Below are 57,671 nucleotides of genomic sequence, written 5' to 3'. Positions count from 1 at the left end.
CGATTCATTATGATAGTTACAGTTGGACATTCCCAGAAATCAAGTATAAAATGTCTGATATAAATGCCGTGGGTCCTATTACGTTTGAATATAAAGCTGGTAGCGAAAGTGGTAAATCCACAGGTATAATGCTTAATGAAGATGGACATGCTGATTTGGGAAGTGGAGGCGGTACTGGCCCAATACCAAGGGAAAATGAAGAAGTAAGTTTCACTATTAAATGGGAAGATAAAGAAGAGCATATTGTATTAAAGCCTCAATAATAAATGACAAAAATATTACAAAAGAATGTTTAAAGAAGAATATTACTGAGGCTGAAATTTAGAGTACCCAATTATGATACTAAGGAAAAAATAAGTGGAGTTTTTACAAAAATGGACTGCTAATATTGCAGTCCATTTTTTGCATATATTCTTTTAATAATGTGCTATTTTCTGAAATAAAAAAGCTCTTATTGTAAATGTCTACTCCATGGCAATATTCTGAATTAGTTCAAAATGCGTAGGCTGCCATCCAAGTCTTTCTTGAGTTAAAGCGTTGGATGCAGGAATATCTGCAGCAATAAGCTGACCTAGAGGTCCTCCCAAATGATTAACTGATTCCTCTGAGGAGATAGATTTAACTGGCAGGTTAAGGCGACGGCCGATAGCTTCCGCGATTTCTTTAAAAGGTATTCCCTCATTTGCTACTGCATGAAATATTGACCCAGCTGGTGCTTGTTCTAGTGCTAGTCTGTAAAGCTTAGCAGCATCAAGTCTGTGAACAGCTGGCCAGCGATTTGAACCATCGCCTACATAAGCTGAAAAGCCTTTGTTGCGAGCTATTTCAATAAGCATAGTAACTAAGCCATATCGTTCACCATCACCATATACTATCGGAGCAGGACGAACTACTGAAGCACGTACACCTTTAGATGCCAGTGAAAGTGTCAATGTTTCTGAAGCAGTTCGAGGACCTGCAGTTAAGCTTGAACTAGCCTTATCATCTTCTGTTAGTAAGAAGCCAGGCTTGATGCCGGCAGTTCCAAATGTCACCACTAATGGTTTATTGGATCCTGCAAGTGCACTGCCGAGTGCATCTATAGCGCGGCGATCAGTTTCACAGCAAGCAGCAAAATTTGTAATAAAATTGTCATGATCAAAAGCTGCATGAATTACGCCGTCTGCTGAAGACGCTCCACTGCGAAGGCTTTCTAGATCATCCAAAGATCCACGATGAGCTGTAGCTCCAGCAGCAGTAAGCGACGCAGCTGATGAATCTGACCTAGCAAGACCTATTACCTCATGTCCTGCACCAAGTAGTTCTTCAACGATTTTAGAGCCTATAAATCCTGTAGCGCCTGTAACAAAAATACGCATATTAAATTCCACCTTTCAAGTTAATTATATTTATAATATTATAAGTTACAGATTATACAATACGTAACTTATAATGTGATTATATCATTATATATTTTAAGTTACAAGTTATTTTGTATGTAACTTGTGATAAAATGAATTTTCATTTAAGAGGAATTAGAGATTCAAAGTTATACTAAACACTGTCACAAGTATATATAATAAACATGCTGACTTAAATAGAGCTATTAAAACCAATGAAGTATCAATAGACCTTGAATTAAAAATCAGTTACATTCAATGTAATTTGAAACATAAAGTTAAAAATGATATAATTAAAAATAAAATAAGAAAGCGGTGATAAATTTGGATAAGATCTCCTTAGATAAAGAAATAATTCTTGATGCAACAGAAGAAGTCATTCGCCGTTTCGGACCAGATAAAGCGAATATCACTGATGTAGCAAAATCATTGAAAGTAAGCCACGCTGCTATTTATAGATATTATAATGGAAAAACAGCCCTATGGAATGCTGTTACTGAGCGTTGGCTTACGCATTTGCATGCTCCGTCAAATGACATATTAAAAGAAGATAGTCCTGCAGATGTTAAACTTAGTAATTTACTAGAAAGCTTTGTTGAGGCTAAACATCACAGTTCTATCAATGATCCGGAAATGTTTGCAAATTACATAAAATTAGCACAAAGCTCAATGGAAGTGATAGAGAAGAGCAAAGAAGAGGGAATTAACTGTATTGAAAAGATTATAGTACAAGGAATTACAGAAGGCATATTTTTTACAGAATCCCCTTGTCAAGAGGCAAGAGCAGTATATCTTGCAACAAGTGTTTTTATATATCCAAGCTCATTTGAAGATCCAGATCGAAAACAAAACATACAATCTGTTGTAAAGCTTCTAATAAGAGGACTTAAAAATCCTAATATATGAATAATTTATGTATAGGAAGCGGCCGACAATAACTCAGTCATTTCTTATGTAATTTACAAAAGACAGTTTTAAGTTATATATGAGATGGGTATTCTATAAAATTGAAGCCATAGAGAAAAGCAAATCTCTAATGGCTTTAATTTATATCTTAGAATATTTCTCTGAAGGAGTATTGCGTACCAAATTTTTTATCTATAAGCTTTAAAGAATGAGCGAATTTCTTCAGCGAGAGGTTCAGGATCTTCCATAGCAGTAAAATGTCCACCCCTAGGCATTGTAGTCCATCGAGTGACATTTAAATGATTCATAGCCCATTTTTTGGGTGGCAGCAATACATCAGCTGGGAAAAGGGCTATACCTGTTGGTACATCTATGTGTCCCATTGGTGGTAATGAATGTACATTTTCATAATATGCATTTGCTGATGAGCGTATAGTATTTGTGATCCAGTAGATCATTATATTAGTGAGAAGTTCATCTTTACTAAAGCTTTTATTTAAATCACCATTACAATCACTCCAGCCACGGAATTTTTCTATAATCCATGCAGCCAAACCTACAGGTGAGTCAGAAAGTCCGTAGGCGATGGTTTGAGGTTTTGTAGATTGAATAGACATATAACCTCCCTCATTTGAAACCCATTCAGAGGCATTTTTCTCATATTGTAATTCCTCCTCTGAAAGTTCTGACTCATTCTGAGAAGCCGTAAGATTTCTAATAATACCGATATCTGTTAGATGGATTCCTATTAGAAGTTCTGGATGGTTTAGTGCCAAGTATCTTGTAACCCCTGAACCCATATCTCCTCCTGCAGCAGCGAATTTACTATAGCCAAGCTTTTCTGTCATTAGTTTAACCCAAAGCTCAGAAACACTATAATTGTTCATGCCACTATGTTTTGAAGCACTAGAAAAACCAAAGCCAGGTAGTGAAGGGACGATTACATCAAAAGAGTCTTTAGGATCACCTCCATAACTTGCAGGATCAGTAAGAAGGGGGATAATCTTTTGATAACGAATGAAACTATCAGGCCATCCATGAGTAAGTATAATTGGTGTTGGATTAGGTCCTTTACCTTTTTCGTGTATGAAGTGAATATCTATCCCATCCACATTACAGCGAAAATTAGAAAAACGATTTAATTCTTTTTCTTGTGCACGCCAGTCAAATTCATCCTTCCAATATGAAACAAGTGATTTTAAATAATTTATGTCAGTACCTCGCTCCCAATCTGAGCCTTCTATTTGATCAGGCCAGCGTACATGCGAGAGCCTGTATTTTAAATCATTAAGTACCTCATCAGATACTTGGATATTGAATTTTTCAATAGACATAATAATTCTCCTTTCATTAAGCTATGGTGAAATTAGTTAATCATAGCTTTTCTTCAGTGATTAATAATACGTATTATTTAGAAAATGTTATTTAGTTCTTTAATAATAGTTTATCATTTAGAAAATATGATACAATGTGATAAATGAAGCTTCTAACTATACTATTTGTAAAAGTATAGTTAGAAAGATAATAAAACTATTTGCCCTTAATTAATGAAAAATATCAATGGCAGTTTGAATTAATTATTTATTTTAATGTGCCCAATGGAGGAATGTTTATGCCACAGGTGGATCGTCACAAGAATAGAACTGTATATATTGAATTTATTGCAAATGAAAATTTTATAAATCTTCCTTATAGGGATCGTTTAACTATAACTTTTATTACGAGTGGAAGTATGCATTTACAATTGAATGATAGTTCTATAAAAATTGCAGCTCCAAGTATCCTTTGTTTATCGATGGAGGATAAAATACAAGTTCTTGAAAAGTGTAATGTAGCTTCTCAATCATTTTGTTTTCATCCTGAATTTTTTAATACAGCTCATTTTTCAGAAACTAATGGCTATCTGTCAACTAATCTAAAGATAAAAAGAGGTCTTTCACTTTTTAAAAAGGATAATATTAATACTGGGGTATATACTGCAATTGAGAAAGCCTATCCAAAATTATATGAGTGGTTTTTTATTATGGGAACTGAAGTATATGCACAGAGTGATTCTCTTTGGGTGTGCAGAATAAAAAAGTATTTAATACAAATCCTTGGTTTACTTGAGGAGTTTAACCACCATAGCGAAAAATTGCCTGTTAACTTAGCCTTAGAATATATATACATAAACTATTCTGATAAAATAACTTTAGAAGATTTAACAAGATATGCTCATTTGAATCGAGTGTCATTAAATAGAATGTTTCAAGATTTATATGGATGTACAGCAATAGGATACTTGATTTCATATCGCTTAAAAGTAGCTGAAGATCTTTTGACTCATACAGATATGAGTTTAAATGAAATTGCAAATGCTACTGGATTTGAGTATGATACATATTTTATAAAACAATTTACTGCTAAGAAAGACATAACACCAACAGAATTTAGGAAGGCTTCGCGGGAGTTTTCAAAACAGCAATAATAAATTTTAAGATTATAAAAGGATCAAGAAAATAAATTTGTATTAAATAAAGATAATATTTACGCGCAGAATAAAATTACTGCGTGTTTTTTTGTATATTAGTTTTACTTTATTTACATTATTGGATCAGAGAAGGTCTGAATTTAGGGCTTTTACAATATTTAAAAGAATAATTTTATAATTTTAGGGAAATATTATGAAATTATTTTTAAATAAATCATTGAAGTATTCGTTTTCATGTGGTAAAATTGATTTATAAATTGGTATGACCAATTTGCAATGCTTTGTGTAGGATGTAAATAGAAAAATAGTTATGAAATGATGTTTCTAACTATTCAAACACACAATGCTTTTATAAAAAAACACTTTAACAAATATAAAGGGATAAAGGAGAGGGAAAGTATGAATATTCTGTTATGTGTGAAGCAGGTTCCGGATGATTCCATTGAAATTCATTTGGATAATGAGAAGAAAAAACCTAATCTAAATGGAGTAAGTTTGGTAGCAAATGCATTTGATACGTATGCATTAGAGCTAGCAGTTCGTTTTGTTGAGGCTAATGGTGGAATGGTTAGTGTATTAACTGTTGGAGCTGATGATTCTTTAAACACATTAAAAAATTGTCTTGCTGTAGGAGCTAAAGAAGCATTCTTTGTAAAAGATGATTTATATGCAGATTTAGATGCTATGGGAACAGCTGAAGTCTTGGCAGATGCTATTCATAAAATTGAAAAGGACAAGGGTGAAAAATTTGATTTAATTCTTTGTGGAAAGGAATCTACAGATGAAATTACTGGTCAAGTAGGAGCTATGCTTGCTGAAAAATTAAAAACAGGTTTTATTAGCAGCGCAATTGAAATAGCTTTGAAAGATAATGGAATGGAAGTTCATCAAGAAACTGAAGAAGGATATAATTTAGTTTCTTTAGAATCTCCAGCTGTAATCACAGTAAGTAAACCAGATTATGATCCACGTTATCCTACTATTAAAACTAAGATGGCAAGCCGTAAGGCGGTAATTCCAACTTATTCAGCAGCAGAAATTGGAGAGGTAAAACAAGCAAAAGTACATTGCATTCAATATGTTGCACCTCCTAAGAAAGAGGCTGGTATCAAAATTCAAGAGAAAGATGCTGCAATTTCAGTAAGTGCTGTTATAGAGCAAATGAAAAAAGATAAAGCAATCTAATTAAGGAGGAAAAGAAAGTATGAAAGCATTATTGTTTATTGAAACAGATGGAGAAAAAGTACTAGGTGGAAGTCTCGAACTTATTAGCGCAGTAAAGGCATTAGATGCGGAAGCAGCAGCTCTTATAGTAGGCAGCAGGGCAGCTTCAGAAACAGTGGCAGATTTGGGGATTCCAGTTATTTTTATAGATGCTGCTACAGATTGTGATACATTAACAGAAGTATTATCAGAAACTGTTAAAGAACAAAACCCAGATATTATTTTATTAGCAAACACAACAGCAGCTAAAGACATTGCACCACGTATTGCGGGACGTATGAGTTTAGGATGCGTAAGTGATGTAATAGGAATGAATAAAACTGACGACAAAGTTATATATACTAGACCAGCTTATGGTGGAACAATTTTAGAACATATTGAAGTAGATGGTACAGCTGTAGTTACAGTTAGAAATGGAAGTTTTCCAAAACCAGAAGCTGCTTCAAATGCAGGAGTTACAGAAAAGAAGATAGAAATTTCAGCTGATGCCATTAAGGCAAAAATTATTGATACAGTAAAAGAAATTTCTGAATCAGTTAATTTAGAAGAGGCTGAGGTTATTGTTTCTGGTGGACGTGGAATGGGAAATGCAGAAAATTTCAAACTTGTTGAAGAATTAGCTAGTGTGCTTGGTGGTGTAGTTGGTGCAACAAGACCAGCTATTGAGGATGGATGGATTTCTCGTGCACATCAAGTTGGACAATCAGGAAAGATTGTAGCACCAAAACTTTATATTGCATGTGGTATTTCTGGAGCAACACAACATACATCTGGAATGACAGGTTCTGGTTATATTGTGGCAATTAATAAAGATGAGGAAGCTCCAATTTTTGAAATTGCTAATGTAAGTATTGTTGGAAATGTAACAGAGATTCTTCCAGTTATGATTGAAGAAATGAAAAAAGTAAAAGCAGAGTAAAGTTTTTTTCCAGATAAGAAAAGAGTTACCGTACTAAAAAATTATTGCGATAACTTAGAAATAAATCTCAATTCACAAGAAAATGAAATTATATATAAAATTTCACACTTGTATACTTAGAGAATTATTGAAAAAACATAAATGAATAAGAAACGCAGTATATAAAAAATAATTAAATCCGAATATATGTAAAAGCAGTATTAAACAGCAAGTGGGAAAATAAATAATCACGATGTAGTGGTCGTACCAATTGTAAAAAGGTTATACCATTTGAAAAATGTATAAGGAGGATAAAAAAATGCTGTTTTTTAAATTTTTAATGGCCATATTACCAATCCTTTGGCTCATAATTGCACTTAGCGGATTAAAGATGCCAGGTTATAAAGCCTGCTCTATTGCACTTGTTCTTACAATGTTTTTAGCTATTTTTTTCTGGAAATTAAATGTGGTTTATGCTGCGACAGGGGTATTAGAAGGAATACTTAACGCATTGTGGCCGATCTGTCTAGTTATTATTGCAGCTTTGTTTACGTATAATTTAATTTTACGTACAGGTGCGATGGATTTCATAAAAGAAATGTTAGCTGGAGTTTCTGTGGATAAAAGGGTTTTAACATTAATTATTGGATGGGGATTTGGGAATTTTATGGAAGGTATGGCTGGCTTCGGCACAGCGGTTGCTATTCCAGCGTCTATGCTTGCTGGTCTTGGATTAAATCCATTTTCAGCAGTTCTAGCTTGTTTGGTTGCTAACACTACTCCAACTGCGTTTGGATCAGTAGGAATACCTCTAGTAACAGTTTCTGCAGTAACAGGGGTTGGAGCTGGCGCAATAGCCGCAAGTACGGCAATAATCGAATCGCTTCTTATCTTTATCAGTCCATTTATTATGGTTTGCATTGTAGGTGGTGGAATAAAGGCATTAAAAGGCATATTTGCTATTACATTAGTTGCTGCATTATCATTTACAATACCTGCTTATATTACAGCAACTTTACTTGGACCAGAATTACCGGATATAGTAGGATCTATTTGCTGTATGGTGTGTACAAGTGTTGCAGCAAAAGTATTTAATAAAAAACCTCAAGATGAATATTGCATTAAAGTTAATAATGCAAAAGAAGCAATAACTTTATCATTTGGTAAAGCAATAAAAGCATGGTGTCCATTTATTTTGATATTCATAATGTTAATGGCTACATCAACATTAGTTCCACTACTTCATAATGCTATTGCAGTATTTAAGACTAGTGCAGTTGTATATGCTGGAAAAGGTGGAAGCACGTTAACTTTTAGTTGGATTAATACACCAGGTATTATTATCTTTATTGCTGCAATTATTGGCGGTCTTGTTCAAGGAGCAAAAGTATCACTGATGTTTGAGGTATTACTTAATACATTAAAAGCAAACTGGAAAACAATTGTTACAATTTGTGCGGTTATGTCAACAGCAAAGGTAATGGGTTATAGTGGAATGATTTCAGATATTGCAAGTCTTTTAGTTGTAGTTACAGGAGGAGCATATCCGTTAATTTCCCCATTAATTGGTGCCATTGGAGGGTTTGTCACAGGTTCGGGCACATCAACCAGTGTTTTATTTGGAGGATTACAAGTACAAACAGCACAAAATCTTGGACTTTCTGGAGCATGGATGGCGGCAGCAAATACTCTTGGAGCTGGTATCGGAAAGATGATTTGCCCTCAAAGCATTGCAATTGGCGCAAGTGCAATTGATAAGTCAGGTTCGGAAAGTAAAATTTTAAGAAGTGCATTTAAGTATTTTGTATGTTACGTAGTTATTGCTGGAATAATATGTTTTATAGGCACACTTTAAAATAATTTACAGTTGGCAGTGCACAGTTTACAGATGAGGGAAGAAAAGCTTACAGCTTTCCGAAAAAATAAATAATTTTAAAAACTCCATTGTAAATTTTATACGGAATTGTAAATTGTAAACTGAATAAGTATATTAGAAGGGAAATGATTGTTATGGCTGAGTATAATAAATTAACAGAAGAATTAATCTCAAAATTACAGGAGGCAGCTCCAGGGCATATTTTAACAGGTGCTGATATAAATGACGACTATAGTCACGATGAAATGCCTATCTACGGAAAAGTAGCTCCACAAGTTGTGTTTATGGCGCATTCTACAGAAGAAGTTGCTGCAGTAGTAAAAATATGTAATGAAAATAAAATACCAGTAACTCCAAGAGGAGCAGGCACAGGACTTACAGGTGGAGCAGTTCCACTACTTGGAGGAGTTTTGATTGATATTACAAAAATGAACAAAATAATTTCTTATGATTTAGAAAATTTTGTTGTTCATGTAGAAGCTGGAGTTCTATTAAATGACCTTGCAGAGGATTGTTTAAAACAAGGATTATTATATGCTCCAGACCCAGGTGAAAAATTTGCTTGTTTAGGTGGAAATGTTGCAACAAATGCTGGTGGAATGAGAGCCGTTAAATACGGTGCAACACGTGATTATGTACGTGCGATGACAGTTGTTCTTCCAACAGGAGAAATCACTAAATTTGGTGCTACAGTATCAAAAACAAGCTCAGGTTATAGCCTTTTAAATCTAATGATTGGTTCAGAAGGTACACTTGGAATTATTACAGAACTTACATTGAAAGTAATGCCAGCGCCAAAGGTAGTAGCAAGTTTAATTATTCCTTTTGAAAATTTAGATGATTGTATTTCTACTGTTCCAAAATTTAGAATGGAACACATGAATCCACAAGCGATAGAATTCATGGAAAGAGAAATTGTTTTATCTAGTGAAAGATATATTGGAAAGAGCGTATTCCCACAAGTAATTGATGGAGTTACCGCAAATGCTTATTTACTTGTTACTATAGATGCAGGTAATGAAGATGAATTAAATAATCTTATTGAGCAAGCAAGTGAAATAGTATTAGAAGCTGGAGCAATTGATGTTCTTGTAGCTGATACACCTGCAAAAATAAAAGATGCATGGGCTGCACGTTCAAGTTTCTTAGAAGCTATTATGGCAGAAACAAAATTGTTAGATGAATGTGATGTTGTAGTTCCAGTAAATAAAATCGCTCCGTATCTTGCTTTTGTAAATAAAACTGGTGAAGAGTGTGGATTAACTATTAAGAGTTTTGGACATGCAGGAGATGGAAATCTTCACATATACCAATGTAGTAACGATTTAGAAGAAGAAGAATTCAAAACAAGAGTTGATAAATTCTTCAAGATCATTTACGAAGAAGCAATCAAATGCGGTGGACTTGTTTCAGGAGAACATGGAATTGGAAGTGGAAAGATGAGCTACTTAGCTGATAGTGTTGGAGAAGTAAATATGGAATTAATGAAAGGCATTAAAAAAGTGTTTGATCCAAATTCTATCATGAATCCAGGTAAGGTATGCCATACTATCCAATAGATGAGTTAGGACAATTAAGAAAAATAAAGTATAAGCGATATCCCACATTAAATGAAATTTGATTTAGGAGGAGTGTAACTTCTTTCTGAATCTTAGAAGTCTATGATCTTGCTGCTGTTACCCTAAGATATGAAAAAGATTGAGAGTTTCAGTAGCGAGATATCAGATAAAATTAAAAAGGAAATATATAAAAGAGAAAGATAAATAAGGAAGGTAGGAGATTAAAATGGATTTTAAACAAGATGAAAATCATGAGCAATTAGTAGAAATGTATAGAGAATTTGCGGAAAATGAGGTAAAAACAATCGCGAAGGAAATTGATGAAAATATGCGTTTCCCAGAAGAAAATATACCTAAAATGGCTGAAATGGGTCTACTTGGAATTCCATTCCCTGAAGAGTATGGCGGAGCTGGAATGGATACTTTAAGTTATATTCAATGTGTAGAAGAATTATCTAAATGCTGCGCAACAACAGGAGTTATAGTTTCAGCTCATACAAGTCTTTGCGCAACACCAATATACACATATGGTACAGATGCGCAAAAAGAAAAATATTTAAAACCACTTGCTTCAGGTGAAAAATTAGGTGCCTTTGGGTTAACAGAACCCTCTGCTGGAACTGATGCTTCTATGCAAAAGTCAACAGCAGTATTAGAAGGTGACCATTATGTATTAAATGGTAGTAAGATCTTCATTACTAATGCAGGATATGCAGATATATACATTGTTTTTGCAATGACAGATAAGACTAAAGGAACAAAAGGTATTTCAGCATTTATTGTTGAAAAAGATTTCCCTGGTTTTTCTGTTGGAGGTCATGAATTAAAGATGGGAATCCGTGCATCTTCTACTTGTGAGTTATTCTTTGATAACTGTATAGTTCCAAAGGAAAATCTTTTGGGAGAAGAAGGCAGAGGATTTAACATTGCAATGGCTACTCTTGATGGAGGCCGTATCGGTGTTGCAGCACAGGCTCTTGGTATTGCAGAAGGTGCAATAGAGGAAACTGTAAAATATGTTAAGGAACGTATTCAATTTGGAAAACCTATTGGAAAATTCCAAAACACTCAATTTGAACTTGCACAAATGCGTGCAAGTACAGAAGCTGCAAAACTTTTAGTATATCAGGCTGCATGCGCAAAGGATGATCATGTGAACTTTACACAGTTAGCTGCTATGGCAAAATTGGTTTCTGCTAGAAATGCAACTGATGTAACAAGCCGATGCTTACAATTATTTGGCGGCTATGGATATACAAGCGATTATCCAATTGAAAGAATGATGCGTGATGCCAAAATAACAGAAATCTATGAAGGAACATCAGAAGTACAAATGATGGTAATTTCAGGATGGATGTTAAGATAATAAACAATTAATTAATATGCCCTCTAGTTAAACCTATTATATAAATTAAGAAAATAGCAAGTTCAACTATAAATATAGAGAACTTGCTATTTTTTATGTTTATAGATATACAATTGAAGACTTAGACTTATGTGATAATTAAATGTATTAATTAATATTGCATCATTGTATTTTTATGAGGAGTATTTAATAGATTGTAGCAAATTAATGTTGACTTTCCCCTGAGGGGAGGATTTAAAATAATTTTGTGAGGAGGGAGAATTTTGAAAATTAGTGAATTTGCTAAAAGATCAGGGGTAACGGTGAAAACATTGCGTTATTATGATAAGATTGGGCTGTTACAGCCGTCTGCAAAAACAGATGTAGGCTATAGAATTTATTGTGATGAAGATTTTATTAAATTACAACAAATTACTACACTGAAATTTATTGGGTTGTCACTTGAAGAAATAGATCAGCTAATAAATGAAAAAAATGAAAGCATAGAAAGTATAATAGATATTCAAACAAGGGCTTTAGAGGAAAATAAAAAACATATTGAGGTAGTTCTTATGGCTTTGAATAAAGCTAAAAAACAAATGCAAAATAATGGTTTTTTGAAAATTCAGCAACTTATTGATATTACCAAAATAACAAATATGGAGACAAGAGCAAAGCAGAGGTTTAATAATGCAAGTAAACAATATGTTACTGATAGTTATTACTGGAGGTCTAAAACTGCAGAAATAATAAATGAATTGGTTAAGCCTAATATGGATGATGTGATACTTGATTTAGGGTGTGGTACTGGAAAACAAATTGTTGAACTATCACAAAAAATAAAATTAGCAATCGGTATAGACATTAGTGAGGGAATGATTAGTCAAGCTAAGGAAAATATAAAAAATAAAAATATACAAAATATTAAACTTTATATAGGAACATTTGAAGAACCAAACTTAAATGTAGATTTACATAAAAAAAATATTACAAAAATTATTTCTAACTATGCTTTACATCACTTAACTACAATATATAAACAAAAAGCAATAGAAAAAATGATTGCCATGGGAGGTAAAAGCTTGCAAAGCATTATTATTGGGGATTTAATGTTTTTTGAAAATCCAGACAACTATAGAAAAGAATTTTCTATAGTAGGATATGGTCCAGAAGTAGATTTACCATCAAGTGTTGAAGAACTAGTGAATTGCTTTTCAAATTCTGGTTTCACAATTGAAGTGCACAAGTTACATCCACTTGTAGGGGTTATTGTAGCAAATAGAAATAAAATTTATAATTAATTAAGATAAAATATCGCATATTCAAAATGAATTTGTGATATTTTTTTATTACACAATAATTTATATATTTTGTAGTAAATAATGCGCTATTTGAAAACTGAGTAGTGTGATATTAACAAAATATGCTATAATTTACAGGAAGATAAATAGCAATTTGAATTACTAATATTAATTAAAGGAGAATATATAGAAATGAAAAAATCATTTGTACCAGATGAATTTGCTGTTCCAATTATATATAAAACAGGAGATTTTACCATAAGAAAACTTACTGTTTTAGATTTGCATAAGGACTATGAGGCTGTTATGGAAGCCAAAGATCATATTCATGAGATTTATTCGAAAGAATACACAAATGGATGGCCAGAAGATACTTTGACGCTTGAGGAAGATGAGAAGGATTTAAAGCGGCATGAGAAAGAGTTTAATGAAAGAGCTGCATTTGCTTATACTGTATTTGATTTTGAAGATCAAAACTGTTTAGGATGTATTTATATTGATCCATCAGATTCTCATGATGCTGAAATTACTATGTGGACAAGAGAAGCGGTTACAGACGAGCTATTATATAGAACAGTTACAAAGTGGATAGAAAATGATTGGCCATTTGAGAATACATCTTATCCAGTTTTTGAAGAACTATATTGCTAATAGCATTTGTATAATTTTAAATGAATATTATAGGCACAATAGGGTATTAACAAGTTTTAACTTAAAATTAAGTGTTATGAATAATAATTTATTGAGGGGTGATATTTTTTTGAATAGTAATATTATATTTAGGAATATTGAAAAATCAGATACAGAATCATTATGGAATATGATGAACCAATTAGATTATGAAACAAAGTTTATGCTGTATGAACCAGGTGAAAGAACTAAAAACCTATCTAGACTTCAAGGAAATGTGGACAGCGCTGTTGATGGAAATAATCTATTCTTTATAGCAGCAGACGGAAATGAAATTATAGGATATATTGCAGCTCAGATAGGCAATGTAAAAAGAGAACAACATAGTGCATATATAGTAGTTGGTATAAGAGAGAAATATCGCAATCAGGGAATTGGCACAAAATTTTTTAATAGTCTAGATGAATGGGCAGTGGAAAATAGAATTGTAAGGCTTGAACTAACTGTTCTTTGTACCAATAAAATAGCTTTAAATTTATATAAGAAAAATGGTTTTGAAATAGAAGGTACAAAAAGAAAATCTATGTATATAGATGGAGAATATGTAGATGAATATTATATGTCTAAAATAATTAGATGATTAGGTGATATAAATGGATAGTGAAAATATTCCAGTATGGGAATTACTTCAAAAGCAAATGATATGGAAACAGCTAAGTTTTATATATAATAAAAAGGTATTAGATTTTGGAAGTGGAAAAGGAATTACGGCTTCATATTTTGCTAATGATAATGAAGTTATTGCAATAGAGCCAGATGATGAAATGCTCTTAAAAAGAATCACTGAAAATAATTATACTCAAATGCATGGAGATATTCGAATTTTAGAAGAATTTGAAGACGAATATTTTGATGTTATATTATGTCACAATGTCTTTGAATATGCTTTAGAGAGAGAAGAGATTACTAAGAAATTCGCAAGAATTCTAAAAAAAGATGGAGTATTATCTTTAGTGAAACATAATCGAGCAGGAAGAATCATGCAGATGGTTGTTTTATTAAATAATTTTGAGCATGCAAAAGAATTGATAGAGGGAAAGAATGGGAAGGCAGAAAAATTTGGAGATATTCATTATTATGATGATATGGATATTTTAAAGTGGTCAAGTGATTTTAAAATAGAAAAAATATTAGGGATTAGAACTTTTTGGGATTTACAACAAAATCAAGAGATACAAAAAGATGAAGAATGGCAAAAGCAAATGCTTGCTATGGAGCAGAGAGTTTGTGACAAAGAAGAATTTAAAGCAGTTGCCTCTTTTCACCATTTGATACTTCGAAAGAAATAATAGAGTAATCAAAATAACTAAAATATGAGAAATAACTTTTAAAAGTATAATTAATTTATGTTTTATAAATAGCAATTTTAAAGAAAGTGACATAGATGAGAATGGAAACTTGTAGAATAATTCTTCGCAGTTTTGAAAAGAAAGACTTAAAGGACTTAAATGAGTATTGTAGTCAAGATGGAGTTGGAGAGATGGCTGGATGGAAACACCATTGCAGCCTTTTAACTTCAAAAGAAGTGCTTCATAGAAATGTTAAAAATGAAAACATTTTTGCAATAGAAAATAAAGAAAACGGAAAAGTGATTGGTCATATAGCAGTAAATAGTGATTCTGAGAATGGAAGAGAAGATACAAAAGAATTAGGATTTGCATTGAATCGTAACTACCAGAATCAAGGAATTATGACAGAAGTAATTTATCAGATTCTAGATTATCTATTTTCTGGTGATATAAAATACGTATATGCTTGTTGTTTTCAAAATAATAAACCATCTAAACGGTTGATTGAAAAATGTGGTTTTACTTTTGAACAGGAAGGTTCATTTTATTCAAAATCTCTTAATAGAACTTTTAAATCATTCGAGTATGTTTATAGTAAAAATGATTGGCAGCTACAGAAGAGCCATTAATAAATTGCAATTTAAGATTTGGTGATATGAATTTTATTGATAATATAATATTTATGCTGATGAAAAACATCCTGGGCATATTTGTATTTTGTAATAATATTTTAAGAAAAAATTAAAAGATTTGTCAAACAACTATTAAAAATTAATGGTAATATTGGTTATGGTAGAAAAATATATTTCTACTAAGTTATATATAAGCCTAAAAAGGAACTAAATAAAATAAATATTAGCTAAAGAAAAGATATTATCAAGAAAGATAATTTAGAAGGGACGATTTAATGGAAATCTTAAAAACACTACTATTACAACCAATAATAGAAACAATTTATTTAACTGGAATGATTATTTTAATAGGTTTTATACTTGGAATATTAAGGAATGGTTCTCTGAGAAATTTTCAAAGAAGTTTTGGACCTAATGCAGTAATGGTTACGGGCTTTATTGGGGTTCCAGTACATGAACTCAGCCACGCTATACTTGCATTAATTTTTAGACATTCTATAAAAGAGATGAAGTTACTTCAAAGGCCAGATGAAAGTGGGACTTTAGGATATGTTAGACATTCATATAATCAAAATAGTATTTATCAACAAATAGGAAATTTCTTTATAGGGATAGCGCCAATTTTTGGAGGACTAATATGTATAATATTATTAATGAAGTTTTTACTGCCTGCTTCTTACAGTGAATTTATAAAAATATGTACTAATAATCTTAATATTAGTAACTTAAACATAAAGATCATAGAAAGAATATTAAATTCATATTATGGACTTATAAAAACTATATTTACATATTCAAACTTGAAAGATCCTATGTTTTATATATTCTTGTTTTTATCTATATGTATATCTTCACATATATCCTTAAGTAAAGCAGATATAAATGGGGCATCAAAAGGTCTATTTATTATGTTTGCATTGATAATTCTATTAAATATGGTTGGACTTACAAAGTATATATCAATGGCTGATATCATTAGATATAATGTAATGTTAACTGGTTTTCTTTTAGTTGCACTAATATTTTCTTTAATTACATATGTCATAAGTGAGATATTTGCATCATTAATACGATAGATAATTTTACGCTTAAAAAAGCATCTAACCACTACAACTTTTTGTAGTGGTTAGAAATATTAAAGGTTTATTCTATAAAGGTAGCTTCTAATGGATTTCTATCAACTAATCTCTTGTAACTATACTTAGGATAACCAACCATAACTGCGCCTACGACCTTTTTATCTTCAGGAATATTGAATAATTTAAGTAGTGGTGAGTTTTCAATAGCTATGCAATACTCAAAAATTCCTGCCCAGCATGATCCAAGTCCTAAGGAAGGGACGTATAATTCAAGATAAGTCAGGCATGAAACAGCATTATCACGTCCATTTGGAAAATTTTTATCCGATGTTGCAATTATTAAATTTGGAGCACCGCGGAAAACTGAATCATACCCATCCTCTCTATAACTTTGGACAGCATCTTCAACTAAATGTCTTAAAGGGGAGCTTTCTATCATTTGAATAGTAATTTCTAAAGCTTGTTCAAGTAATTGTCTATTTTGAACTACAATAAAAGATATACCTTGACTGTTGGTTGCAGTAGGAGCTAATCTTGCAACATCAATCAATTTTGTTAATTTTTCTTTTGATACAGGTTCAGTTTTATAATTTCTGATAGAACGGCGTGATCTTAAAAAATATTCCGCTTGAGTCTCACTTAATTTAGGAAAATCTTTTAATTCAATTTGATCTTTTAAAGGTGACTTTTTATTGTCTATTGCAGCATTAGGACATATAGCTGTACAATGTCCACAAGCAATACAATTCGCATTAGCCTTTTCTGTTTCTTCTGGCCCATGTGTACCCATCTTTAGTAACTTATCAGGACAATCTTTAACACATAGTCCACAGTTTATACATTTTTCTTCATTTACAGTAATAAGATTCATTTTAATCAAATCCTTTCAAAATTATTTATTGTTTGATGTATGTATGCACATTTATGCATATTTATATTAAAAGAGAAAGGCATTGTTGCCTTTTTCTAAGATATCTTATTTTTGTATAAGTTCTCTCAAATTATTTGTAGTTGCCTCAAATTTTTCGAGAATGTATTCATTATTGAGTTCATAAAAAGTACTTCTGTTTTGTTTTTCCTTGTTTAAGATTCCATATCGATTCATTAATTCCAAATGTCTTGAAATAACAGATCTATCTTGAGTAAAGTTTTCTGCAATTTCTGTGATATTTTTCTTCCCATGTATTGCGAGAAACTTTAAGATTTCACTTCTCACAGGATCAAAAAGAGCTTTATAAAATTCAAAATCGATACTTTGCTCGATGTTTCTGCCACATTCTAATAAATTATTTTGATTTTCCATTTGCATCACCAATTAAATTATATATGCACATATATGCACATGTCAATAGTTTTATTTAACTCGGGTAGTAGATACCCATCTGGGCTAAGTGAAAATATAAAATGTAAGCTATACATTTTTACTTATTTTTTAATTTCAACTCTTTTTCAAATTCAAGTTTATTATGTTGAATAAAAGCAAGTTGCTTGTCAAGCTCCTCTTTTTTTCTAAAAGTAATTGTTCTTGATCTAAAAGCATTAAATAACGTTCTTTAAGTTCAACTGAATCCTGGTCAAAATAATGACGAATCAGTTTAATTCCAAATCCATTACCTATCATACATTGGATTGTTTTTAATCTACTTATATTATTATCAGAAAACAAACGGATATTATTTTTATCTCGAAATACATTTGGAAGCAATTCAATATCTTCATAATACCTGATAGAAGGAAATCAGGATATAAATAAAATTAAACCTATTTCATTTGCAGGCAGTGAATTTAGCTATTATGGAATAGGAGATAAAGTAGGAAGCGCATTTTCTATAGGAAAAGAAGTTAAGTAAAGGTTGAAATAATTGGATTTTTAAGTAATTAAGTCATTATCTAAAACAATTACATAAGAACTTTTACTTGTAGAGACATCTTGAATTTCATAAATCTTATCTTTTAAAACAGATTCGAAGTCAGATAAATTATAAACTCCTTCCTTAAATACATTTGATGTGATGGAAGCAAAAAGAAATCAACATGCAAAGTTACTGTAACAAAATAGATAATCTTATAGAGTGATGTAGAATTATAAATACCAGCAAATTATTTGCTGGTATTTACTCTTAATAGGAAAGATTATATATTAGATAGTTTAAGTTGTTATACAAAAATACAGTCAGTAATTTTGAATGTATTTTTTGAAACGTGAATAATTTAAATCTCAATCAAAGAAAATAACTATAAAAATGAATATGTCTTGGAGGAAATTTTTATTAATGAAAAGAATATTTGCTTTAATCGTTATTATAAGTTTTATTGGAATGATAATTGAATACGGTTCAGGTATTAATGATAGTATCACAGCAAATAATTCAATTGAACAAGATAGGTTACAAACAATTCAAAAGAAAGGAATACTAACTGTTGCATCAGCAAATGAAATTCCATTTTTTCATGAAAATTCTCAAGCAGATAGTTTTGTTGGAATTGATGCTGATATTATAACAGAAATTGCAAGGAGGCTTGGAATCAATAAAATTGAGATGAAAGAGGTATCATTTGCAAATTTATTCAGTGAACTAAATACTGACAGTAGCGTAGACATGGCAGCCAATGGGATATATATAACTCCTGAACGAGAAAAAATTGTAGCTTTTACTGAGCCATTATATAAGGAATCAGAAGTTGTTATTGTTCCAAAAGCCTCAAAAATTAATTTTAAAGATGATTTAAAAAATGCTATGGTAGGAGTGGAAAGAGGTACGGCTTTTGAGAATTTGGCACAAAATTGGAAGAAGAGTAATTTAGTGAAAGATGTAGTAACGTTTGGAAATATACCTGATTTATTGGCTGCTATAAATAGTGGAAAAGTTGATGCAGGAGTAGCGGATTCTGTTGTTATAAATTATTTTTTGAAAAAAGAAACAAATCTTTTTTTAAGAACATTCAAAGATTATACTCCTGAATTGCAAGGGATTATAGGAATAGCAGTTAGAAAAAATGATATAGCATTATTAAACGCATTAAACGAAAAAATTACGGATATGAAAACAGATGGTACGCTGTATTCTATTCTTGTAGGAAATGGTTTAGATGGAAATAATGTGGTTAATATTAAATAAAAGTAGGTTATGTATAGTCTACCTTTATTTTTTTTGCTTAATTTTAATCACAATAATTTAAATGCAGCATATATATGGTAGGTATAAGTGTAAAAGGGGTGAGGAAATTGGGTAATATAATGAAAATTAATATGTATGTAAAAATGAAAAAAGGAGAAAATACTAAGTTAAGCTTGAAAACAATAGAAGAAATTATATCTAGATATAAGAGCTGGTTAAAGAAAACAAATAGAGAAGATCGAATAGAAAACTACAAAAAATTTATACAGACTCAATAATTATTTCTAGAGAGCAATAGATATATTGTTCAAAATTATTACTTTCTAGGATCAAATTTATATGTATAAAAAAATACATATACAAAAATAAAAAATAGCTTATTGAGGTATAATAAGCCATGATGATGTAATTATAAAAAAATCTGAAAATTAATTTAAATGACATATTTCTGTCACAGTTATAGGTTATAATATAAGGCATTAGTTGAATATAAAAAAATTTAACTTTAACATAATATAATGCTAAGGCGGTGAGTTTGTGAATAAAACGACTAGTGGGAAGAAGTTCATGGAAATTATAAAAGGCCTTCCAGAGGAGCAGCAAGAGGTTATATTATATTTGTCAGAAATATTTGAAGGGGAAGAAGAAGCGGTTTTAGAGTATTGTAGAAAAGAGTTTGTTGATTAATAATACAGTCATTAATTTGACTGTATTTTTTTATAGATAATATCGAACTAATTAAAAAAAGGATAACTTGTATAAATGATAACAAGTTATCCTGAGTTCTGAGTTATGTATATTTATAAAATAGGGGGAATTAGAATAAGTTTTAAATAACTTATGATATTATTATAAACAATAATTGTCTTAGTATTGTGTCAAAATGATTAAGTTAATATAAATATTATATTAAAATAAAATTAAGTTTACATCTGCAGGTCTATATTAAACAGATGGATGTTTATATTTATAAGCTTCGTCTCCCCATTTACCAAGATACTGTAAAACACCTATGAGTTTTTGACTAAGTTCTGATAATTCATATTCTACTCTTGGTGGAATTTCATTATATTGACGACGAATAATAAGACGGTCTTCTTCGAGTTCTTTTAAGTTTTTTGATAACATAAGACTAGATATACCAGTAACTTTTCTCTGTAGTTCATTAAATCTAATAACTCCATTTTGTGACATGGTCCAAATGATTAACAGTTTCCATTTGCCGCCTATAATTTTTAAAGCATATCCTATGTAAGGGTTTTTCATAAAGCAACCTCCATTACTTATATAAATATTAGTGACTAAACATTTTTTGCGTACTTGTTGATTTATATGTTACTTAATATAATGAAGTTAGTCAATAGATAAGTGAATTGACTGAATAAAGTTTTATATTAAAAGGAGAGAGATGAAATGTCAAAAGTAGTTATTTTTAACGGAAGTCCAAGAAAAAATGGATATACTGGAAAATTATTAGAACAAGTGGCAAAGGGAGCAAAATCTAAAGGTGCTGAAGTTATAGAATTTGATTTAAATGATCCTGGAATACGTGGATGTCAAGGATGTATGTATTGCCGTACCCATGACGGATGTGCTGTTAAGGATTATTTACAACCAATGTATGAAGCTATTAAGGAAGCAGATGCTATTGTGTTTGGTTCTCCAATCTATTATTATAAAATTACAGGGCAAGCAAAGGTTTGGTTTGATCGTACATTCCCAATGCTTGGAAATGATTATAAGCCAAAATATCCAGGCAAAAAATTAATAACAATATTTGCCCAAGGAAACCCAGATCCTAAAATAGGTGCAGAGGGTGTTAAATATGCTAATAATATGTTAGAAGAATTAGGCTGGAAATTAGAAGATAGTATTCAGTACTGTGGAACTAGTCATAATCCTGATCTAGCAGTGTTTGATGAGTTATCTTTAAGAGCATTTAAAGATGGAGAAAATTTAGTAGACTAAATTCTTATAAATTAGTCTATTGATTGTCAATAAATCTGATGTAAATAATTAATAGAATGGAATGAATTTGATTTTGCAGGGAAATATAATAAAATGGTAATACGTTAATTACATTTTATTTTTCAATAGAGGCAGATTAGGTAGAAATACTTAGTGTGCCTTTATTTTTTATTCTCTAGAAATAATAATAAACAGTTGGAAAACTACAATGTCGTTTTAATATTTATTAAATTAAAATTTTTAAAACTTATAACAAATTAAGTTGATTAACATAGTATATAAGTAGAGAATACTGATTTAGAGATTAATAGCAGGAGGAAATAAAAATGAGTAACTATTATGAATATGAAGATAAATATGATAAACATGAAAAATATGAAAAATATGATAAATGCGATAAGCATGAAAAATATGATAAATGTGAAGAATATGATAAACACGATAGATGTGAGGAAAAGGAAGAGAAAAAAGAAAAGTGCTTTGAAAAAATAGAATGTCCAACTGCCGAAGCATTAGAAGAAGCTTATAAGGCAGCTATTAAAAAAGGATATTATAAAGGTATTGAAGTAGGAGAAAAAAATGGATTCCATAAAGGCTATGAAGAGGGCAAAGAAGAGGGCTTCAGCGAAGGATGTAGAAAAGGTGAGCAAAAGGGATTATATGAGGGATATGCAAAAGGCAAAAACGAGGGACTTCATGAAGGATATGAAAAAGGATTAAAAGACGGATGTAAGAGAGTAAAAGAAAAAGCTTTAAATTGTATAGATAAAATTGAATGCTGCTAATAAGCAACTTTATGCTTAAACTAGTAGAAGAATTTATTTCATATAGATAAATCTTTGATTAATAATTTAATGCCATATATAGCTTAATTATAAGTTATTTATTTTTTGAGCAGTAGTTAGGATTAGTCCATCTACTGCTTCATTGTTAACTAAATAATTTCTACTCTAGATTCTAATATAGTAATTTAAAGAAATGAAAGCTTCGAAATAAAAGAGTAGGTGGAAATTTTTAAAGCTACAGGTTGGTTATAAAATTTATTTGATTTTGTCTGAATTTGTTCATGTAAACGATATTGAGATCGTAATTTTGACAATTTGTTTCATTATCTAACTTTTAGTAATTTGACTACTATTTTTCACAAATGATATTATAATATTTAGTGTTAAAACAAGATATACTATATTTATAATTATATTTCTTGAAAAGGAAGGTTTATATGAAATCAACTAATAAACATAATAATGTTACTAAATTAAGTTTAGGGGGAGTATTAGTAGCACTAGGTGTAGTGTATGGAGATATTGGAACATCACCACTTTATGTAATGAAATCAATTATTCAAGGCAATGGTGGGTTAGAACATATATCCGAAGAATTTATTATTGGAGCTTTGTCTCTAATTTTTTGGACAATAACAATTTTGACAACAATAAAATATGTTTTTATAACATTAAAGGCAGATAATAAAGGTGAAGGAGGAATTTTTTCTCTTTTTACATTAGTACGTAATCGTGCAAAATGGCTTATTATTCCAGCTATGATTGGTGGAGCAGCATTACTTGCTGACGGAATGTTAACACCTGCTGTAACTGTAACGTCAGCAATTGAAGGTTTAAAGCTGATTCCAAGTTTTAATGCCCTTTTTGGCAGAGATCAAGATATAATTATTACAATTGTAATAACAATACTATGTCTACTATTTTTTATTCAACATTTTGGTACTGATTTAATAGGAAAAATGTTTGGGCCAATAATGTTGATTTGGTTTTCAATGCTCGGCGTTTTAGGGATTATAGGGCTATCTAATGATTGGACTCTATTACGTGCATTGTCTCCATACTATGCAATAAAAATTCTTTTTAGCAGCGATAATAAATTGGGATTTTTTATTCTTGGAAGCGTATTTTTAGCAACAACTGGTGCAGAAGCTCTTTATTCGGATCTTGGACATGTTGGGAGAAAGAATATTTATGGTTCTTGGCCTTTTGTTAAAATAACTTTATTATTAAATTACTTTGGGCAAGGAGCTTGGGTACTGGCTGCCAAGAAAAATTCCATGCATATAAATGCAGAAGACTTAAATCCATTTTTTCAAATGGTTCCTCATAGTTTTTTAATTTTTAGTATAGTAATTTCAACTTTTGCTGCGATTATTGCTTCTCAAGCATTAATTTCAGGGTCTTTTACTCTTGTTTCTGAAGCTATTAAATTAAATTTATTCCCTAAATTACATATTATGTATCCATCAAGATCTAAAGGACAGCTTTACATGCCTTCTATTAACAAACTTTTATGGATTGTTTGTGTTGGACTTGTATTGTATTTTAGAGATTCTGAGCATATGGAAGCAGCTTATGGATTATCAATTACAGTTACTATGTTAATGACAAGTATTTTATTATTCAATTATTTATTAAAACAAAAGATTTCACCAGTTATTGCTACAAGTATACTTGTTTTCTTTGGTATATTTGAATTTTCCTTCTTTATTGCAAATGTTGTTAAGTTTATGCATGGAGGATATGTAGCAGTTTTAATTGCATTAGTAATTTTATCTCTTATGTACATATGGATTCAAGGTCATTATACTAAGATACGTTTATTAAAATACGTTAAGATCGAAGATTATAAAGAACAGCTAAATCTTTTACGTCAAGATACTGATAGGCCTAAATATGCAACAAACCTTGTATATTTAACTAATTCAGAATATGCTGAGAAAATTGAGAGAAATATAATGTACTCTATTTTGGATAGAAGGCCAAAGAAAGCCGATGTATACTGGTTTGTCAATGTTGTTGTTACTGATAATCCTTACGATGCAGAATATGAAGTAGAGACTTTTGGAACATCATATATTGTAAAAGTCCAAATAAAACTTGGCTTTAGGTTAGAACAAAAATTAAATGTTTATTTACGTCAGATTTCAACTGATTTAGTTAAAAGTGGAGAAATAGATATTCAATGTAGAAACTATACTATTATTCCTGAACGAAAAGTTGGAGATTTCCGCTTTACTTTAATTGTAGAGCAGCTTTCTTATGAAGCAGATTTGAGTTTCTGGGAAGCACTTATATATAGAACTAAGTTATTTATAAAAAAATATACTGTAACACCGGCAAAGTGGTTTGGACTTGAAACTAGCGATGTTGATGTTGAAAATGTTCCATTATTTTTAAGTAGCTGCAAGCAAGACTTCTTAAAAAGAGTTTCAAAATAGTTTTAACTTAAAAGTTATTTTATTCTGCTGCCAAATTTTTCTCGCATGCGCTTAAAAAGGCAGATGCGTAAAAAAATTACGGCTCAACAGTAGCTTTTGATTTTGTTCTAAACATGGATAATAAATTAAATATTAGAACATGAAAAATAATCCTGAAGAGATACTCTTCAGGATTATTTTTTTATATTTAGAGTACTACTTCCACTAGTGTCACTGATTTGAAATAAGAAATCTTTATACAATCTTTATACCAATGCCAATACTTTAATCCAATCTTTATACCGTAAGTAGTATTATTCAATATAGAAAATAAATATCGGAGGGGGAGGAACAATGTTAGATGTTGTATTTTTTGCATTATTGATTTTAGGCTTTGGTTCAGTAATCTTCTTTGCTAAATGGTGTGAAAAGCAAGTGAATAAATAATTAGATTATACTAGGGGGAATATGTATGTGGATATTAATTGGAATTATAGTTTTGCTATTTGGATATTTGAGTTATGCATTATTTAATCCAGAAAAATTTTAGATAGTTGTAGCAAATTAGGAGGAATAGATTATGGAATGGTTACAAATAATAATAACTTTACTACTTTTCATGCTAATTGTAGTGCCACTAGGAAAGTATTTATACTATGTTAGCACTGGTGAAAAGACAGTTGTAGACAAGGTATTTAATCCAATAGATAACTTCATTTATAAAATATGTGGAATAAATAAAGAAGAAAAAATGAATTGGAAAGAATATGTGTTCTCAATTATAGCAGTAAATGCGGTTATGGTATTTATAGGATATATAATTTTAAGAGCTCAGGGACTTTTATTTCTAAATCCAAATAAAATAGATGGAATGGAGCAGAGCTTATCCTTTAATACAATTATAAGTTTTATGACAAATACAAATCTCCAAGATTATAGTGGAGAGTCTGGACTTTCTAATTTAAGCCAGATGATAGTTATTATATTTATGATGTTTACGTCAGCAGCAACAGGTTTTGCAGCAGCTCTTGCTTTTATGAGAGGAATAATTGGAAAGAAATCAACGGGAAACTTCTTTGTTGATATAACAAGAATTACAACAAGAGTTTTACTACCATTTTCAATAGTAATAGGAATTCTTCTAGTATCTCAAGGAGTGCCACAAACTTTATCAGGAACTAAAACAGTTACAACAATAGAAGGGAAAATGCAGGACATAGCGATGGGACCTGTAGCGGCTCTTGAAGCAATAAAGCATGTAGGTACAAACGGGGGTGGTTTCTTCGGCGCAAATTCAGCACATCCTTTTGAAAATCCTACGCCTTTAACAAATTTAATAGAGTTATTATCTATGATGATGCTTCCGGGAGCGCTAGTTTATACCTTTGGTTTAATGCTAAAAAATAAAAAACAAGGCTGGGCAATCTTTGGTGCAATGGCAGGATTATTTATTGTAGCACTACCAATATGTTACTTTGCAGAAAAGGCAGGAAATCCAGCTTTAGCACATATCGGATTGAGCCAGGCTATGGGTAATATGGAAGGTAAAGAAGTTAGATTTGGAATAGGACAGTCTTCCTTATTTACTACGGTAACCACAGCTTTTACAACGGGAACAGTAAACAATATGCATGATTCATTAACACCTCTAGGAGGAGCAGTTGCTCTTATGAATATGATGCTTAATGTTATATTTGGCGGAAAAGGTGTAGGCTTTATGAACATGATAATGTATGCAATTCTTACAGTCTTTTTATGTGGACTTATGGTAGGAAGAACACCGGAATTTTTATCAAAGAAGCTTGAAGGTAGGGAAATCAAACTTATAGCCTTAGCTATAATAATTCATCCATTTTTAATATTGATGTTTTCAGCACTGGCTTTAGTTATGCCTGAGGGGCTTGCAGGGATATCAAATCCTGGCTTCCATGGTTTGTCTCAAATAGTTTATCAATTTGCCTCATCTGCAGCTAATAATGGTTCTGGTTTTGAAGGTCTAGGAGATAATACTATGTTTTGGAATACCACAGCAGGAATAGTTATGTTTTATGGAAGATACTTATCCATCATAATTCTTCTTTCAGTAGCGGGATCTTTAGCAGCAAAAAGAAGTATACCGGCGACAGCAGGAACTTTTAGGACTGATAATACAATGTTTGCAGTAACTTTAATGGCTATTGTTTTAATAATTGGAGCTTTAACCTTTTTACCAGCTATAGCTCTTGGACCAGTAGCAGAACACTTAACTTTGTGGCATTGATTATTATGAAATTAGAAGGCAGGGAGAAAATAATATGAGTGATAATAAAAAAGAATCTAAATTTATTACAAAAGATATATTAAATGAAGCAATAATAGAATCTTTTAAGAAATTAAATCCAAAATATATGATAAAAAATCCTGTTATGTTTGTGGTTGAAGTAGGTTTTGTTATAACTCTATTACTTACCTTTGTACCAAGCTTATTTGGGGATGAGGGTAATAATTTGAGGGCTTACAATTTAATTGTAGCAGTAATACTTTTTATAACAGTACTATTTGCAAATTTTGCTGAAGCAGTTGCAGAAGGACGTGGAAAAGCCCAGGCTGAAAATTTAAAGAAGATGAAAAAAGATACTGTAGCTAAACTTTTAAATTCTGATGGAACTACTAAAATAATAAATGCCAATGAATTAAAAAGAGGCGATATAGTTTTAGTTGAAAATGGAGATATAATTCCAAATGACGGTGAAGTTATAGATGGTATAGCTTCTGTAGATGAATCAGCTATAACAGGTGAATCAGCACCTGTTATGAAGGAGAGAGGAGGAGATTTTGCATCAGTTACAGGTGGAACAAAGGTTGTAAGTGACTGGCTAAAAATTGAGATAACAGCAACTCCTGGTGAATCCTTTTTAGATAAAATGATTTCTCTTGTTGAAGGAGCCTCAAGGCAGAAAACTCCAAATGAAATTGCTCTTAACACCATACTTGTAAGTTTAACAATTATATTTCTTATAGTAATAGTTGCACTTTATCCAATGGCTCATTATTCTGGAGTTGCCATTTATATTTCAACTTTAATTGCACTTCTTGTATGCTTAATACCAACAACAATTGGTGGTCTTCTATCAGCCATAGGTATTGCAGGTATGGATAGAGTTACAAAATTTAATGTTATTGCAATGTCAGGAAAAGCAGTAGAGGCTTGTGGTGATGTTGATACAATGCTTCTTGATAAGACTGGAACTATAACCTTTGGTAACAGACTTGCGGCTGAATTTATTCCAGTTGGAAATGCGGATAAAAGTGAGCTTATAAATTATTCAGTAATATGCTCTTTAAAAGATGATACTCCAGAAGGAAAATCAATAGTTGAACTTGGAAGAAAATTAGGTTCAAATGCCAAGGAAGAAGAATATAAAAATTTAGAATTTATTGAATTTACAGCTCAAACAAGAATGAGTGGAATAGATTTACCAAATGGTTTGAAGGTAAGAAAAGGAGCTTCTGATTCTATAAAGAACCGAATAAAAGAACTTGGCGGAAATATTCCAGAGGATTTAGATGATGCAGTAAATAGCGTTTCAAAATTAGGAGGAACACCTCTTGTAGTCTGTGTTAATGAAAAAGCATATGGGGTGATTTACCTTAAAGATACTGTTAAACCAGGACTTATAGAAAGATTTGAAAGACTTAGAGAAATTGGAATTAAAACAGTTATGTGTACTGGAGATAATCCTTTAACTGCCGCAACTATTGCTAAAGAAGCTGGTGTAGATGAATTTATTGCTGAATGTAAACCAGAAGATAAAATTGCTGCAATTAAAAAGGAACAGGATCAAGGTAAACTTGTAGCAATGACAGGGGATGGGACTAATGATGCACCAGCTCTTGCGCAGGCAGATGTAGGCCTTGCAATGAATAGCGGTACTACAGCAGCTAAAGAAGCAGCTAATATGGTTGATTTAGATTCAGATCCAACAAAGATTCTTGAAGTTGTTGAGATAGGAAAGCAGCTTCTAATAACAAGAGGAGCTTTAACAACTTTTAGTATAGCTAATGATGTAGCTAAATATTTTGCTATAATTCCTGCTATTTTCACTGTTGCGATACCTGAAATGCAGGTTATGAATGTGATGGGACTTTCAACTCCATATAGTGCTATACTTTCAGCATTAATATTTAATGCAATAATAATACCATTACTTATACCAATAGCAATGAAGGGGGTAAAGTATAAACCAATGAAGGCAGAGACTATGCTTCTTAGAAATATGCTTATTTTCGGAGGTGGAGGAGTACTTGTTCCGTTTATAGGGATTAAAGTAATTGATGTTATTATTACTCCATTAGTTAGGATTCTTAATATTGGATAATTTATTCAGTTAACAATAAATAACAGTATGCATTTCAAGAAAAAAGGAGATTTTTATATGAAGATAATTAAAAAATCTATTGGTATAAGTATTATGTTTATGGTACTTTGCGGGCTTATATATCCTCTTTTTATGACAGGAATAAGCCAGCTCATATTTAATAATAAAGCTAATGGCAGCATTATAAGCCTAGATGGTAAGGAAGTTGGCTCTGGGCTTATAGGACAAAATTTTACAGATCCAAGATTCTTTAAAGGAAGAGTTTCAGCTGTAAATTATAACACTTATACAGAAGCAGATACTGTGCCAGATGAAAGCGGAAAAGCAGCCTATAGTGGAGTAGCATCAGGCTCTCAAAATTTAGCTCCATCGGATGATGCACTTAAAGAAAGAGTTCAAAAAGATATAGATGATTTTTTAGCAGCTAATCCTGGAGTTAAAAAAGAAGATATTCCTACAGATTTGCTTACAAGTTCAGGTTCAGGATTAGACCCTGATATAAGTCCAGAGTCAGCAAAAATTCAAATATCGGCAGTTTCAAAGGCATCAGGAATAAGTGAAGCAGATCTTCAAAAAATAGTTGACAAATATACTGAAGGCAGAGCACTTGGAATATTTGGTGAACCAAGAGTAAATGTTCTAAAAGTCAATATGGAGATAGCTTCACTTTTAAATACAAAGTAATTTGGGATTTGAGTTCATTTTACTTTTATATTGAGCACATGAAAATAAATAAGGAGCCCAAAGTAGCCTTGCAAGGGGACTTGTTATTTATTTGATAGTGCCTTATTATTAGAGAATATATAATTTCATTAGGCAGAAGGCGCAATCAAAGAAATAATAAAACAGTATGCAGGGCTATTAGTTTCTTTCATGTGCCTAAGATAAAATTAAAGAAATGTTAGGAGTGATTTAAATAGATATAAATGAAAGGCCAGATCCACAGTATCTTTTAAATCAAATAAGAAAAGAAGAAAATGAGTCTTCAAGAGGAAAATTAAAAATATTTTTTGGCTATGCAGCAGGTGTTGGAAAAAGTTATGCTATGCTAGTGGAAGCTCATGATGTGAAAAGGCTTGGCAAGGATGTAGTAATTGGTTATATAGAACCACATGCAAGAGCAGAAACTATGGCTTTAGTAAATGGAATTGAGAATATAGGTGTTAAAGTTATTAATTATAGAGGGATAACTTTAAAAGAATTTGATTTAGATAAAGCATTAGTTAGAAAACCTGAGATAATACTAGTAGATGAACTTGCCCACACTAATGCTGCTACTGAAAGGCATAGAAAAAGATGGCAGGATATAGAGGAACTTTTAGAGGCAGGAATAGATGTTTATACGACTTTAAATGTTCAGCACATAGAAAGTTTAAATGATATAGTTGAAAGTATAACTCATATTGCTGTAAGAGAAACAATTCCAGATAAGGTATTTGATGATGCTGATAAGGTTGAGTTAATAGATATTGAACCAGATGAGCTTTTAAATAGATTTAGTGAAGGAAAAGTATATAGCAGGGAACAGACAAGAAAAGCCTTTAATAATTTTTTTACTAAAAATAATTTGTTTGCTCTTAGGGAGATTGCTCTAAGGAGAACAGCCGACCGGGTAAATTATGAGGTAGAAAGTGTAAGATTATCAAAAAGTCAGATAACCGTAATGCCAACATCAGATGTAGTTCTTGCATGTATATCTCCTTCGCCATCATCTGCCAGGGTTATAAGGACAGCAACAAGAATGGCTGAAGCGCATCATTCAAAGTGGATTGCATTATATGTTGAAGGTACAAAATCTAAAAATTTAGGTAAAGAAGATAGAGAAAGGTTAAATTCTCATTTTAATTTAGCTGAGCAGCTTGGTGGAGAAGTAGTAACTGCATACGGTGATAATGCGGTTGAGCAAATAATTCAATATGCAAAGTTTAGAAATGTAACTAAAATAATTATAGGTAAAAATCATAAAAAACCAAATAATTTATTTCACTTTTATGCAAAAGATATTGTTGATAAACTCATGGAATCTAATTCCTATATAGATGTATATGTTATCCCAAATTCAACTTTTGACAAGAAAAGAGAAAAGACTATAAAAAAGAATAAATATAGCTCTAAGATATCAAAAAAAGAAACTTTAATAGCAGTTGTAATAATGTTAATTACTACAATAGTTGCATTATGCATTGATTATTTAGGATTTAGCGCTGCTAACGTTATTATGATTTTTATATTAGGGGTTATTATTGTAAATATAAAGACAAGGGGATACATCTTGGGCTTTATCTCCTCAATTGTAAGTATACTTTTATTTAATTATCTTTTTACAGAGCCAAGATATTCTTTGGAGGTTTATGATAAAAGCTATATAGCTACTTTTCCTATAATGTTAATAGTAACTTTTACAATTGGGACTCTTACAAGCAAAATTCAAAGGGAAGCACTTAATTCTTCGAAAAGAGAAAATATAACTCAGATATTATATAGAGTAAGCAGGAAATTGTTGAGTGCAACTGGAACAGCAGATGTTGTAGGTATAGGAATAAAATACTTATCAAGGCTCCTTGAAAGAACTGTTATCTGTTACTTGGGACAAGAGAATAAGCTCTCCACTCCATTTATTTATACTGCAACTAAAGGAGAGAAAGACAGGACTTTACTAAGTAAGGATGAAGAGGCAGTTGCTTATTGGACATTTTTAAATGATAAAGAATGTGGAGCCGGAACCAATACCTTTCATGGAGCAAAAGGATATTATATGCCCTTAAAAAGTCATGGGAAAGTACTAGGCGTATTAGGTGTTTCCTGTATTAATGGACCTTTAAAGCCAGAGCAGAAATTTATTTTTGAAACAGTTGCAAGTCAGATTTATATTGCATTAGATAGAGAAATTTTAGCTGAAATCCAAAAGAAATCTAATTTAGAAATTGAAAGTGAAAGGCTTAGAAGCAATCTTTTAAGATCAATATCTCATGATCTTAGAAGCCCACTTGCAGGTATCAAAGGTTCTGTGAGCACCATTATTGAAACAGGTAATCTTATATCTGAAAAAACTAGAGGAGAATTACTTCAGAGTGTTTATGATGATACTGAATGGCTTATAAGGTTAGTAGAAAACCTGCTTAGCATGACAAGATTTGATGGCGGAGATATGAAAGTTAAAAAAGATACAGAGCTAGTTGAAGAAGTGGTGTATGAAGCAGTTCAAAGAATTTCAAAACGTTCGACTGCTCATGAAATAAAAGTAACAGTTCCAGAAGACGTAATAATGGCGCCTATGGATGGAAGTTTAATTGAGCAGGTACTCATAAATTTAATTGATAATGCTATTAAATTCACACCTAAAAATTCTTTGATTGAGGTTAAGGTTTATGAAAACGAAAAAGATATTATTTTTGAAGTAATTGACAACGGCACTGGAATAGCAGAAGATATATTGCCACACATATTTGATAGATTTTTCACCAATGGAGATAAAATATCTGATTCAAGAAGAGGTGTAGGTTTAGGTCTTGCAATTTGTAAATCTATAGTTGAAGGTCATGGAGGAACAATTACAGCTGATAATAGAGAGAGCCAAGAAGGAGCAATTTTTAAATTTAATATTCCAAAGGAGGGGAATAGTGATGGACAATAAACCATATATCCTTGTTGTAGAGGATGATAAACCAATAAGAAATTTTATAACGGCATCCTTAAAAGCGCAGGGTTTTAATTATATAGAAACAGATAAGGGAGCAGAAGCTATTGCACTATCGATATCTCATAGACCCGATTTAATAATACTAGATCTAGGACTTCCAGATATGGATGGTATTAATGTAATTACAAAGGTTAGAGAATGGTGTAAAACTCCAATAATAATTGTTTCTGCAAGAGAAAATGAGAGGCAGAAAATAGAAGCCTTAGATAAGGGAGCAGATGATTATTTAACAAAACCCTTTGGAATAGGAGAACTATTAGCAAGAGTCAGGGTATCATTAAGACATAGTGTAACAACAAATAATGAAACGAAAGATATAGGGGTTTTTAAAGTTAAAGATTTAGTTGTAGATTTTAATAAAAGAAAAGTGACTATAAATAATGAAGATATACATCTAACTCCTAACGAATATAAAATAATGGCTCTTCTTTGTAAGTTTCCTGGAAAGGTATTAACTCATAATTTTATAATTAAGGAAATCTGGACTTCTCCAGTAGGAAACGAAACTCAGTCTCTTAGAGTTTTCATGGCAAGTCTCAGACGAAAAATAGAAAAGAATCCAGCACAGCCACAGTATATTTATACGGAAGTTGGAGTTGGATATAGATTAGTAGAAGATTAGAAAAGCAACTATAACTTAGACTTAAGTGGTAAATTACCGAAATCATAAATATTTTATATAAGTTGGTTTTATAATTTGTTTATCTATATTTTAGAAATATAGTAAAGGAAAATATAAAGAAGCATAAAGTTTATTCTTGGAAATTAAATAATATAACATATAAAAGCATGGTATAATTAGGAAGTCAGTATTAGAAAATTTAAGGGGGAATATATAATGCATATTATGACTATTATGGCCTTAGCTAACTTAATTCCTTTAGCTATATTGTGGGGATTAGGAGTTTACACATTAATTTTGTTAATAAAAGCATTAAAAATATATATTAATAAAAATTCTTAGTAGCATTATAAACCATACTTTTAAATTAAAACATATTAGAATCGTATATATTTTTGTTACTATATTAAGGCAAGTATGACAATAGTGGATAATTTCATGTAAAATAATATTTAAACTAAGGAAAGGATAATTAATGCATGGATATAAAAATAATATCTTCAGAAAACAGAAATCAAATTAATGAATTTATAATGTTACATTGGTTCTCTACAGATATGGTTGTGAGAGGTGAAATTGTTGACATGAGATCAATAGATGGATTTGCTATATATGATAATGAAGAAATTATAGGGCTCGTGACTTATAGAGTAAAAGCTTCTGAGTGTGAAATTATGTCATTAGATAGCTTGAGGGAAAGGCAAGGTACTGGAACAGTTCTTTTAAATAAAGTTATTGAAGCTGCAAAAGGAGAAAATTGCTCAAAAGTAAAGCTAATTACAACTAATGATAATATCAATGCTTTAGGTTTTTATCAAAAGCGAGGCTTTGATATGGTAAATTTATATCACAATGCTTTAAATGATTCAAGGAAGTTAAAGCCATCAATTCCTTTGATTGGGGATTTTGGAATCCCTTTAAGGCATGAAATTGAGTTTGAGATGAATCTGGATAAGTGATTATTATTTTGAGAGTTTATGTAATACAAGCTCTTATTTTATGTTAAAATATAGTAAAGTTTTATTTAAGTAGGATGTGGTAAAAGTGATATTAGAAACTAACAGATTAATTTTGCGTCCATGGAAAGAGGAAGATGCACAAGAGTTATATAAATATGCGAAGGATCAGAATGTAGGACCTTCTGCAGGATGGCCGGTACATACTGATGCTGAGAATAGCCGCCAGATTATTGAAGATGTCTTATCTAAAAATGAAACTTATGCAGTTGTATTAAAAGGTAAAAATTCACCAATTGGTAGTGTAGGACTAATGATTGGTGAAGACAGCAATATAGCTATAAACAAGTATGAAGGTGAAATTGGTTATTGGCTTGGTGTTCCTTATTGGGGACAAGGTTTGATTCCGGAAGCAGTTAAGGAGCTTATGAGACATGGTTTTGAAGATATTGGTCTCAAGGTTATTTGGTGCGGATATTATGATGGAAACGAAAAATCTTGGCGTGTTCAAGAAAAATGTGGTTTTAAATATCATCATACCAAAAAAGATGTAAAATTAGAGCTGATTGATGATATTAGAACAGAGCATATTAGCTGCATCACAAAAGAACAATGGCTTAGTATTTATAAATAATGAATTTGAAGGGGATATAAATATGGTTTTATTAGTAGTTGATACACAAAAATTAATAATAAATGAAGAATTATATAACTTTGATACCTTTGTAGCTAATGTTAAAGAATTAATACATGAGGCTAGGAAGAATAATGTTGAAGTAATATATGTACGTCATGATGATGGAGCTGGGAATGAATTAACAAAAGGCAATGAGGGGTTTGAAATATATGAAGGGTTTAAACCTATGGCACAGGAAAAGATATTTGATAAAACGGTTAATAGTGCCTTTAAGGAATCCGGATTATTAGAATACTTAACAGATAAGGGAGAAAAAGACGTAATAGTCATAGGGCTTCAAACAGACTATTGTATTGATGCCACTATAAAATGCGGATTTGAACATGGATTTAATATTATAGTTCCAGCATATGCAAACACAACAGTTGATAATAAATTTATGTCATCAGAAGAAAGTTATAAATATCATAATGAATTCATGTGGAATGGTAGATATGCAGAATGTATTTCATTAGATGAAACAATTAAAAGAATGAAATAATTATGAAGCGGAAAGCACACTAGTTGTAGTGTGCCTAAATTAAAAATGACTTTCCATTTCCTTAATTTTATCATACAGCATTTGATTTGTAGGGGAAAATAAGCCGTACTTTTTACCTAATGAGAGTACGGTACCTGCAAACAGTTCAACTTCACTGTAGCGTTTAGCCTCTAAATCCTGTCTCATAGATGGTTTCCCCTGAGGGCTAAGGCCTTCTAGAACTTGAAGCCAGTAGTCTAGGTCAGCTTGTGTTAAACAGACATTTTCCTTTTCTGATAAAAGAAGTACTTCTTTCATAGCGGATATCATAGTATCTCTTGCAGGTCCTTCCTTCAATATACCGCCATAGTCGCATTCATAAACAGCTACAGTCTGATTGACACCTACATTTAGCATGAATTTACCCCAGAGCCTTTTTTGCATGTCAACGTCAACGTCATAAGGAAGGCCTACTTTTTCAAAAAATTGTGCTACAGCCTCTACTTTTTCTGATGAATGTATTCCCGGTTTAATATCACCAAAGCAAATCATTCCCATATGTTCATAGGTAAGTTTATTACCAATTTTAACTGCATCCATTCCTTGAGCCACGCTATAGAGGATATTATCCATACCAAAAGCCTGTCCGATGATTTTCTCACTACTGATCCCATTAAGAAGAGACATAATAATAGTATTAGGTCCAACTTGTTTTTTTACAGTTTGTATAGCACTTACTAATCCGTCAAACTTTACGGAAAATATCAGTAAGTCTGCAGGATCGCAATTTACTTCCGGTGTTACATAGTTAAAATCACAGATTTCTCTGTTGCAATAAACATGTTCTGATTTATATCTGTAAATTCTTTCAGAATCAGCAATAATTCTAAGATCATCTTTGGCCATGTGCTTGGAAAGGTGGTTCCCAAATAAAATACCTAGCGCGCCCAAGCCTATAATAGATACTGTTTTAATTTCCATAAACTCTTCCTCCTGTGGTTATTTATACTTAATATTATACTATACCAAGGTTATGAGAACAACGTCCTGTCAACATTATAAGCTGAATTGTGGTAATGCTCAAAAATGGTAAAGTTATTAAAAATATGAATGAAAGTTAGTTGGAATTTAATTAGTAAGAGTTTATATAATGTAAGATCTTATTTTAAAATATAATCTTTTAACAGTATGTAGTATTAATTTAATAACTTTACCAAAGAGGGGAATACTTACTATGATGAATATATTATATTTTGATAAAAAATTATTGTAAAACGATAAATGATTTGCTATTATATTACTGATAATAAATAAATGAGGTGCTTTTTATGAAACTAGAGACAATACCATTTTTTAAGAAACTAGGAACAACACTATTTTTAAAAATAGTAGTTATATTTATTGGAATACCAGTTCTTGCTTTGTGTATATTTTTGATTCCATATATAGGGAATTATGCGGCGGATTTGTATCCGAATATTGCTTGTATGAAATATCTAGTTTTAATGGATTTATATGCAACGGCAATACCTTTTTACTTGGCTTTATATGAGACTTTTAAACTTTTAAGCTATATTGACAAGAACAAAGCTTTCTCAGAATTATCTGTAAAGGCTTTAAAGAATATAAAATATTGTGCAATCACATACAGTAGCTTATATATTATAGGCATGCCACTATTTTATCTCATAGCAGAAGTTGATGACGCTCCAGGTATTATATTAATTGGATTGGTCTTTATTTTTGCGGCAATTGTAGTTGCAGTCTTTGCAGCTGTACTCCAAAAGCTTTTAAAAGAAGCTATAGATATAAAATCAGAAAATGATTTAACGATTTGAGGTGGATAACATGGCGATTATAATAAATATTGATGTGATGCTAGCTAAAAGAAAAATGAGTGTGACAGAACTCACGGAGAAGGTTGGAATAACAATGGCTAATCTTTCTATCCTTAAAAATGGAAAAGCAAAGGCCATTAGATTTTCGACTTTAGAGGCAATATGTAAAGCCTTGGATTGTCAGCCTGGCGATATTATAGAGTATAGAAGTGACATAGATACTCAAAAATAGAACAAACTTAATTATAGATGATGAATTACATATTTTATACTGCAATTATAATTTTTTTCTAAGGAGTTTCGTCTAATAATTTGAGGAGGTAATATATGAAGATTAAATTAATTCAGCCTGCAATGCTGCCGAGACCTATGGATACAAAATTAAAAACAAGAATGTCTCCTTCATTAGCTCTACTCACAATAGCAAACCTTACGCCAAAGGAACACCAGGTTAAAATTGAAAATGAAAATGTTGAAAGGATAGATTTTAATGAACCTGTAGATTTGGTAGCTATAACTGTTACTGTTGATGTTATGAATAGAGCAGTAGAAATAGCAAAGGAATTCCAAAAACGTGGTATAACAGTAATTGCAGGAGGAATACATATAACAGCAGATCCAGAAGGAGCTGTTAACAGCTTTGATTCAATAATAGTAGGAATGGCTGAGAGAGCTTGGGCAAAAGTGCTTAAGGATACAGAAAATAATTCCATTAAAAAGGTATATTATGATATGGAGAATATGGAAGGGAAGGAAATAGTATCACCTAAGTATGATATCATTAATAATAAAAAGTATTTATATACAAATATAATTAGTACAAGCAGAGGCTGTCCTTTTAAATGCGATTTCTGCTATAATAGCTGTACAAATACCCTTAAAACTTATATTAATAGGCCCATAGAAGATGTAATTAAAGATATTAAAACTCTAAAAACAAAACATATTATGTTTATTGATGATAATTTTATTGGAAATCCAAAATGGACCAAAGAACTATTAAAGAAAATAAAACCCCTAAAGCTCAAATGGAATGCAGCAGTTACTTCTAATATAGTGGACATGCCTGAATTGTTAGACGAAATGAAAGAAGCTGGATGTCAAAGTCTTTTCGTAGGTTTTGAAAGCATAAATAGTAAATCGATAGAAAGTGTTCATAAAGTTCAAAATAGTGTAAAGAGATATGAGAAGCTTGTAGATGAAATTCATAAAAGGGGAATAATGATAAATGCAAGTTTTGTTTTCGGATTAGACGAAGATGATGCATCTATATTTAAGAGTACTCTAGAGTGGATAGTTAAAAATAAAATAGAAACAGTAACTTCACATATAATGACACCGTATCCTGGTACAAAGTTATACTTAGCTTTATTAGAGGAAAATAGAATAGTAGATTATAATTTATCTAATTATAATACTTCCCATGTTGTATATAAACCAAAGAATATGACAGCAGAAGAATTATATAATGGATATTTATGGATCTATAAAGAAATATATACGTTTAAAAATATAATGAGAAGGCTTCCAAAATCTAAAAAACAATGGATTCCCTTTTTAGCTTTTAATTTTCTTTATAGGAAGTTTGGAAAACTAACTGAGTTATTATGCAGCATAGTTTCTTTTGAAGTTATAGGAAGATTTTCTAGATGGGTTGCCTATAGAATAAAATAAGTAAATGAATAATTTTGATACCTTTATAGTAAATGTTAAAAGTGTATATTTGGAGGAAATAATGAGTGAAGCACGTAAACCACTAATTTTTAGTGAATATAAAGATGTATTTGAGGTAATTAAAAATTTATTAAAAGATAATGAAAAGCTAGTAATAGCAATTGATGGACGATGTGGCGGGGGAAAGAGCTCTTTAGGAACAATGCTTACAGAAGAGTTTGACTGCACACTTTTCCACATGGATGATTTTTTTCTGCCTTTTGAGATGAAAACTTCAGAAAGGTTAAGCAAGGCTGGTGAGAATGTTCACTATGAGAGATTTGAGGAGGAAATATTAAGGCCTCTAAAAAATAATAAGCCTGTAATATATAGGAAGTATCTATGTAATAAGTGGGAGTTTAGCCAGCCTATTAAAGTAAAAACTAAGAACTTAACCATAGTTGAGGGAAGCTATAGTCTTCATCCTGCCTTAAGAAATTATTATGATTATAAAATTTTTATAACTGTTGATCCAAAGGTGCAGTATGAGAGAATTCTAAAACGTAATGGTAAGGAAAAGCTGCAGGATTTTCTAAATAAATGGATTCCCATGGAGGAGCATTATTTTGAAGAACTGGATATTAAAAATCAATGTGATTTAATACTTGATACTACAATGATAAAATAGATGAAAAGTTTATAATATTGAAAGAAACACTACTAGTTTTTAGATCTTTATGTAGTGTTTTTTTATTTGCCTCTTATAGAAATAATAGTTTTTTTTGATTATTGCTTACTATGAAATTATAAATTTTATAACCTATAAATGTACCAATTATGCTCACAAGTGTTATGTCTAAAATTATTATGTCTACAACATAAATATTAATAAAATGAAGTAATATTTGTAGAAAATATATAGTGTATAAATTTAACGTAATAAAAAAAGACACTTTAAAAGTGCCTTTTATGACAATACTACGCTTCCGGTTCCATAAATTATAAGTGAATAGTCATAATTAAGAGGCGGTAAAACCTGTTGAGGAATATCAGGGCCTAATCTTACTAGTGCATGTATAGTTTGGCTAGCATCAATAACTATAATGATAGCTTTATCGTTAGGAGAGGTCATTTTTGCAGTAATAGGACTGCCTATCAGCAAATTAGTATCCCTTGCATTATAAATACCTTGAGTTAGTGTTCTAGTTTGCTCAGCAAAAGCGTGTATGGTATTTAGGTTAAGAAATAAAACTGAAAGAATAGAGAATATAGCAATAAATCTTTTCATTAGCTTAACCACCTTAAAAATTATTATTATCGAACTTAAATGTACTGTTATTATGTGAAATTAAGGAATAAATATTCATAAAACTGTAGAAATTGTATATAAATAAAAAGATCCTATAAGGTGTCATTTAATAAGGAACTGCAAGTTTTAGTAAGGGAACGTTAGCTCTCCTTTACCCAATATTACAACTCTATCAGAGCTTCTAATAGTTTTAAGAGGATGTTTTATTGAATGAGGTTCTAATGATATTGCTTGTTGTATCTTTTGATCAGAATCGAATACAATAATGAATCCGTTATAATCAGAGACATTTTGAACATTATACGAAACATTTTCTAATAATCCTAAGTCGTTTATATTATAAAAACCTTCCTTAAATCCTTTTTGTTGTGCTACACTGGTTATCGTATTCATACTAAGTGACAGAAATAAAAAAATAGAAAATATAGAAAAAATTTTTTTCAATTTATAATCACCCTTTATAATTTAATACTGAAATAGTTGAAATCCCTCATCTTTATTTTGTGAAAGTTAAAAGAATATATGCAAATATAAATAAAAATTTAATAAACAATTCTAAAGTAAAATAAAAGACACCTATGAGGGTGCCTTCCATTTTTATAAAACATTCAGTTGAAAATATCTAAAATTCATAACAAAGATAACTTAGGTTCCCTAATTGATAATTTCTAAAGATAACTTTAGGGGTTAATTTTGCACTGCTGCCTAAAGCTATAAATAGTGGGACAAGATGGTCTGCAGTTGGAACTGCAAGGCTTGCATTAGGAGCATCTTCTCGATAGTTATTGAGGGCACTAAAATCTTTGCTTTCTATTTTTTTAATCAACCAGTCATCAAATTTTTTAGCCCAGGAATCAACAGTATCCTTATCAAAATCAACTAATCTTAGATTATGAACTGTATTTCCACTTCCAAGAATCAAAATATCTTCTTCAACCAGTTCCCTAAGAGCACTACCTATTTTAATTTGAGTATCAATAGGAAGAGTATAATTTATAGAAACTTGAACAACTGGTATATTAGCTTCTGGATAAAGATGCTGTAAAAGAGTCCATGCACCGTGATCTAGGCCTCTTGTCAAATCTGTTTTTACAGCAATACCTGAAGTTATTAACTTTTTTTGAACTTTTTTTGCAATGATGCTGGAACCTTTTGCAGGATATTTAATTTTATAGAGTTCTTCCGGAAAGCCATAAAAGTCATATATAGTATCATAGGTAGAATCAGAAACAGAAATGGTAAGTGTTTCAGTAGTCCAATGAGACGTAAAAACAACTATAGCTTTTGGACTAATAGAACGTCCAAGACCATTTAAAAACTTAGTATATGTGTTTTGCTCAATTGCCATCATAGGTGAACCGTGAGCTAGAAATAAAGGTTTAATCATAAAGGACACCTCCAAATATTTTTATTAGATTAAATATATTGCATGAACAATTATTTAAGGATGAATGATTTCTAAAAGAAATCAGCAGTAATTGACTATTAGTATGAATCCTTGCAATATATAATAAGTTGCAAGGATTACCTTACATTAAGTGTTAATGTAACTAAACTGTAAATTTACTCTGCTCATTGATTAATTTTTTTGTCATATCATTCAAAGTAGCAGCAGTTGATGCTACATCATTAGATAGATTGTGCATTTCATCAGTAGAAGCAGATATTTCCTCAGCTATGGCAGATGTATTTTCAATTTTATCAAGAATATCTTTCTTTTCAGCATTTATTTCTATAGCCGACATATTTACAGCTTGTACTTTTGGAATTATAGCTTTAATAACATTAAGTATATTTTCAAATGAGTTTAAGGTCTCATTTATAATGTTAACTTGATTGTTAAGATCTGCATTCATGTTATTTGTATCTTCTGTTATTATATTAGTATCATTAGAAATATCAGATAGTAACTTACTAATATTCTTCGATGATGACTTTGTTTGTTCTGCTATTGAATTAATCATTTGGCTTCAGCCTTTAAAATTTCCATTAATTTATAGGGCTCATCATTGTTTAATGAAGCAATTTTGGCGGCTACTTCCAGTGAATTTAATTGATTGTCTAAATTGGCCTGAATCGTATTAGAAGCCTGGATAGCTATTTCTGGTAATGTCTTTGTAATATTTGATACTAAAGCATTAGAAGCATTAATATAAGAAATAATCCCAAAGCCACTGCTTACAACTAAAAGTAATATACCTATCAAAATAATTAATTTTGCTTTTATAGTTTTCATAAACATAATTAGATCAACTCCTCTATATATTTTTCTTATCTGAATATAGATCACGCATTTTTACAAGCAAGTTTTGAGCTTTTAATAGTGAGTGAGATAACTCAATTATTTCTTCTTCAGAAAGAACATTAAATCTTTCTAAAAAAGTATCTTCTTCATTTGCAGCAATAGATGAAATAAGATTTAATGCTTTATTTGATAGGGATAAATAAATTATCCTTTTGTCTTCTTCATCTTGTTTTTTTATTAAATAATCAAGATTATATAAAGTATTAATACTTCTACTTGTATTAGGTACAGATATGTTTAATTTTTTACTTATTCTTGAGACTGTAGTCTTACCTTCAAAATGAATAAAATTTAATATTTTGGAGAAGAGAGGAGTGATTTCTGTATTAGTTAAGTCTGGAATAAGATTCATAAATTCAGCATTAAATAAGCTGTAAAAGTTCACCATATTTAAAATTAATTCTTGAGCATCATTTTTAGTCATATAAAATCTCCCTTAATAATCATTATTGTTTAAAAGTATTCTACCAAAATAGTTATCATTCGACAACTGTTTTTTGATTTAATTTTAGATCTGCATGATATTTAAAATTTTAAATGTAAAAAAAATGGCGGCTTTTTTTCTAATGGGATTCTTAGTAATGACCTTTTCAAGTATGACCTTAGTTGGATTAACTCTACTAGGAATTAGTTTGGCATTAGTATATTTACAGATTTCAAATATGCTTGATAAAGGAAATAGAACAAGAGTTAAGAGAGAGTCCAAAGGAAGAACATGAATATGAAAGAAAGATAAAAATAACCAAAAGAGACTTAAGAAAAGTATTCTGGAGAAGTTAATTTTATCAATTGTCTTGGAATTATGAACGTCTGCAAAATCTTTGCTATTGTTATTGTATGATGCCGATTCTAAGAAAATTATATAGGACAAAAGAAGAGTTAGAGATAGTATTAACCATTCTAGTATACTGGCTGCTCCATAAAAAAGTGTCGCCTCTTATTTGTATGATTAGCTTAATGATATTCGGAATTGCTGCATATGCCTTGGGTATTTTAGGAATATAATGAAAAATTTTATTATATTCCTGCCATACAAAAAGCCCTCGAGAATATGAGAGCTTTTTACAATTAAAGGCATTATAGTTATTTTTAATATAGTTTATATTTAACCTAGCTGCAGAGCTTAATGAATTGCCTTATGGAACAGCTCGTCCAATAACAATATTTCTGCTTTTGCGCTTACAGCATGGTTTCCAAGCAAAACATCTATGGTAAAATCATTGCTTAGCATCTGGCGGTACATGGCGATAATATCGTTTTCTGGCAATTCTACCATTAACTTTGTTTCTTGTGGGATTACTGGAATTCCTGCATTAGCTACAGTGTGTAAATTTTGCTTTAATTCTTTGGCAATCTTAAGTAAAGTGCTTTCACTATTTGCTGTTTCTACATCCATTACACCAGTATTAGTATAAAAATGTTTAATAACTATAGCGGACGCCGTATGGGAAATATGGAATGCTTTAATATTTTCTTGTATTTCATAATGAAGATTCGATGCTTCAAATATATGAGAAAGATCTTTCACTCTTTCAGTAATTTCTCCAGTTATTTCACCGAAAATTGTTCCTTGATGCTTTTCAGAACCAAACTGGGCGTACAGAATACCATCTTTTATGTCGCCGCCTGCACCTGGAAATCCAGGGAGTAATCTATCACCTACAATTTCAAGCCAGCGGTCATATCCAATAGTATTGGTTAAGGTAATAATAGTTTTACTATAATTATTCTTAATTGCAGACAGTGCAGTTTCAGCTTGATCATAACGCACTGGAACAAAGATAAAATCGTAGATATCATCATCTTCTAGCTTTTCGATGGTCTTAATTGATATGTTTTTTATGATTCCATTATCGTTATAGCGCAATCCATCCCTTTTAAGAGCTTCAAGTCTTTTTCCTCGAGCTAATAATGTAACGTCAAGTCCTGACTGTGCAAATCTAAGTGCATATATACTGCCAACAACACCGGCACCAAATATTAAAATTCTTTTTTGTTTTATATTCAATATTATCATTCCTCTCAAGAAATTAGTTACACGTTGTCTAAGCAACATGTGTGTGATATCATCATAATACGGTACTATTATGATTACAACCAGCAGATTAAATGAAAAGTTGCTTAAACAACAGATTTTGAAATTTGATGTTTTAGAAAGGAAGATTACAATATGATAAATCAAGATGATCCAAGGGTTTTGCGCACGCGACAATTAATAAAGGAAGCGTTTAGTACTTTGCTACAGAAGAAAGGATTTGATGCAATTACTATAAAAGATATCGCACAAAAGGCTGCTATTAACCGTGCTACCTTTTATGCTCATTATGAAGATAAATATGCTTTGTTAGAAGATATTATAGAACAGGCTTTTAATAAAATGTTTCCTGAGCAAATTCTGGATGCTCAGGAGTTTACAGATGAAATATGCAACAAGTTAATCATAATGACGTACAATTACATATTAGCTTTTTATAAGACATGCAGAATGGATTCTAAATCTATTGCAACTCTTGTTGACGAGAAAATAAGAAATATGCTTAAGCAAATGTTAGAAAGCATATTTTTGAAAGGGGATACCTTTAGAACAAAAGATAACCTTAATATAAAGATGATTTCAGCTATGACATGTTCAGCCATTTATGGAGGTGCATATTCCTGGTTTAAGGATGGTGAAAATGATCGAACTGATTTGCTTGTAGATATTGTGAGACCTTATGTAATGAAAGGGTTGGATATGTATCGAAAGTAAGATGAAAGTTAAAAAATAAAACCAAAATTCGATTAAATGTGAAAACCTATGCTAAAACTAAAATTAAAACATAGGTTTTTTGTTATAAGTTTTTTATAAAGTAATTTGAATTATTTTTTTGAATGTTGACAGATATTTCAGTCATTTACATTTGGATGCAAGTAATATTGTGAAATAACTTTATGACCAATATCAGGATGTGTATAACGCCCTCTATCTTGTGTCTTATTTTCGTAATTGATGGCTCGCTTTGGACAGTGTTGAATGCAGGCCATACAACACTCGCATTCTTGATGGAATACAGGTTTTCCCTCCTCTAATGTTATATTTTTTGCAGGGCAAACAGCCTGACATATCCCACAGGAAACACAATCATTGTTCACATTATAGCTACTATTGCTGCTATGAATCATAGCTATAAATGTATCATATTTCTCTTTATCAGACGCATCTAAGCTTGGAATAGGCATATGCTCTTTGGCAACAATACTATCAATTACTGGTTTGGTATTAATTTCAGCCATTTTTAAAATGTCGTTGACTTCTGTAGGCATGGGATATCCTGTTACCGCATTAGGGTACGAAATAATTTTGGCACCATAGTTCAACTGTAAACCTCTCTGCTTAAGTAAATTGTCCATTTGTGAAATAACAGCACCATTGTTTCCAGCGTATGTCGCTACACAAAAAATGTAAGTATCACTTAGATCCGAAAACTTCATTTCGTGGACAAAGTTTGCCACCATTGATGGTGGACCTCCAGCATAATTGGGAAAAACAAATCCTATACGTTCATAACCAGAAGGTATCTCTAATAGAGTGTCCTTGTAAATTGCAACAAGTTCGCAATTTGGTAATGCTTTTTCAATGTCTTTTGCAACTTTAAGACTGTTTCCTGTACCAGTGAAAAAATAAATTCTATTTTTCATACGTATTGCTCCTTGTATTTTTTGTTGATTTTTTTGCACTAATTGAGATTGCTATCTGATTATAATCCAATTATTACAAATGGAATCTATATTCCAGATATTAATATTATACGGAATATAAATTCCATTTGTCAATATTTAATTTTTCGAGTAAACTAAATTAAATTAAAAGTATTTCCAAGGAAGCTATAGATAAGCATTTTGGGTGGCTTGCACAGTTTACAATAAGTGATAATCCAACGTCCAATGCACTTACACAAAAGTTGTTAGGTTGGAAACCTGAGGGACCTACACTAATTTCTGATTTGGAAAAGAAATAAATTCAATGAAACCTTCCTGATTCCTCATTTTCTAGGCTTTTTTTGTTAAAAAATTCTATATTTTCTTGTACAATAAAAAACGGTCGATAATAAGTCGGCCATTTTTTATATAATTATTTGAATTATAGTCACATTCTAATAATATAAAATTATAAATTAATGCAAACTATATAATTTATTTCTGTATTATTTTCCCCAAGTAATTCTCAATAGATTTCTATCTACTAAACGTTTATAGGTGTATTTGGGGAATCCTACCATAAGTCCTCCTGTAACGCACATATTTTCTGGCAAGTTCAAAATATCAAGCAATGGTTTATAACCAGAATCGGCACAAGCGTTAAAAAAACCAGTAATGCATGTCCCGAGACCAATTGAAGTCGCATAAAGTTCAGCATATGCGAGTGAAAAGAGCGTACTGTCGTGACCGGTTGATGAAGAGTTTTTATTAACTATTGGTATAACTAGACATGGAGCATCACGCAGTACAACATCTTCACCAGTCTCACGGTAACGGGCTACGTGTGCGGTAAATGGTGCTTCATATGGTGATCCGGCAAAAGGCGGATTTTTCAATGCTTCCTCTAACCAATCAATTGAAACTGATGTGATTTTGCGTAGTGTGTTAGGGTCATCAATTACATGATAGGAAACACCTTGTGAATTACCACTTGTTGGTGCAAATCTAGCAACATTTAAAAGCTGCTCAATTTTTTCTCGAGGGACTGGTTTATTTTGAAACTCCCTAACAGAACGTCTACTGCGGAGAAAGAGAGCAGCAGTGCCTTCATCAAGAATTGGTGCTTTTTCTAGCGTTACTTGATTTACTAACGGTGTTTTTATATTATCAAGTGCCGATGAGTGACAAACAGCCACACAGTGACCACATGAGATACAAAATTGTCCTACTACTTTTGGTCCGTTTTCATCCATCCCTATAGCACCAGTTGGACAGACTTTGGAACAACTTCCACATTTAGTACATTTAGATTGATCAACCTGTATTAAATCTCTATTATCTTTTTCCATAATACATTTCCTCCTTGAGATGATTATATAGTTATGAGTTACATGATTAAAAATGTGTAACTTGTGATTATAATATATCATAGAGCGTGATATATTACAAGTTATTAAATATGTAATTTATAAAGAATATTCTTTATCATATTTTCATTGTAAAAATGAAGTCTATTTTTTTATGGCTCTTAAAATATTATTTATATATAGTAAACCACAGCTTCGACATATTTCTACTTCTCAATATGGTTGAAATTATTTATGGAAGTGTTATAATAGGTACGAAAATAAAAAAGCTTTATTTCTTTGTCGCCGGATAAAGATAATAATAAGCGTTTAAGCATCACACCGCAGGCCTTTGAAAGTGTGATATTTAAACGCTTTTGTTTGTTTTAAGGAGGATTGTTATGTTAGAAGAAAATAATTTTATAACTGTTAAAAATTATAATTCATTGTGTGAAGAAGCAAAATATATTAGAACAGAAGTGTTTATGAAAGAACAAGGATTTAAAAATGAATTTGATGGATGGGATAATAAAGTATCACATGTAGTATTATTTATGGATGGAAAAGCAGCTGGTACTGGAAGATTATTGCCTGGAGAAAAGAAAAGTATTTTTGTTATAGGCAGAGTGGCAGTATTAAAGAAGTATAGAAAGCTGCATTTGGGAAGTGCAATCATAAATGAATTAGAAAAGTTAGCGAAAACATCGGGTGGATTAAGTATTGAATTGTCAGCACAATGCACTGCACAAGGTTTTTATGAAAAATTAGGGTATGTTGCAAGTGGAGAACCATATTTAGATGAATTCTGTGAACATATTCATATGGAAAAGCAATTATAATGAGAGGAGATTGATCATGTCATTTAAGTATATTATTCCGATTATTATAATTATTGTATCTAATGTTGTTTATCATGTTACAACTAAGAATATACCAAAAGAAGTAAATTCATTTTTATCATTAGCAATAACTTATATGACGGGGATGATTGTAGCTGTAGCAATGTATTGCGTGACATCTAAGCAAAATAATATTTTAACTGATATACATAAAATAAATTGGACAAGTTATGTTGTTGGATTAGCAATTGTAGGGGTGGAAATGGGATTTCTTTATATGTACAGATTAGGCTGGGATATTAGTAAAGGTTCACTTATTACAAGTGTGTCATTGGCGATATTATTAATTATTATTGGTGCTTTATTTTATAAAGAACATATTGGCTTATATCAAATAGTAGGAATTGTATTCTGCATAGTAGGTTTGATTTTTGTAAATTTTAAATAATATCATATTAGATACCTTAAAAATGAATATTGACACCGGAATGATGATTCCGTATAATGTGAATTATAAGCGGAATGATGGTTCTGTTTATCTAAGGCATCGTTCCTGTAGCTTAAATAAATTATAAAGAAGGGAAAATACATGTCTGATATGAAAAATACTAAATCAATGGATGGCCAGCCATTGGATGAGCAACATGATTTTATGGGAGCCGCTGAAGTTTTTGAACAAATGCTTCAAATGTACAAAGATGGGAATCCTCAATCTTTGATTGAACTAATGGCTGAAGATGCAGTTATGGAATTTCCGTTTGCTCCACCTGGACGACCACAGAAGGTAGAGGGAAAGAACAATATAATTAAGTACTGCCAGGCAATTATGGAAAACGTCACAATCACAAATTTTACAGATGTTGAGATACATCGAATGATTAATCCAAACTGTGTTGTAGTAGAAATGACAGGTCACGGAATCATGAGAGCAACTGGAAATGCTTATGAAAGGCGATATATTGAGGTCTGTCACACAAAGAATGGACGAATCCAACTCTTTAGGGATTATTGGAATCCTCAAGAATCTCCTAGTACTAAACAAGGATAACGAGAAAATTGATTAAGGAAAATAAACATAGCGGAACCGCTTGCTTCGTGGTAGGCAGTTGAGATGCTAGAAATAGAGCATAAAGTATACGATAAGCAGGGAGCGGCCATAAACCGCTCTTTTTGCTTTTTAATATTTTGAACTTTTGATTTATTTGTAGTTAAATTTATATATTTTTTATGGCTCAACACTAAAAACTGTGCTTGACATAAAATAATTATAAAATTAAATGAAAAATGCATTCAAATTCCTGTATTCTATAAGTGACTAATCCAATAGAATTGAAGGAGTTTAAATGCAATTACAGGATATCACTAATATATTAAATTTACAAGGAATAAATGTTATCAATTTTATCTATGGTTTTGAAGATAGAATTTGTATTGAAATCCAACCTACAGAATATACTCAACCTTGTCCGTGCTGTAAGAGTTTTAAAATAATAAGACGAGGCTCATCTGGAATTAGAAGAGTAAGGCATCTTCCTATATTTCAAAACGAGGTAATATTAAAGGTTCCTAAAATAAGAATGTCCTGTAAGGATTGTAATGCCTCTTTTTCATGGCAATATTCATTCCTGACTGGAAAGAGTCGTTATACTAATGAATTTCAAGAGTTTATTGCAACTAAAGTACCAGGAGCAACGGTTATTCACTGTGCTAGAACATTGAAAATACCATATTCTACAGTTGAAAGAATATATAAAAATTATATTGACTATGTTGTTCCACAATTGCAAGCAAAAGTTATATTAGAAAGTTCTAACACTAACAAGCTTATACTTGGAATGGATGATTTTGCTATAAGGAAAGGACATAGTTATAATACTGGAATTCATGACCTTCGTAACGGAACATTACTTGAAATAATTCCAGGAAGAAAACTTGAAGAGCTTAGAAGTCATAAGACTGTAAATCCAGAACTTTTTGAGCTCCGACCTTTTGCTATAGTAATGGATTTGGCTCCATATTATCACACATTTGCAAAAGAAGTATACCCAGATGCTATACGTATTGCGGATAGGTTTCATGTTAATAGCTATGCTATGGAAGCTCTTAGAGGCGTAAGAAAACGCATAAGTTGTGATTTAACTCCTGCGGCACGGACAGTATTGAAAAGAAATAAATCAGTACTTGAAAAACGGAATGAATATCTTACATCAAAAGAGGTTGAGATGCTCCAGCAGTTGTTGTCATTATCACCTGACCTAAAAGCAGTATATGAGTGGAAAGAGGAACTTATTGAGTGGTATGACTGTTGTTCAAGTGTTATACAGGCAACAAATGTATTTGATAAATGGTGTAAAAAAGGACATTCACTAAATATACCTGAGGTAGAACGTGCTTTGGTTACTTTTGAAAACTGGAGACAAGAAATAATTAACTATCATCATTGTAGATATACCAATGCCGCTGTTGAAGGTAGAAACGGTAAAATTAAAGCAATTCAACGCAGACACTATTTTACAAGGAATAAAGACTACTACAAAGGAAGAATTTTATTAGAATGTAATAACCATTTCTTGACAGCTTAAGCTGTCAAGAACATATTTTGATGTTGAGCCTTTTTTATAGTACAAAATTTAATGGCTAGCTTTTAAACACTAAATAACTTGACAAAAGCAACTAATATAATTGACAAAAGCAACCAATATTATTATAATTTCCTTAAGCAGTGAATTTGAGTAGAATTTCAATACAAATGGTAGGAGGGCATTTTCATATGAACAAAAATCTTAAAAATAGAATTAGTATTATTAGACGTTTTAATCGCTATTATACAAATGTATTAGGGCTGTTAGATCAGCATATTTTAGAAAGTGATTTATCATTATCAGAAGTACGAGTTTTACATGAAATTGAAAAAACTGATCAATGTACATCAAAAATGTTGTCAGATATTTTATGTATGGATGCAGGATATTTAAGCAGAATATTGAAAAAGTTTTATAAAGTAGGTTTATTGGTAAAAGAAAAATCCGCTGAAGATGGTCGGGCGCAGTATTTATACCTTACATCAGAAGGAAAAGAAAAAATGGATGAATTAAATAATAGTTCAGATGAACAAATTGCTGAAATTATAAAACCATTAACAGAAATTGATAAGAATTGTTTGGCTCAGAATATGACCTCAATAGAAACCATTTTAACAGATGGTGCTAATATTAAATTAGAGGATATTACTATCAGTACAGACGTACAGTCTGGGGATATAGGATATATTACATATATGCATGGATGGATTTATGGAGAAGAATATGGTTATTCTACTGCTTTTGAAGGATATGTAGCTGAATCATTTCATAAATTTTTACTTAATTACAATTCAGACAATGACCGTTTATGGTGTGCTAAGCATAATGGAAATATAATAGGCTGTATTGGTATAGTAGGTCAGAGAGAACGTGCTCAACTTCGATGGTTTTTGATTGATCCACATTACAGAGGGATTGGTCTTGGAATGAAGTTATTACAAGAGGCGCTAAATTTTACCAAAGTGAAAAAATTTAAGAGTGTTTATTTAGATACAACAAGTGACTTAGATAAAGCAATTAGTATGTATACTAAGGCAGGATTTATAAAGATATCAGAAAAGGCTAATAATTCATGGCGAGAAGATTTAATCGAACTTGAGTTTGAAAAGGAATTGCAATAAGAGAATAAAAAAATTCGACTTGAGATTTAAGTATATAAATAGTAAATTTGAAAGGGGCTTATTATATGGAAATAGAAGTTAAACTTGCTTATGACAATACTAAAGAAATTAAAGAATTATTTTTTGAATATACAGAAATGCTTGTGAAAAATAATCCAAGTGTTGCAAAATACTTAGAACTGCAAAATTATGATTCTGAAATTGAACATTTAACAGATAAATATGGATTGCCAAATGGTAGATTATATATAGTAAAAGTTAAAAATCAAGTAGCTGGATGTATTGGTTTAAGAAAAATAGATGATGAAAACTGTGAGGTAAAGAGATTATATGTTAGACCTGCCTTCCGTGGACGTAAGCTTGCAATTAAGCTTATAGGAAAGATTATTGATGATGCAAAAGAAATTGGTTATAAAAGTATGCTTTTAGATACGCTACCTTTCTTAAAAGAAGCTATACATTTATATAAGAAATTAGGGTTTTATGAAATTGAGTCATATAATAATAATCCAATGGATACTTTAATTTATATGAAATTAGATTTATATAGATAAATTACAATTCGTAGAACGAGATATAGAAAGGAGTTGTTTTTGAAATTATGAATATGCTAGAAGAACATACGATTGCCAGAAAATCCAGTAATAGCGAGGTGGAATTTGAAGAAGAGATATCTAGGCTAGCACATTTGATCTATACTCATAGTCCATATGATGGTAGTTTTAATCAGCGTATTCCAGGTTTGCATGTAAACCGTTATTCACGAACAGAGGCGGACATAGTAAAAACCTTCCAGTCACCTTTTTTATTACTTGTTGTACAAGGGGAGAAGGTCGTTACGCTCGGAAAGGAGATTTATAAGGTGGGGAGGTCACGTATGCTTATGTTCCCCGTTGCACTTCCTGTTGCATTTCAGACTACACAGGCCAGCCCTTCTGAGCCATTCCTTAGTGTAGGGCTAGAATTAGATCCAGAAAGGATTGCAGAATTGACTCTAAAAGCATATCCACAGGGATTACCTCCAATTGACAAACCCAGAGCGGGTTATATAGCTGATGCTGATTTCGGTATTATAAATGCAGTTAAGAGACTAATTGAGTGCCTGGCAAATCCAGATGATACTAAGTTGTTTGCTCCACTTGTATTAGATGAGATTTTGCTAAGGGTCCTTCGCAGCAACATCGGTGCTAACATTGCTGAAATTGGCTTTGAAAATTCTAGTGTGCAGCGAATTGCTAAAGCTATTGACTGGCTCCGCGATAATTTCTCACAGCAGATAAAAGTTGCAGATTTATCTCAACTGGTGCACATGAGCGAATCATCGTTTTATGAATATTTTAAGTTAGTTACATCATTGAGTCCATTGCAATATCAAAAAGCTCTGCGGCTTCATGAAGCAAGGCGGCTGATGGTATCTAGTTCAATGGATGCGACGACTGCATGTCGGATGGTGGGATACGTGAGCGATTCGCAATTTAGTAGAGATTACAGTCGATTTTTTGGAAATCCACCAAAGAGAGATGTCATCAGTTTGCTTCAGAAATAGGAAAGTAATAATGATTTAATCATATTAGCCAGCTATATTTTCCTCACATGCGCTTAAGAAAGGCAGATGCGTAAAAAAATCTCCGGCTCCACAGTCTCCTGCAATTTTTGTTATGGTGGTTGGAGTTGGAGACATTTCTGGAGGATTAGGCAAGAATTAACCTGGAACAGGCAAATATCATGGAGTAAGTCAGATTAAAATAAATTTATAGTTTTATTATTCAATTGTTTAGGAGGTATATGAATATGAATAAGACAATTTTTTATTTTTCAGCAACAGGAAATAGTCTGAAGACCGCTCTTGATATAGCTAATGCTTTAGGAGACACTGATGTGGTGTCAATCCCAGAAGCTGGAATGAATTATAATTGCAGTAGTGAAGTAATAGGATTTGTTTTTCCTGTTTATTCGTGGGGACTACCCAATATAGTATATGACTTCATAAAAAGCTGCAACTTTAATAAAAATGCTTATTTCTTTTCAATAGTCACTTGTGGGGGGGCTATTGGAACATGTTTGAGTAATGTTAACAATCTGCTTAAGGAAAAGGGTGCATATTTGCATTATGGTTCTAAGCTACGTTTTTTGTCAAACTACATATTGATGGTAGATATAAACAATGATAAACTAGACAAAAAGCTTGCAAAAGCTGATAGTCGACTTGCTGTGATCATTCAAGACATTAAGAATAGAAAAGAAGGCAAAATAAAAGACAGTTCAGGTATTCTTTCAAATTATTTTAAGAATACACATGAGAAGGCAAGTGCAAATTACAAGTCTACAGATAAAGATTATAGCATTTCAGAAAGTTGTACAAAATGTGGTATTTGTGTTTCAGTTTGTCCAGTAAAAAATATTGAGATTATAGATGAAAAAGTAATGTTTAAGCATAACTGCGAACGTTGCCTTGCGTGTATTCACTGGTGTCCCCAAAAGGCAATAAATTATAAAGATAAGACTCAAAATAAGCAACGCTACCATCATCCAAAGATAAAATTATCTCAATTACAATCCAGATAATGACCATTAAGCTTTTAGTTAGACTGTAGCCAGATTTGTGTAAAAACAAAATCTAGTTACAGTCCTTTTTCATGATTATATAGTGAATAATTTTTAGATATTGCTATTATACAATGCAGGATATTTTAGACTTGAAATATTATAAAGTAACTACTGTTATGGAATAAAAACAGGATTTTGCACATATTATTAGAATTAATGCATTAATGGAAAAAATATTTCAAGGATTGGGGGAAAGATCATGGGGAATAGAATTTATTTTTTTACTGGAACAGGAAATAGTCTAAAGGTAACTGAAGAGATAGCGAAGAAGTTACCAGAGTGCAAAATTATAGCCATAAATAGAGGAGTAGAAACTGAAATACAAGGGGATTTTGAACGTATAGGCTTTGTTTTTCCGGTATATTATTGGGGCTTGCCAGTTATGGTCGCAGATTTCTTACGAAAAGCCAATTTCAAAGAGCAAGGATCTACGTATTACTTTGCCATAGCTACATATGGGGGAATGCCAGGCAACGCAATTCCAATGACAGGTTCTTTACTTAAGGACAATGGAATTCATTTAAATTATAATGCTGGAATTAAAATGTTTGGAAATGCTATAACTCATTACAATATGAGCAAAAATGTTGAAAAGATTACTGAAAAATCAAATGAAAAGATGGTATCAATTGTTAATGATATAGAAAATAAGATAATAAAGAAGACAGGCTCTAGTAACAGATTTATCAATCATGTTTATATTAATAAAATTACTAAAATTAATACAATAGATATAGGATTTAACGTAAATAGCAGCTGTACTTCATGTGGCATATGCAAGAATGTATGCCCTGCTAAAAATATAACTTTGGAGGATAACAAACCTGTATTTCATCACCAATGTGAAAGTTGTCTTGCATGTATTCAACATTGTCCAAAGCAGGCAATTAATTATAAGGATAAGACTCAAAAACGAAGACGTTATACTCATCCTCAAATAGGAGCTGAAAAACTTATGCAGTACTACACATAAAAATCATCAAAGTAAATCATAAATCCCAGTAAAACTCATGAAAATGCTTACTGGGATATTTTAATGCATTAAATATTAAAAAGTAGAGATTAAAATTTTTATAATTAGAAAAATTATTTAATTATTGTATATTATTAAGATGCTACAATGATCTGGTTTGCGCTTACCCCACAACCAACTAAAAGCTGTTTTGTTGCTTCACTCTTTACATAAACTTTAACATTACTGCAGCCTTCAAATAGATTAGTTACTATTACAGTATTCAAAGGACCATTCTCATGAGTTTTTATGGTTTGAACACTATTTGGAATTGTTATGCTAGTTAAACTAGTACAGTCTTTGAATGCCCCCATTCCTATGGATGTTAGACCTTCAGGAAGTGTTAAGCTTGTCAAATTAATGCAGTGGGAAAAGGCTGTATTATATATGGTTGTTACACCACTTGGAATAGTTATGTTTTTTAAACTTATACAGTTTTCAAAGGTACTTTCCCCTATGGCTGTTATACTATTTGGAAGTGCTATATTTGTTAATTTAATACAATTAGAAAATGTACCAGAACTTAACAAAGTTAGCCCATTTTGTATTGTTGCATCTGTTAAACTTAAGCAATCAAGAAAGATATCATTACCCATTTTTGATACGCTGCTTGGTATTGTTATATTAGTTAAGCTTCTGCAATCTGCAAATGCATGGTCAGAAATGGTTCTTACACCGTTTGGTATTGTTATGTTTGTTAAAAGTGTACAACCAGCAAATGCACCTGCTCCTATAGTTGTTACTGTACTAGGAATTGTTACATTTGCTGTTTTAGTAGAGGCAAATGCAAAAGCCCCTATACCTGTTACTGTAATATTATCGATCTTGTCTGGAATATTTATAATGCTTTGAGAGCCTAAATATGCCACTATTTTACCTGTTGATCTGCAAAAAGCCCAGTCACCACTTATTGTTACATTTGCAAATTGACCACTACTGTTTAATCCATCTTCTTGGTCAAAAAACATATTACCAGCATTATTTACCATATATCCGTTTGCCTTAAAGTAATATAAACTTCCATCGATTGCTCTCCAGCCTCTAGCCCATGAATTCCCTTCAGTATACCACCAGCCATTGTTATCCTGTTTCCACTCTGCACTTGCGGCTATTGGATTTAATGCTAGGACTGATACCATCAATAATGTACCAGCTAACAATTTTGTTATTTTTGATTTTTTCATATTTACCCCTCCATATTACCCCTAAATTCCAATATAAAATGACAATATATAATATTTTAACATTATTATAAATAAATTTCCATAATATATTAAATTTTGGGAATATAGTATCCAATAAAGCATGCTTTTCTAAAAGGGATTTATAATATAGAAATAGAAATTAAACTAGCTTATGACAATAAGAAGTACTATGTTAATTAAAAATCTTGTTTAAACAATGGTAAATTTGACACCCCATCATATGATATTTGTCCATTGTCAAGAACTGAAAATTCTTTGTATACTTCTAATTCAGCTTTTGTAGCACTTATTTTAGTTATTACCCAAATTGCATCATAATTTTTATCATCATCTTTTTTTGCTTGAGGATTATATCCCCAGCTATTTACAGGTGCTCCTAGTAATTTAGCTATCTTAGTAAGGGATTTATGCTCCCAACACACAAGCACTACTTTATCTTCACC

Annotated in this window: 62 protein-coding genes and 1 pseudogene (2 of these 63 only partly in view); 44 read left to right on the top strand and 19 right to left on the bottom strand. The window is 31.3% G+C overall.

Annotated features, from left to right (window positions below):
- Positions 1–263, top strand: the end of a protein-coding gene (locus CDLVIII_RS19530; RefSeq protein WP_009171198.1) for a hypothetical protein. Its footprint begins 607 nt before the window's first position; only the last 263 of its 870 coding nucleotides appear in the window; the start codon falls outside the window, past its left edge; its stop codon occupies positions 261–263.
- A gap of 201 nt (positions 264–464) precedes the next feature.
- On the opposite strand, the gene CDLVIII_RS19525 is transcribed toward CDLVIII_RS19530, so the two are convergent.
- On the bottom strand, positions 465–1,358 hold the full coding sequence (locus CDLVIII_RS19525) for an SDR family oxidoreductase (RefSeq protein ID WP_009171197.1): 894 nt from the start codon (positions 1,356–1,358) through the stop codon (positions 465–467).
- Between the two features lie 336 nt (positions 1,359–1,694).
- Here CDLVIII_RS19525 and CDLVIII_RS19520 point away from each other — a divergent pair, with 336 nt between their 5' ends.
- Positions 1,695–2,285 (top strand): TetR/AcrR family transcriptional regulator, encoded by a 591-nt coding sequence (locus CDLVIII_RS19520; RefSeq protein ID WP_009171196.1) that lies wholly within the window; start codon positions 1,695–1,697, stop codon positions 2,283–2,285.
- Positions 2,286–2,473: 188 nt separating this feature from the next.
- Here the strand turns inward: CDLVIII_RS19520 and CDLVIII_RS19515 are convergent, their stop codons facing one another.
- Positions 2,474–3,619, bottom strand: a complete 1,146-nt coding sequence (locus tag CDLVIII_RS19515) for an epoxide hydrolase family protein (protein ID WP_009171195.1) — start codon at positions 3,617–3,619, stop codon at positions 2,474–2,476.
- Between the two features lie 278 nt (positions 3,620–3,897).
- Here CDLVIII_RS19515 and CDLVIII_RS19510 point away from each other — a divergent pair, with 278 nt between their 5' ends.
- The 12 genes from CDLVIII_RS19510 (at position 3,898) to CDLVIII_RS19455 (ending at position 16,645) form a co-directional block, all read left to right on the top strand.
- On the top strand, positions 3,898–4,752 hold the full coding sequence (locus tag CDLVIII_RS19510; RefSeq protein WP_009171194.1) for an AraC family transcriptional regulator: 855 nt from the start codon (positions 3,898–3,900) through the stop codon (positions 4,750–4,752).
- A 402-nt stretch (positions 4,753–5,154) separates the two neighbouring features.
- The gene (locus tag CDLVIII_RS19505) at positions 5,155–5,940 is read left to right on the top strand and encodes an electron transfer flavoprotein subunit beta/FixA family protein (protein ID WP_009171193.1); all 786 of its coding nucleotides are present in this window, start codon (positions 5,155–5,157) and stop codon (positions 5,938–5,940) included.
- A 19-nt stretch (positions 5,941–5,959) separates the two neighbouring features.
- Positions 5,960–6,898, top strand: a complete 939-nt coding sequence (locus CDLVIII_RS19500) for an electron transfer flavoprotein subunit alpha/FixB family protein (protein WP_009171192.1) — start codon at positions 5,960–5,962, stop codon at positions 6,896–6,898.
- A gap of 298 nt (positions 6,899–7,196) precedes the next feature.
- Positions 7,197–8,732 (top strand): L-lactate permease, encoded by a 1,536-nt coding sequence (locus CDLVIII_RS19495; RefSeq protein WP_009171191.1) that lies wholly within the window; start codon positions 7,197–7,199, stop codon positions 8,730–8,732.
- A gap of 155 nt (positions 8,733–8,887) precedes the next feature.
- Complete coding sequence (locus tag CDLVIII_RS19490) at positions 8,888–10,312, top strand: FAD-binding oxidoreductase (RefSeq protein ID WP_009171190.1); 1,425 nt, start codon at positions 8,888–8,890, stop codon at positions 10,310–10,312.
- Between the two features lie 226 nt (positions 10,313–10,538).
- A complete protein-coding gene (locus tag CDLVIII_RS19485) occupies positions 10,539–11,678 on the top strand; it encodes an acyl-CoA dehydrogenase (RefSeq protein WP_009171189.1) in 1,140 nt (379 codons plus the stop codon).
- 263 nt (positions 11,679–11,941) lie between these two features.
- On the top strand, positions 11,942–12,958 hold the full coding sequence (locus CDLVIII_RS19480; RefSeq protein WP_009171188.1) for a MerR family transcriptional regulator: 1,017 nt from the start codon (positions 11,942–11,944) through the stop codon (positions 12,956–12,958).
- A gap of 192 nt (positions 12,959–13,150) precedes the next feature.
- Complete coding sequence (locus tag CDLVIII_RS19475) at positions 13,151–13,609, top strand: hypothetical protein (RefSeq protein WP_009171187.1); 459 nt, start codon at positions 13,151–13,153, stop codon at positions 13,607–13,609.
- 109 nt (positions 13,610–13,718) lie between these two features.
- Positions 13,719–14,228, top strand: coding sequence for a GNAT family N-acetyltransferase (locus CDLVIII_RS19470; RefSeq protein WP_242835767.1), 510 nt, complete (start codon positions 13,719–13,721; stop codon positions 14,226–14,228).
- Positions 14,229–14,241: 13 nt separating this feature from the next.
- Positions 14,242–14,937, top strand: a complete 696-nt coding sequence (locus tag CDLVIII_RS19465; protein ID WP_009171185.1) for a class I SAM-dependent methyltransferase — start codon at positions 14,242–14,244, stop codon at positions 14,935–14,937.
- Positions 14,938–15,032: 95 nt separating this feature from the next.
- Positions 15,033–15,566 (top strand): GNAT family protein, encoded by a 534-nt coding sequence (locus CDLVIII_RS19460; RefSeq protein ID WP_009171184.1) that lies wholly within the window; start codon positions 15,033–15,035, stop codon positions 15,564–15,566.
- Positions 15,567–15,844: 278 nt separating this feature from the next.
- Entirely contained in the window at positions 15,845–16,645 is an 801-nt protein-coding gene (locus tag CDLVIII_RS19455) for a hypothetical protein (RefSeq protein WP_009171183.1), read from the top strand.
- Between the two features lie 67 nt (positions 16,646–16,712).
- On the opposite strand, the gene CDLVIII_RS19450 is transcribed toward CDLVIII_RS19455, so the two are convergent.
- The 4 genes and pseudogenes from CDLVIII_RS19450 to CDLVIII_RS32210 all read right to left on the bottom strand — a co-directional run.
- A complete protein-coding gene (locus CDLVIII_RS19450) occupies positions 16,713–17,519 on the bottom strand; it encodes a nitroreductase family protein (RefSeq protein WP_009171182.1) in 807 nt (268 codons plus the stop codon).
- 105 nt (positions 17,520–17,624) lie between these two features.
- On the bottom strand, positions 17,625–17,951 hold the full coding sequence (locus CDLVIII_RS19445) for a helix-turn-helix transcriptional regulator (protein ID WP_009171181.1): 327 nt from the start codon (positions 17,949–17,951) through the stop codon (positions 17,625–17,627).
- A 135-nt stretch (positions 17,952–18,086) separates the two neighbouring features.
- The gene (locus tag CDLVIII_RS32215; RefSeq protein ID WP_242836048.1) at positions 18,087–18,269 is read right to left on the bottom strand and encodes a hypothetical protein; all 183 of its coding nucleotides are present in this window, start codon (positions 18,267–18,269) and stop codon (positions 18,087–18,089) included.
- A 9-nt stretch (positions 18,270–18,278) separates the two neighbouring features.
- A pseudogene (locus CDLVIII_RS32210) lies at positions 18,279–18,353 on the bottom strand (MerR family transcriptional regulator); the annotation flags it as partial.
- A gap of 568 nt (positions 18,354–18,921) precedes the next feature.
- Here CDLVIII_RS32210 and CDLVIII_RS19440 point away from each other — a divergent pair.
- The 3 genes from CDLVIII_RS19440 (at position 18,922) to CDLVIII_RS31490 (ending at position 20,454) form a co-directional block, all read left to right on the top strand.
- A complete protein-coding gene (locus tag CDLVIII_RS19440; protein ID WP_009171180.1) occupies positions 18,922–19,767 on the top strand; it encodes an ABC transporter substrate-binding protein in 846 nt (281 codons plus the stop codon).
- 107 nt (positions 19,768–19,874) lie between these two features.
- Complete coding sequence (locus CDLVIII_RS31495; RefSeq protein WP_207636824.1) at positions 19,875–20,045, top strand: hypothetical protein; 171 nt, start codon at positions 19,875–19,877, stop codon at positions 20,043–20,045.
- Positions 20,046–20,304: 259 nt separating this feature from the next.
- The gene (locus CDLVIII_RS31490) at positions 20,305–20,454 is read left to right on the top strand and encodes a hypothetical protein (protein WP_009171178.1); all 150 of its coding nucleotides are present in this window, start codon (positions 20,305–20,307) and stop codon (positions 20,452–20,454) included.
- A 258-nt stretch (positions 20,455–20,712) separates the two neighbouring features.
- Here the strand turns inward: CDLVIII_RS31490 and CDLVIII_RS19435 are convergent, their stop codons facing one another.
- Positions 20,713–21,033 (bottom strand): helix-turn-helix domain-containing protein, encoded by a 321-nt coding sequence (locus tag CDLVIII_RS19435; protein ID WP_009171177.1) that lies wholly within the window; start codon positions 21,031–21,033, stop codon positions 20,713–20,715.
- Positions 21,034–21,180: 147 nt separating this feature from the next.
- Between CDLVIII_RS19435 and CDLVIII_RS19430 the strand changes: the two genes are divergently transcribed.
- The 12 genes from CDLVIII_RS19430 to CDLVIII_RS19375 all read left to right on the top strand — a co-directional run bounded on the left by CDLVIII_RS19430 (position 21,181) and on the right by CDLVIII_RS19375 (position 35,754).
- The gene (locus CDLVIII_RS19430; RefSeq protein ID WP_009171176.1) at positions 21,181–21,735 is read left to right on the top strand and encodes a flavodoxin family protein; all 555 of its coding nucleotides are present in this window, start codon (positions 21,181–21,183) and stop codon (positions 21,733–21,735) included.
- Positions 21,736–22,061: 326 nt separating this feature from the next.
- Entirely contained in the window at positions 22,062–22,520 is a 459-nt protein-coding gene (locus CDLVIII_RS29400; RefSeq protein WP_009171175.1) for a hypothetical protein, read from the top strand.
- Between the two features lie 437 nt (positions 22,521–22,957).
- The gene (locus CDLVIII_RS19415; RefSeq protein ID WP_009171174.1) at positions 22,958–24,961 is read left to right on the top strand and encodes a KUP/HAK/KT family potassium transporter; all 2,004 of its coding nucleotides are present in this window, start codon (positions 22,958–22,960) and stop codon (positions 24,959–24,961) included.
- A gap of 559 nt (positions 24,962–25,520) precedes the next feature.
- A complete protein-coding gene (gene kdpA, locus CDLVIII_RS19410; protein WP_009171172.1) occupies positions 25,521–27,200 on the top strand; it encodes a potassium-transporting ATPase subunit KdpA in 1,680 nt (559 codons plus the stop codon).
- A 34-nt stretch (positions 27,201–27,234) separates the two neighbouring features.
- Positions 27,235–29,298: a potassium-transporting ATPase subunit KdpB gene (kdpB, locus tag CDLVIII_RS19405; RefSeq protein ID WP_009171171.1), complete on the top strand. Its 2,064-nt coding sequence runs from the start codon at positions 27,235–27,237 to the stop codon at positions 29,296–29,298.
- A gap of 57 nt (positions 29,299–29,355) precedes the next feature.
- Positions 29,356–29,982, top strand: coding sequence for a K(+)-transporting ATPase subunit C (locus CDLVIII_RS19400; RefSeq protein WP_009171170.1), 627 nt, complete (start codon positions 29,356–29,358; stop codon positions 29,980–29,982).
- A gap of 232 nt (positions 29,983–30,214) precedes the next feature.
- A complete protein-coding gene (locus tag CDLVIII_RS19395; RefSeq protein ID WP_009171169.1) occupies positions 30,215–32,932 on the top strand; it encodes a sensor histidine kinase KdpD in 2,718 nt (905 codons plus the stop codon).
- Positions 32,922–33,620: a response regulator transcription factor gene (locus CDLVIII_RS19390; protein ID WP_009171168.1), complete on the top strand. Its 699-nt coding sequence runs from the start codon at positions 32,922–32,924 to the stop codon at positions 33,618–33,620. Before CDLVIII_RS19395 ends, CDLVIII_RS19390 begins: the two co-directional genes overlap by 11 nt.
- A 216-nt stretch (positions 33,621–33,836) precedes the next feature.
- Entirely contained in the window at positions 33,837–33,962 is a 126-nt protein-coding gene (locus tag CDLVIII_RS32625) for a hypothetical protein (protein WP_009171167.1), read from the top strand.
- A 137-nt stretch (positions 33,963–34,099) separates the two neighbouring features.
- Positions 34,100–34,579 (top strand): GNAT family N-acetyltransferase, encoded by a 480-nt coding sequence (locus CDLVIII_RS19385; protein ID WP_009171166.1) that lies wholly within the window; start codon positions 34,100–34,102, stop codon positions 34,577–34,579.
- Positions 34,580–34,664: 85 nt separating this feature from the next.
- Entirely contained in the window at positions 34,665–35,210 is a 546-nt protein-coding gene (locus CDLVIII_RS19380) for a GNAT family N-acetyltransferase (protein WP_009171165.1), read from the top strand.
- Positions 35,211–35,232: 22 nt separating this feature from the next.
- Positions 35,233–35,754 carry a cysteine hydrolase family protein gene (locus CDLVIII_RS19375; protein ID WP_009171164.1) on the top strand — a complete coding sequence of 174 codons (522 nt, stop codon included), beginning with the start codon at positions 35,233–35,235 and terminating at the stop codon, positions 35,752–35,754.
- A 39-nt stretch (positions 35,755–35,793) separates the two neighbouring features.
- On the opposite strand, the gene CDLVIII_RS19370 is transcribed toward CDLVIII_RS19375, so the two are convergent.
- Positions 35,794–36,714, bottom strand: coding sequence for a ketopantoate reductase family protein (locus CDLVIII_RS19370; protein WP_009171163.1), 921 nt, complete (start codon positions 36,712–36,714; stop codon positions 35,794–35,796).
- Between the two features lie 347 nt (positions 36,715–37,061).
- On the opposite strand from CDLVIII_RS19370, the gene CDLVIII_RS19365 reads away from it, so the two are divergent.
- From CDLVIII_RS19365 to CDLVIII_RS19350, 4 genes are all read left to right on the top strand, one after another.
- A complete protein-coding gene (locus tag CDLVIII_RS19365) occupies positions 37,062–37,571 on the top strand; it encodes a DUF2975 domain-containing protein (protein ID WP_009171162.1) in 510 nt (169 codons plus the stop codon).
- Positions 37,572–37,581: 10 nt separating this feature from the next.
- Entirely contained in the window at positions 37,582–37,803 is a 222-nt protein-coding gene (locus CDLVIII_RS19360; protein ID WP_009171161.1) for a helix-turn-helix transcriptional regulator, read from the top strand.
- A gap of 95 nt (positions 37,804–37,898) precedes the next feature.
- Entirely contained in the window at positions 37,899–39,245 is a 1,347-nt protein-coding gene (locus tag CDLVIII_RS19355) for a radical SAM protein (protein ID WP_009171160.1), read from the top strand.
- Positions 39,246–39,306: 61 nt separating this feature from the next.
- A complete protein-coding gene (locus tag CDLVIII_RS19350; RefSeq protein ID WP_009171159.1) occupies positions 39,307–39,912 on the top strand; it encodes a hypothetical protein in 606 nt (201 codons plus the stop codon).
- A 279-nt stretch (positions 39,913–40,191) separates the two neighbouring features.
- Here the strand turns inward: CDLVIII_RS19350 and CDLVIII_RS19345 are convergent, their stop codons facing one another.
- The 6 genes from CDLVIII_RS19345 to CDLVIII_RS19320 all read right to left on the bottom strand — a co-directional run bounded on the left by CDLVIII_RS19345 (position 40,192) and on the right by CDLVIII_RS19320 (position 43,262).
- Positions 40,192–40,512, bottom strand: coding sequence for a hypothetical protein (locus tag CDLVIII_RS19345; RefSeq protein ID WP_009171158.1), 321 nt, complete (start codon positions 40,510–40,512; stop codon positions 40,192–40,194).
- 147 nt (positions 40,513–40,659) lie between these two features.
- Positions 40,660–40,926: a hypothetical protein gene (locus tag CDLVIII_RS19340; RefSeq protein ID WP_242835766.1), complete on the bottom strand. Its 267-nt coding sequence runs from the start codon at positions 40,924–40,926 to the stop codon at positions 40,660–40,662.
- A 229-nt stretch (positions 40,927–41,155) separates the two neighbouring features.
- Positions 41,156–41,920, bottom strand: coding sequence for a class III extradiol ring-cleavage dioxygenase (locus CDLVIII_RS19335; protein WP_009171156.1), 765 nt, complete (start codon positions 41,918–41,920; stop codon positions 41,156–41,158).
- A gap of 163 nt (positions 41,921–42,083) precedes the next feature.
- Positions 42,084–42,497, bottom strand: a complete 414-nt coding sequence (locus tag CDLVIII_RS19330) for a hypothetical protein (RefSeq protein WP_035301850.1) — start codon at positions 42,495–42,497, stop codon at positions 42,084–42,086.
- On the bottom strand, positions 42,494–42,769 hold the full coding sequence (locus CDLVIII_RS19325; RefSeq protein WP_186005511.1) for a hypothetical protein: 276 nt from the start codon (positions 42,767–42,769) through the stop codon (positions 42,494–42,496). The genes CDLVIII_RS19330 and CDLVIII_RS19325 overlap by 4 nt, the downstream gene beginning before the upstream one ends.
- A gap of 22 nt (positions 42,770–42,791) precedes the next feature.
- A complete protein-coding gene (locus tag CDLVIII_RS19320) occupies positions 42,792–43,262 on the bottom strand; it encodes a MarR family transcriptional regulator (RefSeq protein WP_009171155.1) in 471 nt (156 codons plus the stop codon).
- A 94-nt stretch (positions 43,263–43,356) separates the two neighbouring features.
- Between CDLVIII_RS19320 and CDLVIII_RS31485 the strand changes: the two genes are divergently transcribed.
- On the top strand, positions 43,357–43,557 hold the full coding sequence (locus CDLVIII_RS31485) for a hypothetical protein (RefSeq protein ID WP_186005510.1): 201 nt from the start codon (positions 43,357–43,359) through the stop codon (positions 43,555–43,557).
- 404 nt (positions 43,558–43,961) lie between these two features.
- Here CDLVIII_RS31485 and CDLVIII_RS19315 read toward each other — a convergent pair whose 3' ends face one another.
- Positions 43,962–44,891, bottom strand: coding sequence for a 2-dehydropantoate 2-reductase N-terminal domain-containing protein (locus CDLVIII_RS19315; RefSeq protein ID WP_242835765.1), 930 nt, complete (start codon positions 44,889–44,891; stop codon positions 43,962–43,964).
- 117 nt (positions 44,892–45,008) lie between these two features.
- Between CDLVIII_RS19315 and CDLVIII_RS19310 the strand changes: the two genes are divergently transcribed.
- Entirely contained in the window at positions 45,009–45,587 is a 579-nt protein-coding gene (locus tag CDLVIII_RS19310) for a TetR/AcrR family transcriptional regulator (RefSeq protein WP_009171153.1), read from the top strand.
- A 137-nt stretch (positions 45,588–45,724) separates the two neighbouring features.
- Here CDLVIII_RS19310 and CDLVIII_RS19305 read toward each other — a convergent pair whose 3' ends face one another.
- Positions 45,725–46,516 (bottom strand): EFR1 family ferrodoxin, encoded by a 792-nt coding sequence (locus tag CDLVIII_RS19305; protein ID WP_009171152.1) that lies wholly within the window; start codon positions 46,514–46,516, stop codon positions 45,725–45,727.
- Between the two features lie 506 nt (positions 46,517–47,022).
- A complete protein-coding gene (locus tag CDLVIII_RS19300) occupies positions 47,023–47,865 on the bottom strand; it encodes a nitroreductase family protein (protein ID WP_009171151.1) in 843 nt (280 codons plus the stop codon).
- A gap of 398 nt (positions 47,866–48,263) precedes the next feature.
- Between CDLVIII_RS19300 and CDLVIII_RS19295 the strand changes: the two genes are divergently transcribed.
- The 9 genes from CDLVIII_RS19295 (at position 48,264) to CDLVIII_RS19255 (ending at position 55,984) form a co-directional block, all read left to right on the top strand.
- A complete protein-coding gene (locus CDLVIII_RS19295; RefSeq protein WP_009171150.1) occupies positions 48,264–48,701 on the top strand; it encodes a GNAT family N-acetyltransferase in 438 nt (145 codons plus the stop codon).
- 16 nt (positions 48,702–48,717) lie between these two features.
- The gene (locus CDLVIII_RS19290) at positions 48,718–49,149 is read left to right on the top strand and encodes an EamA family transporter (protein ID WP_009171149.1); all 432 of its coding nucleotides are present in this window, start codon (positions 48,718–48,720) and stop codon (positions 49,147–49,149) included.
- Positions 49,150–49,290: 141 nt separating this feature from the next.
- The gene (locus CDLVIII_RS19285; RefSeq protein WP_009171148.1) at positions 49,291–49,749 is read left to right on the top strand and encodes a nuclear transport factor 2 family protein; all 459 of its coding nucleotides are present in this window, start codon (positions 49,291–49,293) and stop codon (positions 49,747–49,749) included.
- Positions 49,750–50,044: 295 nt separating this feature from the next.
- Entirely contained in the window at positions 50,045–51,283 is a 1,239-nt protein-coding gene (locus CDLVIII_RS19280) for an ISL3 family transposase (protein ID WP_009167586.1), read from the top strand.
- Between the two features lie 188 nt (positions 51,284–51,471).
- Positions 51,472–52,404: a helix-turn-helix domain-containing GNAT family N-acetyltransferase gene (locus CDLVIII_RS19275; protein WP_009171147.1), complete on the top strand. Its 933-nt coding sequence runs from the start codon at positions 51,472–51,474 to the stop codon at positions 52,402–52,404.
- 65 nt (positions 52,405–52,469) lie between these two features.
- The gene (locus CDLVIII_RS19270; protein ID WP_009171146.1) at positions 52,470–52,958 is read left to right on the top strand and encodes a GNAT family N-acetyltransferase; all 489 of its coding nucleotides are present in this window, start codon (positions 52,470–52,472) and stop codon (positions 52,956–52,958) included.
- A 47-nt stretch (positions 52,959–53,005) separates the two neighbouring features.
- Entirely contained in the window at positions 53,006–53,950 is a 945-nt protein-coding gene (locus CDLVIII_RS19265) for an AraC family transcriptional regulator (RefSeq protein WP_009171145.1), read from the top strand.
- Positions 53,951–54,195: 245 nt separating this feature from the next.
- Entirely contained in the window at positions 54,196–54,969 is a 774-nt protein-coding gene (locus CDLVIII_RS19260; protein ID WP_009171144.1) for an EFR1 family ferrodoxin, read from the top strand.
- 241 nt (positions 54,970–55,210) lie between these two features.
- Positions 55,211–55,984, top strand: coding sequence for an EFR1 family ferrodoxin (locus CDLVIII_RS19255; RefSeq protein WP_009171143.1), 774 nt, complete (start codon positions 55,211–55,213; stop codon positions 55,982–55,984).
- Between the two features lie 134 nt (positions 55,985–56,118).
- Here CDLVIII_RS19255 and CDLVIII_RS19250 read toward each other — a convergent pair whose 3' ends face one another.
- Both CDLVIII_RS19250 and CDLVIII_RS19245 read right to left on the bottom strand, forming a co-directional pair.
- Entirely contained in the window at positions 56,119–57,207 is a 1,089-nt protein-coding gene (locus CDLVIII_RS19250) for a leucine-rich repeat domain-containing protein (RefSeq protein ID WP_009171142.1), read from the bottom strand.
- Positions 57,208–57,404: 197 nt separating this feature from the next.
- Positions 57,405–57,671, bottom strand: the end of a protein-coding gene (locus CDLVIII_RS19245) for a phosphoglycerate mutase family protein (protein ID WP_009171141.1). Its footprint extends 456 nt past the window's final position; the window shows 267 of its 723 coding nt (coding positions 457–723); its start codon lies beyond the right edge, outside the window; its stop codon occupies positions 57,405–57,407.

This window comes from Clostridium sp. DL-VIII, assembly GCF_000230835.1.
Taxonomy (GTDB): Bacteria; Bacillota; Clostridia; order Clostridiales; family Clostridiaceae; genus Clostridium.
The sequence above is the reverse complement of the archived record's forward strand: the minus strand, read 5'-3'. Positions and strand labels throughout refer to the sequence as shown.

Excerpts from the sequence above, each read along its gene's own strand:
- CDLVIII_RS19525 (WP_009171197.1), bottom strand. The coding sequence starts at position 1,358 with ATGCGTATTTTTGTTACAGGCGCTACAGGATTTATAGGCTCTAAAATC.
- CDLVIII_RS19515 (WP_009171195.1), bottom strand. The coding sequence starts at position 3,619 with ATGTCTATTGAAAAATTCAATATCCAAGTATCTGATGAGGTACTTAAT.
- CDLVIII_RS19510 (WP_009171194.1), top strand. The coding sequence starts at position 3,898 with ATGCCACAGGTGGATCGTCACAAGAATAGAACTGTATATATTGAATTT.
- CDLVIII_RS19505 (WP_009171193.1), top strand. The coding sequence starts at position 5,155 with ATGAATATTCTGTTATGTGTGAAGCAGGTTCCGGATGATTCCATTGAA.
- CDLVIII_RS19500 (WP_009171192.1), top strand. The coding sequence starts at position 5,960 with ATGAAAGCATTATTGTTTATTGAAACAGATGGAGAAAAAGTACTAGGT.
- CDLVIII_RS19495 (WP_009171191.1), top strand. The coding sequence starts at position 7,197 with ATGCTGTTTTTTAAATTTTTAATGGCCATATTACCAATCCTTTGGCTC.
- CDLVIII_RS19490 (WP_009171190.1), top strand. The coding sequence starts at position 8,888 with ATGGCTGAGTATAATAAATTAACAGAAGAATTAATCTCAAAATTACAG.
- CDLVIII_RS19485 (WP_009171189.1), top strand. The coding sequence starts at position 10,539 with ATGGATTTTAAACAAGATGAAAATCATGAGCAATTAGTAGAAATGTAT.
- CDLVIII_RS19475 (WP_009171187.1), top strand. The coding sequence starts at position 13,151 with ATGAAAAAATCATTTGTACCAGATGAATTTGCTGTTCCAATTATATAT.
- CDLVIII_RS19465 (WP_009171185.1), top strand. The coding sequence starts at position 14,242 with ATGGATAGTGAAAATATTCCAGTATGGGAATTACTTCAAAAGCAAATG.
- CDLVIII_RS19460 (WP_009171184.1), top strand. The coding sequence starts at position 15,033 with ATGAGAATGGAAACTTGTAGAATAATTCTTCGCAGTTTTGAAAAGAAA.
- CDLVIII_RS19455 (WP_009171183.1), top strand. The coding sequence starts at position 15,845 with ATGGAAATCTTAAAAACACTACTATTACAACCAATAATAGAAACAATT.
- CDLVIII_RS19450 (WP_009171182.1), bottom strand. The coding sequence starts at position 17,519 with ATGAATCTTATTACTGTAAATGAAGAAAAATGTATAAACTGTGGACTA.
- CDLVIII_RS19445 (WP_009171181.1), bottom strand. The coding sequence starts at position 17,951 with ATGGAAAATCAAAATAATTTATTAGAATGTGGCAGAAACATCGAGCAA.
- CDLVIII_RS32215 (WP_242836048.1), bottom strand. The coding sequence starts at position 18,269 with ATGATAGGTAATGGATTTGGAATTAAACTGATTCGTCATTATTTTGAC.
- CDLVIII_RS19440 (WP_009171180.1), top strand. The coding sequence starts at position 18,922 with ATGAAAAGAATATTTGCTTTAATCGTTATTATAAGTTTTATTGGAATG.
- CDLVIII_RS19435 (WP_009171177.1), bottom strand. The coding sequence starts at position 21,033 with ATGAAAAACCCTTACATAGGATATGCTTTAAAAATTATAGGCGGCAAA.
- CDLVIII_RS19430 (WP_009171176.1), top strand. The coding sequence starts at position 21,181 with ATGTCAAAAGTAGTTATTTTTAACGGAAGTCCAAGAAAAAATGGATAT.
- CDLVIII_RS29400 (WP_009171175.1), top strand. The coding sequence starts at position 22,062 with ATGAGTAACTATTATGAATATGAAGATAAATATGATAAACATGAAAAA.
- CDLVIII_RS19415 (WP_009171174.1), top strand. The coding sequence starts at position 22,958 with ATGAAATCAACTAATAAACATAATAATGTTACTAAATTAAGTTTAGGG.
- kdpA (WP_009171172.1), top strand. The coding sequence starts at position 25,521 with ATGGAATGGTTACAAATAATAATAACTTTACTACTTTTCATGCTAATT.
- kdpB (WP_009171171.1), top strand. The coding sequence starts at position 27,235 with ATGAGTGATAATAAAAAAGAATCTAAATTTATTACAAAAGATATATTA.
- CDLVIII_RS19400 (WP_009171170.1), top strand. The coding sequence starts at position 29,356 with ATGAAGATAATTAAAAAATCTATTGGTATAAGTATTATGTTTATGGTA.
- CDLVIII_RS19390 (WP_009171168.1), top strand. The coding sequence starts at position 32,922 with ATGGACAATAAACCATATATCCTTGTTGTAGAGGATGATAAACCAATA.
- CDLVIII_RS32625 (WP_009171167.1), top strand. The coding sequence starts at position 33,837 with ATGCATATTATGACTATTATGGCCTTAGCTAACTTAATTCCTTTAGCT.
- CDLVIII_RS19385 (WP_009171166.1), top strand. The coding sequence starts at position 34,100 with ATGGATATAAAAATAATATCTTCAGAAAACAGAAATCAAATTAATGAA.
- CDLVIII_RS19375 (WP_009171164.1), top strand. The coding sequence starts at position 35,233 with ATGGTTTTATTAGTAGTTGATACACAAAAATTAATAATAAATGAAGAA.
- CDLVIII_RS19370 (WP_009171163.1), bottom strand. The coding sequence starts at position 36,714 with ATGGAAATTAAAACAGTATCTATTATAGGCTTGGGCGCGCTAGGTATT.
- CDLVIII_RS19365 (WP_009171162.1), top strand. The coding sequence starts at position 37,062 with ATGAAACTAGAGACAATACCATTTTTTAAGAAACTAGGAACAACACTA.
- CDLVIII_RS19360 (WP_009171161.1), top strand. The coding sequence starts at position 37,582 with ATGGCGATTATAATAAATATTGATGTGATGCTAGCTAAAAGAAAAATG.
- CDLVIII_RS19355 (WP_009171160.1), top strand. The coding sequence starts at position 37,899 with ATGAAGATTAAATTAATTCAGCCTGCAATGCTGCCGAGACCTATGGAT.
- CDLVIII_RS19350 (WP_009171159.1), top strand. The coding sequence starts at position 39,307 with ATGAGTGAAGCACGTAAACCACTAATTTTTAGTGAATATAAAGATGTA.
- CDLVIII_RS19345 (WP_009171158.1), bottom strand. The coding sequence starts at position 40,512 with ATGAAAAGATTTATTGCTATATTCTCTATTCTTTCAGTTTTATTTCTT.
- CDLVIII_RS19340 (WP_242835766.1), bottom strand. The coding sequence starts at position 40,926 with ATGAATACGATAACCAGTGTAGCACAACAAAAAGGATTTAAGGAAGGT.
- CDLVIII_RS19335 (WP_009171156.1), bottom strand. The coding sequence starts at position 41,920 with ATGATTAAACCTTTATTTCTAGCTCACGGTTCACCTATGATGGCAATT.
- CDLVIII_RS19330 (WP_035301850.1), bottom strand. The coding sequence starts at position 42,497 with ATGATTAATTCAATAGCAGAACAAACAAAGTCATCATCGAAGAATATT.
- CDLVIII_RS19325 (WP_186005511.1), bottom strand. The coding sequence starts at position 42,769 with ATGAAAACTATAAAAGCAAAATTAATTATTTTGATAGGTATATTACTT.
- CDLVIII_RS19320 (WP_009171155.1), bottom strand. The coding sequence starts at position 43,262 with ATGACTAAAAATGATGCTCAAGAATTAATTTTAAATATGGTGAACTTT.
- CDLVIII_RS31485 (WP_186005510.1), top strand. The coding sequence starts at position 43,357 with ATGATATTTAAAATTTTAAATGTAAAAAAAATGGCGGCTTTTTTTCTA.
- CDLVIII_RS19310 (WP_009171153.1), top strand. The coding sequence starts at position 45,009 with ATGATAAATCAAGATGATCCAAGGGTTTTGCGCACGCGACAATTAATA.
- CDLVIII_RS19305 (WP_009171152.1), bottom strand. The coding sequence starts at position 46,516 with ATGAAAAATAGAATTTATTTTTTCACTGGTACAGGAAACAGTCTTAAA.
- CDLVIII_RS19300 (WP_009171151.1), bottom strand. The coding sequence starts at position 47,865 with ATGGAAAAAGATAATAGAGATTTAATACAGGTTGATCAATCTAAATGT.
- CDLVIII_RS19295 (WP_009171150.1), top strand. The coding sequence starts at position 48,264 with ATGTTAGAAGAAAATAATTTTATAACTGTTAAAAATTATAATTCATTG.
- CDLVIII_RS19290 (WP_009171149.1), top strand. The coding sequence starts at position 48,718 with ATGTCATTTAAGTATATTATTCCGATTATTATAATTATTGTATCTAAT.
- CDLVIII_RS19285 (WP_009171148.1), top strand. The coding sequence starts at position 49,291 with ATGTCTGATATGAAAAATACTAAATCAATGGATGGCCAGCCATTGGAT.
- CDLVIII_RS19280 (WP_009167586.1), top strand. The coding sequence starts at position 50,045 with ATGCAATTACAGGATATCACTAATATATTAAATTTACAAGGAATAAAT.
- CDLVIII_RS19275 (WP_009171147.1), top strand. The coding sequence starts at position 51,472 with ATGAACAAAAATCTTAAAAATAGAATTAGTATTATTAGACGTTTTAAT.
- CDLVIII_RS19270 (WP_009171146.1), top strand. The coding sequence starts at position 52,470 with ATGGAAATAGAAGTTAAACTTGCTTATGACAATACTAAAGAAATTAAA.
- CDLVIII_RS19265 (WP_009171145.1), top strand. The coding sequence starts at position 53,006 with ATGAATATGCTAGAAGAACATACGATTGCCAGAAAATCCAGTAATAGC.
- CDLVIII_RS19260 (WP_009171144.1), top strand. The coding sequence starts at position 54,196 with ATGAATAAGACAATTTTTTATTTTTCAGCAACAGGAAATAGTCTGAAG.
- CDLVIII_RS19255 (WP_009171143.1), top strand. The coding sequence starts at position 55,211 with ATGGGGAATAGAATTTATTTTTTTACTGGAACAGGAAATAGTCTAAAG.
- CDLVIII_RS19250 (WP_009171142.1), bottom strand. The coding sequence starts at position 57,207 with ATGAAAAAATCAAAAATAACAAAATTGTTAGCTGGTACATTATTGATG.